This window comes from Phenylobacterium aquaticum (assembly GCF_022695515.1).
Taxonomy (GTDB): Bacteria; Pseudomonadota; Alphaproteobacteria; order Caulobacterales; family Caulobacteraceae; genus Phenylobacterium; species Phenylobacterium aquaticum.
The window spans coordinates 54,698-109,476 of record NZ_JALDPT010000013.1 but is presented as its reverse complement, the minus strand read 5'-3'; the positions used below and the strand labels follow the sequence as shown (position 1 = coordinate 109,476).

Sequence of the window (54,779 nt, the reverse complement as noted above, 5' to 3'; positions counted from 1 at the left end):
CAGGGTGATCCAGTTGGCGATCTCCTTGTTGATGGCGCCCGACAGCACCATCTCGGCGACCTCCATGGTGGCCTCGTCGGTCACCCGCAGGCCGTCGATGAAGGTCGACTTCACCCCGGCCTTGTCCAGCATGCGCGAGATCTGCGGGCCGCCGCCGTGGACGACGACCGGGTGCAGGCCGAGCAGCTTCAGCAGCACGGAATCGGCGGCGAACAGCTTGGCGGTCGATTCCTGGCCCATGGCGTGACCGCCATATTTGATGACCACGGTCTCGCGGTCGTACTGCTGGATATAGGGCAGGGCCTCGGCCAGGGTCTTGGCGGTCGCCCAACCCTTGTCCTCGAGGTTGGCCTCGTCCTTCGGCGTGTCGGTCAAGGTGCGGGCTCCGTCCGGTCGGAGGGCTCCGATAGCGGACACGAGGCCCCCTGTCACCTGATGCGAATCCCTCGCGGCTCGACGCGGGCCGCAGCCGTGCTAGCTTCGCCGCCCTTGCTTCCCGGTTCCGAGAGATCCCATGCGCCTTACCGCCCTGTTCGCCACCGCCGCCCTCGTGGCGCTCACCGCCTTCGGGGCTGAGGCCAAGACCGTCGCGGTCACCGCCGACAAGCTGGTCGACGTGGTCACCGGCAAGGAAGCCGACAAGCCCCTGGTGATCATCACCGACGGGCGGATCAGCTATGTCGGCCACCAGGGCGATCAGGTTCCGGTGGGCGCCGAGCTGGTCAATCTGCCGGGGGTGACCCTGCTGCCGGGCCTGATCGACATGCACACCCACATCACCTCCTCGCCCCTGTTCAGCGGCTATAATTCGCTCCTGTTCACCGACAGCTTCTGGCCGGTGCTCTCGACCAAGAACGCCAAGGACACGTTGGAGGCGGGCTTCACCACCATCCGCAATGTGGGCTCCGACAATTATGACGATGTCGGCCTGCGCCAGGCGATCGAGGCCGGCTTCGTGGAAGGCCCGCGGATCGTGACGGCCACCTACGCCATCGGCTCGACCGGCGGCCACTGCGACTCGACCTTCTTCCCGCCCTCCATGAACCAGCGCGGGCCGGCGGTGATCGACAGCCCCGACGAGGGCCGCAAGATGGTCCGCCAGCTGCACAAGTACGGCGCCCAGGTCATCAAGATCTGCGCGACCGGCGGGGTGTTCAGCCATGGCGACACCCCCGGCGCCCAGCAGCTGACCCTGGAAGAGATCAAGGCCATCGTCGACGAGGCCCACGCCACCGGCATGAAGGTCGCCGCCCACGCCCACGGCGCCTCGGGGATCAAGGCCTCGATCCTGGGCGGGGTCGACACCATCGAGCATGTCAGCCTGGTCGACGACGAAGGCATCAAGCTCGCCCTGCAGAAGGGCGCCTATTTCGGCATGGACATCTACAACACCGACTACACCCAGGCCGAGGGCAAGAAGAACGGCGTGCTGGAGGAGAACCTGCAGAAGGACCGGGATATCGGCCTGATCCAGAGGCAGAACTACCAGAAGGCGCTCAAGGCCGGTGTGAAGATGATCTATTCCACCGACGCCGGCGTCTATCCGCACGGCGACAACGCCAAGCAGCTGGCGACCATGGTCCAGTGGGGCGCGACGCCTTTGCAGGCCATCCAGTCGGCCACCGTCACCTCCAGCCAGGCGCTCGGCCAGGAGAAGGACGTGGGTCAGGTCGCCAAGGGCTTCTATGGCGACATCGTCGGCGTGAAGGGCGACCCGCTCGCCGACGTCACGGTCCTTCAGCACCCGGTCTTCGTGATGAAGGGCGGGGATGTGGTGCTGAGCAAGTAGGAGGCTTTCCTCCCCCATGACATGGGGGAGGGGGACCGGCGTAGCCGGTGGAGGGGGCGGCCCCGCCCACGGCGCCTAGCCTCGCCCCCTCCACCATGCTGTGCATGGTCCCCCTCCCCCGCCATGCGGGGGAGGATGAGATCAGAGCGTCCGGGCGACGACTTCCTTCATGATCTCCGAGGTGCCGCCGTAGATGCGCTGCACCCGGGCGTCGCGCCACAGGCGGGCGATGGGGTACTCGTTCATGTAGCCCGCCCCGCCGTGCAGCTGCAGGGCGGCGTCGCAGACCTCCCATTGCAGCTCGGTGTGGAACAGCTTGGCGGCCGAGGCCTCGGCGGCGGTGAGCTCGCCCTTGAGGTGGCGGGCCAGGCACCAGTCGGCGTGGGCCCAGCCGGCCTGCAGCTTGGCCTTCAGGGCGCCGAGCGTGAAGCGGGTGTTCTGGAAGTCGAACACGGTCTGCTTGAAGGCCTTGCGCTCCTTGGTGAACTTCACCGCCTCGTCGAAGGCGCGCTGCGCCCCGGCCTGGGCGGCGATGGCGATCTGCAGCCGCTCCTGGGGCAGCTGGCTCATCAGATAGATGAAGCCCATGTTCTCATCGCCCAGGCAGTTGGTGATCGGCACCCGCACGTCCTCGAAGAACAGCTCCGAGGTGTCGGCCGAGTTCTGGCCGATCTTGTCCAGGTTGCGGCCGCGCTTGAAGCCGGCGCGGTCGGCCTCGACCAGGATCAGCGAGGTGCCCTTGGCGCCCTTGTCGGGATCGGTCTTGGCGACCACCACGATCAGGTCGGCGTTCTGGCCATTGGTGATGTAGGTCTTGGAGCCCGAGATCACATAGTGGTTGCCGTCGCGCTTGGCGGTGGTGCGCACGCCCTGCAGGTCGGAGCCGGCGCCCGGCTCGGTCATGGCGATGGCGGTGATCACCTCGCCGGAGACCATGCCCGGCAGCCACTTCTTCTTCTGCTCTTCCGAGCCGTAATTGATGATGTAGTCGACGACGATGTCGGACTGCAGCGTGATGCCGGCGCTGGACCCGGCATAGGTCAGCTCCTCGCCGATGATGGCGTTGTAGCGGTAGTCGAGGCCCAGGCCGCCATATTCGGTCGGCACCTGCGGGCAGAGGATGCCGGCTTCGCCGCAGGCGAGCCAGAAATCGCGGTCGACGAGGCCGTCTTCTTCCCAGCGGTCGAGATTGGGGATCAGGGCCTTTTCGTAGAACTTCCGGACCTGGTCGCGGAACAGTTCCATGTCGGCGTCATAGACGGTGCGGCCGGTGGTCTGAAGCATGGGAGCTCTCTGATCGAAGGGATTTGTCCCGCGATCTAGCGCCCTACCGCTGCGTCAGGCCAGAGCCGGGTCAGATGGCGCCGGGCGCCAGGTCGATCTCGCAGGCCGCGGCGATCTCGGCGCGCAGCTCGGGCAGGCCCAGGCCCTTCTCCGAGGAGGTGGCCAGCACACGGGGAAAGGCGGCGGGACGCTTGGCGATCGCCGCCTCGGTGCGGGCGGTGACGGCGGCCACTTCGTGCGGCTTCATCTTGTCCGACTTGGTCAGGATGATCTGGTAGGAGACGGCGGCCTTGTCGAAGGCGTCCATCGGCTCCTTGTCCACGTCCTTCAGGCCGTGGCGGGCGTCGATCAGCAGATAGGCCCGCTTCAGGTTCGGCCGGCCGCGCAGATAGTCGCGGCCCAGGTTCTGGAACTTCTTGACCACGCCCTTGGAAGCCTTGGCCCAGCCATAGCCGGGCAGGTCGACCAGGCGCAGGCGGTCGTCGAGCAGGAAGAAGTTCACCTCGCGGGTGCGGCCCGGCTCGTTGGAGGCGCGCGCCAGCCGGTGGTGACCGACCAGCGCATTGATCAGCGAGGACTTGCCGACATTGGAGCGGCCGGCGAAGGCCACTTCGGGCAGGTCCGGCGCCGGCAGGCCGTCGATGGCCACCGCCCCCATCATGAAGGTCGCGGGCCGGGCGAACAGGATCCGCGCGGCTTCCAGCTGCTCTTCGCTGAACAGGGGATCGTCGGGCGTGCTCAACTGGCTTCCACGGGCTTGCCGGTGACCCGGGCGATGATCCGGTCGATCGGGTTGTCGACCTTGAAGCGGCGCATGATCACGTACTGCTGCAGGATCGTGAGCAGGTTGCTCCAGGTGTAATAGATCAAGAGGCCCACAGCCATTTGCGACAGCACGAAGGTGAAGATGATCGGCATCATCTGCATCATCTTCTGCTGGGTCGGATCCGGGGCGGGCGGGCTCATGGCCATGGTCAGCCACTGGAACAGCCCATAGAGCAGCGGCCAGACGCCGATGTGCAGGCTGCCGGCCAGGAAGGTCCCGATCATCGGCGTGGTCGCCGGATCCCAGGGGATCAGGCCGAACAGGTTCAGGACGGTGGACGGGTCGCGCGACGACAGGTCCTGGACCCAGCCGAAGAACGGCGCGTGCCGCATCTCGATGGCCACGTTCAGCACCTTGAACAGGGCCAGGAAGACCGGGATCGTCGCCAGCATGGGCAGGCAGCCCAGGAGCGGATTGATCTTCTCGCGCTGATAGAGCGCCATCAGCTCCTGCTGCTGCTTGGCCGGATCGTCCTTGAACTTGGTGCGCAGGGCCTCGGTTTCCGGCTGGATCTTCTTCATCTTCGTCATGGATTCGAAGCTGAGATTGGCCGGGTAGAAGAAGGCCACCTTGACCACCACGGTCAGCGCCAGGATCGACAGGCCGAAATTGTGGAACAGGGCGTTGAACTGCTCCAGCATCCAGAAGATCGGCTTGGTGAAGAAGTAGAGGACGCCCCAGTCCACGGCGTCGGTGAACCGCGGGATCTTCAGGTCGGTCTGATAGGCCTTGAGCACAGGCACGGTCTTGGCGCCGGCGAACATGTGGCTGACATGGGTGACCGCCTGGCCGGGCGCGATGGTGTGCGACTGGGCGACGAAGTTGGATTCATAGATGTCGACGCCGCCGGCCTGGGTCACGCGGAAGGCGGAATGGACGTTTTCGCCCTGGTCGGGAACGACCGCCGCCAGCCAGTACTTGTCGGTGATGCCGAGCCAGCCGCCGTTGGACGAGAAGTCCTTCTCGCCGTTCTTCTTCCAGTCCTTGTACTTGAACATGCGCAGGGCGCCGTCGAGCACGCCCACCGCGCCCTCGTGGGCGGTGGAGCGGTTGACGTCGGCCGGAATGCCCTGGCGCTGGACCGAGGCGTAGGGGGCGAGCGTCACCGCCTGGCCGGCGGTGTTGGCGACCGTGTCGGTCACCGTGAACATGAACTTGTCGTCGACCGCGATCTTGCGGCTGAACACCAGGCCCTGGCCGTTGTCATAGCGCAGGGTGATCGGCTGGCCGGGGGCGAGCTTGGCGCCCTCCGCCAGGGTCCAGACGGTGTCGGGGGTGGGCAGGCCGGGCAGATTGGCGCCGGCCCAGCCGAACTCGGCGAACCAGGCGTGCTCGGCGCCTTCGGGGCGCAGCAGCTCCACCGCCGGCGACTTGGGATCGACCGTCTGGCGGTAGCCCTTCAGATAGAGGTCGTCGATGCGGGCGCCCTTGAGCGCCACCGAGCCATAGACCGCGGGCGTGTCGATCTGGACGCGCGGACTCTTGGCTGCGGCCTGGTCGCGGGGCAGGTAGACGGCCTTCTGGATCGAGGCCGCCGCGCCGGGCACGGTCTGGACCTGATCGCCGCCGCGGGCCTTCAGCTCGGCTTCCCGCCGCTTGGCCTGGGGCCCCATGACGAACACCTGATAGGCGATCAGCATCAGGGCGGCGCAAACCATGAAAATGACGGTGTTGCGATTGGATTGATCGGGCATCAGGCGCCAGCTCGAACTGTGGGGGAAGGGGCGCGGGCAGGCGCGCGGGCGGGGGTGTCGCTATCGGCGGCGAGGCTTAACAGCGCACTTTTCACGTCGTCAAGCAAACGGTCCCATGGCCGGGTGGGCGCGCCGCCCCTGGCGATGAAGACATAGTCATGACCCGGGCGGGCGAGGACCGGAATCAGCATCCGGGCGGCCTCGCGCATGCGCCGTTTGGCGCGGTTGCGGATCACCGATCCGCCGACCTTCTTGGTGGCCGTAAATCCCACCCGCACGACGGGGCTGTCGTCGGCCCGATCCCGGGCCTGGAGGACGACAGCGCCCCTGGCGCAAGACGGCGCCTTGGCCGCGGCCAGGAACTGTGGCCGCGTCTTCATGCGTTCGATGGGAAAGCTGGGGTCCGTCATGCGGACACCCTAAGACCGAACGGTCCTAGGCGGTCAGGCGCTTGCGGCCCTTGGCGCGACGACGCTGAACCACCTTGACGCCATTCTTGGTGGCCATGCGCGCGCGGAAGCCGTGACGGCGCTTGCGCACGAGTCGCGACGGCTGGAATGTCCGCTTCACGTTGATGACTCCGGTCTCGAAAACGAGCGGCGTGGATAGGGGAAGGGTCAGGGGATGTCAATGCCGAGTCCAAGAGATTGGCGTCCTTGCGCGAAACGTCTCGAAGAATCTCGATCTACTCGCCCCGCCGCCCACGAAGCTTGAGGCGCGAAGGCAGATGCTCCCGGTCTTCCAGATGGATCATATTGCTATCCAGACCCGTGATCGCCAGGGGCTGGCGGCCGGCCACTAGGCCAGGGTCAGGACCACCGGCCCGCGGGACGTGGCCACCAGGGTGTGCTCGTACTGCACCGTGGGCTGGCCGCCGGGCGGGGTCAGGGTCCAGCCGTCGTCGGTCAGCTCCTCGACCCAGTCGGCGCCGAGCGACAGGAAGGGCTCGATGGTGAAGACCAGGCCCTCATGGATGCGCCGCGCGTCCTTCGGCTCGTACCAGGTGGGGATCTCGCCGGGATCCTCGTGCAGCGAGGCGCCGACCCCGTGGCTGGCCAGATTGCGGATCAGGGAATAGCCGTTCTTGCGGGCGAAACCCTCGATGGAGCGGCCGATCTCGTTCAGCCGCCCGCCGGCCTTCACCGCGCGGATGCCGCTCCACATGGCGCGCCGCCCGTCGCGGCACAGCCGTTCGATCCTGGGCTTCACCGGCGGCACGGCGAAGCTGGCCCCGGTGTCGCCGAAGAAGCCGTCGATCTCGGCGGAGACGTCGATATTGATCAGGTCGCCGGCCTTGACGACCGTGTCGCCCGGAATGCCGTGAGCGACGTCCGGGCCCACCGAGATGCAGGTGGCGCCGGGAAAGCCGTAGGAGAGCTCAGGGGCCGAGCGGGCGCCCTCGCGCTCCAGCAGGGCCCGACCCAGCTGGTCGAGCTCGGCGGTCGTCATGCCCGGCTCCAGGGCCGCGCCCATGGCGGTCAGGGTCTGGGCGACCACCTGTCCGACCCGGCGGAGTTTCTCGAGCTCGTCCTCGTGGGTGATGGTCATGCGGCAGAACCCCTTGCCGGAGTCTTCTGACCCCGAATGTTTCGCCAATAGTCTTCTGCGACATCCTCGTCGATTGCGACGGGCTTGCCGCTCTGATCATAGAGCCGATCCCTGCCGTCCTTACGCGGTCCCGAAATCCAGAAGTGGTCGCCCGACTCGACATCGAAATAGTTGGCCTTGAACCCATGTCCTCCAAGCGATTGGAAGGTTCGGCCCCGGTAGGTCAGCGACCGCCCAGATTTGGAGAAGGTCACTCGTCCGATCCGCGCCGCGCCATTGAGAGATTCGGATTTGTCCTCAATGTACATGATGCGAGTGCGGTGAGCGCTCATCGCGGCCCTACAGATCCGGTCGGATGATGGTCTTGCCCACCACCTTGCGTTCGGAGAGCGTATCGAAGGCGGCCTGCCAGTCCGCGAGCGCGAACTCCTGATCGACGCGGGGCTTCACCTGGCCCTCATCGGCCATCTTCCAGATGGCGGCGATGTTCTCGGCGCCCTTCTGGGGGAAGTGGCGGCCATATTCGCCGGCGCGGACGCCCATCACCGAGAAGCCCTTGATCAGGGCGTAGTTGACCGGCAGCACCGGCAGGCGGCCGGAGGTGAAGCCGATCGAGAGGATGCGGCCGTCAAAGGCGATGCAGCGGACGCTCTCGTCGAACACGTCGCCGCCCACGGGGTCATAGATCACGTCGGCGCCGCGGCCGCCGGTGATCTCCTTCACCCGGTCCTTGAAACCCTTGGTGACATTGACCGTGGCGTCGGGGGCGTATTCCCGCTCGATCACCGCCAGCTTGTCGTCTGAAGCCGACGCCGCGATCACCTTGCAGCCCAGCAGCTTGGCCACGTCGACGCAGGCCAGGCCCACACCGCCGGCCGCGCCATGCACCAGCACCCATTCGCCGGGCTGGACCTGGGCGCGGCGGACCAGGGCCACATAGGCGGTCAGATAGGCGACCGGATAGCCGGCCGCCTGGCCGAAGCTCAGGGGCGCCGGCTTGGCGTGCAGGCCCTGGGCCGGGGCGACGGCGTATTCGGCGAAGCCCCCGCGCGCGCCGGCGGCCACTTCATCCCCGACCTTCCACCCGGTGACGCCCTCGCCGAGGGCGGCGATCTCGCCCGCCAGCTCCATCCCGGGCGTGAAGGGGATGGTCGGCTTGTGCTGGTGCTCGCCGCGGGTCTGCATCAGGTCGGGGAAATTGACCGCCCCGGCGCGGACCTTGATCAGGACCTCGCCCGCCTTGGGCTCAGGGATGGGGATGTCCTTGACCACACAGCCGGAATAGTCGGCAGACAGTTCTTCAACCACAAGCGCGCGCATCAGCGAATCCGTCCTTCAAGGCCCTCCCGGACCAGGCCTGCGATCTCGCGACAGGCCACGTCGGCGCAAGGGACCGCGCCTGTGAAGGCCGTAAAGCCGTGCGCCAGGCTGTCATAGCAGCGATAGACGGTAGGCGCCCCAGCGTCACGCAAGCGCTTGGCGTAGGCCTCGCCCTGGTCGCAGAGGGGATCGAAGCCGGCGGTGACCACGACGGCGGGGGCCAGGCCCTGCAGATCGGCCTCGCGGATCGGCGACAGGCGCGGGTCGGCCGGATCGTCGCCGGGGCCCATATAGTGGCCCATGAACCAGTCCATGATGGCCCGCGTCAGGGGGAAGGCCTCGGCATAGGTGGTCATGGAGGGCGTCTCGCTGGCCACGTCCACGCAGGGATAGACGAGCAGCTGCAGGGCCGGCTGCGGCTCTCCGGCCCGCTTCAGCTCCTGGGCGACGATGGCGGCGAAGTTGCCGCCCATGGAATCCCCGCCGATGGCCGCCTGGCCTTCGGGTCCGCCGAACCGGGCGGCGTTGGCGCGCACCCAGCGGAAGGCCGTCAGCACGTCCTCCAGGCCCGCGGGGAAGCGGTGCTCGGGCGCCAGGCGATAGTCGACCGACACGACCTGGCAGCGGACGATCTTGGCGAGGATCCCGCAGAAGGCTTCGCTGGTCTCCAGATCGCCAATCACGCCGCCGCCGAAATGGGCGAAGACCATGACCGGCATGGTCGGGTCCTGGCGCTCCGGCCGATAGACCCGGGCCGGAATGTCGCCGGCCGGGCCGGGGATGCTGAGCGGCTCGGTGCGCACGCCGGGCTCCAGCGGCGCGGTCAGGGCCGCCAGGCCCTGGTTGTTGGCCGCCCGCGCGTCCTGCGGGCTGAGCGTGGTCATCGACGGCGCGCGGGCCGAGGAGGCGGCCAGGAACTGCAGGCGCGGATCCAGCGTGCGGCCGCCGCGATAGACGACCCCTCCGCCGGACAGCAGGCGCAGGATCGGGGTCGGCAGGGACAGCAGCGTGCGGACCACGAACCTCTGGGCGGCGAGGCTGGCCATCAGGCCGGCTTCCGCGGCAGGCCATGCAGGCCAGTCAGGATCATGGCGGTGGCGAAGTCCGCCGCGCCCTGGGTGTCGATCGGTCGGCGGGTCAGCATCATGTCCCCGACCTCGCGGGCGACGCCGATGCAGGCGGCGGCCAGATAGTCCGGATCGACAGCGGGCGCCGCGCCGGTGGCGATGCGGTCGACGATGGCGTCGCGCACCTCGCGGAACACCGCCGACATGGCCGGGGTCTCGCCGTGGATGTGCAGGTGCGGCTCGTCCGGCGGCCGGCGGGTCAGCCAGTTCTCGTGCTCGTCGGCCAGGAAGCTGAAATAGGCGCCGATGGCGGCGCGGACGAAGCTCTCCCAGTCCGAGGCCTGGGCCCGCTGGGCCTTGAGGATCGGGGCGAACCGGCGCGCGCCTTCGTCGGAGAGGGCCGCGGCGACCTCCTCCTTGGAGCGGTAGTAGTTGTAGAAGGTGCCGGCGGCGAGGCCGGTGCGGCGGATGATGTCGCGGACCGTGGCGTTGTCGTAGCCCATCTCGCCGAACACCTCGCGGGCGGCCTCGAGGATCGCCTGGCGGTTCTGGACCTTGGTCTGTTCGCGCTTGCCGACGGGGAGATAAGCGACCTGGGACATCTATGCCTGAAATCAAAAAACCTGACGGGCGTCATTCTAGCGGCGCCGCGGCGGCGGCGCCAAGCAAGCTAACGCGTCAGGGGTTCTGGCCGAGATAGCCCGCGGCCAGGCTGCGGGAGACGGAGGGCGCGTCACAGGCCGCCCGGCACTGGCCCCAGTTGGGGGAACAGTCCTCCGAGGCGTCCTGGGCGAGGCAGAAATAATAGGTCTGGGCGCAGCTCAGCCGGCACTGGCTGAGCTCGCCCGCCGACAGGACCCCGGCCGGCGGCCGGGCCGGCGAGAGCGCGAGCGCCAGGGTCGGGTCCAGCACAGCGCCGCTGTCGCGCGCCACGGCGGTCGGGCCGCCACCGGCCTCCAGGGTCTGGGATCCGCGCAGGACCGCGGCGCCGCCCTGCGACGGGCTTGGGGCGACGACGGTGATCCGACCGCCCGCCAGCATGCCGCCGGGCGCCGCGAGGGTGGCGAGCAGGGCGGCGAGGGGGATCAGGCGGCGCATGGACGGATCCTCGCCCCGGGGCCGTTAAGCTTCGATTAACCGTAAATCGACGGGCGCGCGGGAGGCGCGGGAAATGAAAAGGGGCCGCCTTTCGGCGGCCCTGATGCGCTTCCTGGAGGGTCGTTTCTTATGGCTTAGAATTCTTCCCAGCTGTCGTCCTGGGCCTGGGGCTGGGCGGCCAGCGCCGTGGCGCCCCGGCTGCGCGGCTGGGCGGCCGGCGCTGAGGAGGATGACCGATAGGCCGGGGGCGGGCTTGCCGAACGGGTCGGGGCCTGGCCGTTGACGCGGAAGCGACCGACCAGGCGGGCCAGTTCCTGCGCCTCTTCGGCCAGGACGCGGCTCGCGGCGGTGGATTCCTCCACCATGGCGGCGTTCTGCTGGGTCACCTGGTCCATCTGGTTGACGGCGGTGTTCACCTGGCCGAGGCCCAGGGCCTCTTCCTTGGCCGAGGCGGCGATTTCGCCCACGACATTGGAGATCTCGCCGACCTGGCGAACGATGCGCTCCAGGGCCTTGCCGGTCTCGCCGACCAGGCTCACCCCTTCGGCGACCTGCTGGGTCGAGGCGGTGATCAGACCCTTGATCTCCTTGGCGGCTTCCGCCGAGCGCTGGGCCAGAGCCCGCACTTCGGAGGCCACGACCGCGAAGCCCTTGCCGGCGTCCCCGGCCCGGGCCGCTTCGACCCCGGCGTTCAGGGCCAGAAGGTTGGTCTGGAAGGCGATCTCGTCGATGACTCCGATGATCTGGCCGATCTGGCTGGAGGAGGCCTCGATCTGGCTCATGGCGGCGATGGCCTTGCGGACCACCTCGCCGGAGGCTTCGGCGTCGTTCTTGGCCGAGGCGGTGGCCTCGCGGCCATGGCTCGCGCCGTCGGAGGTCTTGGTGACCGTGGCGGTGATCTCGTCGAGCGCCGCGGCGGTCTCTTCGAGAGTGGCGGCCTGGTGCTCGGTGCGGCGCGACAGGTCGTCGGCCGAATGGCTGATCTCGCCGGCGCCGGACTGGATCGAGGCGGTCGCGCTGGCGATCGCCCGCATGGCTTCTTCCAGCTTGGCCACGGCGGCGTTGAAGTCGTCGCGGAGCTTGCGGTAGTCGCCGGGGAAGTCGGTGTCGACGCGGTAGGTCAGGTCGCCCATGGCCAGCGCATCGAGGGCCGCGGCGAGCGAGCTCACCACATTGGCCTGTTCCTCGGCGATGGCCGCGGCGGCTTCGGCGTTCTGGCGACGGGCGGCCTCGGCGGCGGCCTCGGTGCTCTCCTGCTCGAGGCGCAGCTGTTCGAGGTGGCGCTGGTTGTCGCGGAAGACCTTCAGCGAGGTGACGATGGCGCCCAGCTCGTCCTTGCGGGTCATGGCGTCGAGGTCGATGCCGTTGTCGCCGCGGGCGAGGGACTCGGTGGCGCTGGCGATCTTCTGCACGTCGCGGCGCAGGGTCAGGGTCAGCAGGGCGGCCAGGGCGCCGGCGATCACCAGGGTGGCCAGCGCGCTCAGCACGGTGGCCGTCTGGGCCGCGGCGGCGCGCTTGGCGCTGGCGGCGGCGGCCTGGTCGGTGTGCGCCTGGCCGGCCGCCACGATCTTGTGGAGCAGGCTGCTCATCTTGCCGTACTCTTCCTCGAAGGGTGCGGCGAAACCGGCGGCGGTGCCGAAGTCGGTGGTGATCATGGCGCAGATCACGTCGAGGGCGTCGCGGGTGTTCTTCAGGTCCTTGATCAGGTCGTCATAGGACTTCTTCTGATCGTCGGGAGCGGAGGTGCGGGCCGCCTGGACCTCCTTGGTGATCGCGTCGATCTCGGTCAGCAGCGCCTGGCTGTCATTGGCGATGTTGGCGGTGTCGATCGAGGCGCCCTGGTGGGTCAGCAGGAAGTACAGCTGGCCATGGACGGCGGTGATCCGTTCCGAGACTTTCTGCATCCGCAGGCTGTTGGGCATGTCCACCTGGACCACCTGCTTCAGTTCCGCGGCCTGGCCGCGCTGAAGGATGATCGCGCCGGTGGCCAGAAAGGCCAACATCACCAGGGCGAATGCGGGCGCGAAGCCGATCTTGATGATCAGCGGCGTATCCACGAGCCGAAGGCGGTTCACTAGAATTCCCCCCGTAAAACACGGTTAGCGTCGCGGACACCATGACGCGAGGTTGCTAACCAATTGTCACCGAAACGGGTGGGTGGACGATTTCTGCGCGCCGGTAGAGTCATAAGGACTCACCCCGCAAAACCTTCGTCAAAGCGTTCGCCGCACACGGTTATGTTGCGACGGCTCAGACTCTCTTAACCTGAATTCGCGACATTCCCCTCAGCTCAAATCTAGAAAGGAGTGGGGCTATGCGGAATATCATCAAGATCATGGGCGGTTGCGCCCTGGCTCTGGCTTTCGCCAATCAGGCGACGGCCGGATCCTTCGAAGAAAGCATGGGCAAGTGCCTGACGAAGAACGCGAACACGCGGGACTCGGCGGTCGTCATGCTGGAATGCACGGCCGATGGCGGCAAGCTGACGGAGTGCAAGGTGCTGGAAAACAGCGCGCCGAACAAAGGCTTCGATAAGGCGGCCCTGTGCGTCGCCGATGCGCTGCCGATGGGCTCGAAGACCGGGACCGTGAAGGTGCCGATGCGCTTCCCCGGCGGCGGCTGAATCCAGCCTCAAGAACATATGTTCTTATAAGCATCACGCCCCCGGCCGCGAGGCCGGGGGCGTTTTGCTGAGCGCCATCCCTGGTTGCGACGCTTTGTCGCATCCGGGCCTCAGTCCGTCTGCGCCGTGCGCTCCAGCAGCGCCATGGCGCCGGCCGGGGCGCGGACTTTTCCCTCGCGGATAAAGTAAACGAAGACATCGCGCGGACCCTCGACCGGGGCCGCGGGGGCGACCGGCGTCAGGTCGGCCGGAACCCGGCCCCGGGCATAGTCGGCGAACCGGCCGGCCCACAGGTCCAGCTCGGCCGGCGCATAGCAGGTCTCGATCTCGTCCGACCCCGCCATCAGCCGCGCATAGGCGAAGTCCGCCGTCAGGTCGGGAATGAAGGGCGCGCCCGCGTTCTGCGACAGGCTGATCGCCACCTTCCGCGCCCGGCACATCTCGACGAAGCGCGGATCGAAGAAGCTCTCGTGGCGGACCTCCACGCAGTGGCGCATCGCCAGCCCCTCATAGGTCTGGGGCAGGAGGTCGAGGAAGGCTTCGAAGTCGGCGGGGTCGAAGGCCTTGGTGGCCATGAACTGCCACAGGATCGGCCCCAGCTTGTCGCCCAGCTCCACCAGGCCCTGGCCCAGGAACTTGGCGATCGACTCCCCGCCCTGGGCCAGCACCTTGCGATTGGTGCAGAAGCGCGAGGCCTTCAGCGAGAAGACGAAACCGTCCGGGGCCGTGGCGGCCCACTTGGCGAAGGTCTCCGGCTTCTGGCTCGAATAGTAGGTGCCGTTGATCTCGATGGAGGTGACATGGCGCGTGGCGTAGGCGAGCTCCTCGGCCTGCCGAAGGCCCGCCGGATAGAAGACCCCGCGCCAGGGCTCGAAGGTGAAGCCCCCCATGCCCGCCCGGATCACGCCCGTCCGCGCCATGTCGATCTCTCCTACTTGCGCGCGGCCGCGGTCTTGTCCCGCTCGGCCTTGAACTCGGACCCGGCCTTCCACTCCGGCCATTCGTCCGAATTGGCCAGCTTGCGGCCCAGCTCATAGAGCAGGCCGCCGTCCTGGACTGCGCCGGTCAGGTCCCAGTCGGGCGAATATTCGTCGGCCGGCTGGTGATAGCGGTCGGTGACAAAGGCCTTGGCCAGGGCCTCGCCGCGGGCCTTGCCGCCATTGACCAGGTCCTGGCCGCCACCGAAGGACAGGGCCGGCACGCCGCGCTTGGCGAAGGGGAAGTGGTCGGAGCGGAAGAAGCTGCCCGCGCCCGGCCGCGGATCGGGGCTGTAGTTGCGGCCATGGGCCTTGCCGATGGCGATCAGGTCGTCCTGCAGGGTGAGCGGGGCGTCGCCCGAGGTGGTGAAGTCGTGGGCCGGACCATTGGTCGCGATGCCGTCCATATTGATGTCGCCGACCGTCGTCGCCAGCGGATAGAGCGGATTGGCGCCGTAATATTCCGAGCCCAGCAGGCCCTTCTCCTCGGCGGTCACCGACAGGAAGACCACGGAGCGGTCGGTGCGCGGGGCTTGGGCGAACTGGCGGGCGATCTCGATCAGCATCGAGGAGCCCGAGGCGTTGTCGAGCGCGCCGTTATAGATCTTGTCGCCCTTGGCGTCCGGCAGGCCGACGCCCAGGTGGTCCCAGTGGGCCGAATAGATCACGGTCTCGTTCGGCCGCTTGGTCCCCGGCAGGACGCCGACCACGTTCTTCGACACGATCTTCTCGGCCTTGACCGCATAGTCGGCCGAGAAGGTCACGCCGGTCAGGGTCACCGGCTTGAAGGCGCGGGTCTGGGCCTGCTTCTTCAGGGCCTCGAAATCGAGGCCCGCGGCCTTGAACAGGTCGACCGTGACGTCGCGTTGGATCCAGGCCTCGACCGGGGCGTGATCCTTGGTCGGATCGGCCCGGATGATGTCGAAGACGGTGTTGGTGTTGGAGTTCTTGACCGTGTTCCAGCCATAGGCCGCCGGGGCGGTCTCATGGATCACGATGAAGCCGGCGGCGCCCTGGCGGGCGGCCTCCTCGTACTTGTAGGTCCAGCGGCCGTAATAGGTCATGGCCTTGCCGCCGAAGTCGCCCTGGCCGGTCTCGAAGTCCGGGTCATTGACCAGCACGAGCGCGATCTTGCCCTTCAGGTCGACGCCCTTGAAGTCGTCCCATTTGCGCTCCGGCGCCTTGACGCCATAGCCGACGAACACGACCGGCACGTCCTTCAGGGTCACATGGTCGGCGCCGGTCTCGGCGGCGCGGATCGCGATCTGTTCGCCCTGGGTCCAGGCCTGGGTCTGGCCGCCCACCTTCACGCCGACGGAGATCGGGCCGGTGATGTCGAACTTGGCGAGCGGCACGTCCTGGGTCCAGGCGCGCTGGCCGTCCTTTAGGTCGCCGCCGGGCTGCAGGCCGACCGCCTTGAACTGGTCGGTCATGAACTGAACGGTCTTGGTCTCGCCCGGAGTCGCCGGCCCGCGCCCCTCGAAGGCGTCGGAGGACAGGACCTTGATGTGATCGGCCAGCAGGGCCGGGTCGATATCGCCCGGCGCGGCGAAGGTGGGCTGGGCGAAAACAGCCCAGGCGCAGGCGGTCGCCAGCAGGATTCGTTTCATGGTCACACTCGGGAAGGAACGTATATTGCGCCGAGCCTAGTCATTCGCGCTCTCCTCGGCTAGGGACGTGCGGCGCGGGCGCCACGCTTTCGCGCGGCATTGAGTTATGTATCCGTCCTGCAATTCAGGAGTCGCCTACCCGTGTTCTGGGAGCCGACGAGCAGGTCCGCGTCGCGCCCATCCAAAGCCGATATATTCGGCGGCGATTCGCGGTCCCACCACGAAGAGAGATGATGCGTCCGCAAGCCCTTATCGTCGCCGGAATGGCCTGCGTGGCCCTGGGCGGCTGCGCCTCGTCGCGCAAGCCCGACACCCGCCTGCCGGCCGCCTTCGAGGCGCCGCAATCGGCCGCCGCCCAGGCGCCCTCGGCCGCGGTGCTGGACACCTGGTGGACGCAATTCGACGACGCCGAACTGAACGGCCTGATCGACCAGGCGCTCAAGGCGAGCCCGGACGCCCGCGCCGCCGCCGCGCGTCTGGCCGAGGCGCGGGTCACCGCCTCCAGCGCCCTGATCGCCTTTCTGCCCCAGGGTGACGCCAAGGGCTCGACCAAGGAGACCCACACCACCCAGACCTCGGGCACGGTGATCAACATCCCCGGCTTCTCCTCGAACGGGAAAAGCACCGCCGACAGCGCCAGCCTGAGCGTCAGCTGGGAGGTCGATCTGTTCGGCCGGATCTTCGCGGTGGCCAAGGCCGCCCGCGGCGACACCGCGGCCGCCCGGTTCGACTATGAGAGCACCCGCGCCAGCCTGGCCGCCAATGTCGCCGACACCTATTTCCAGGCCCGCGGCCTGGCCATCCAGCTGGAGGACGCCCGCCAGACCCAGCGGATCGAGCAGGCGCTTCAGAACGTCGCCAATGTGAAGGCCCAGCGCGGTCTGGGCTCGAGCTCGGACGCCGATCGGGTGGCCGGCGATCTGGCCCAGGCCAACGCCCAGGTCGCGAGCCTCGAGGCCGAGTTCAAGGCCACGCGCCGCACCCTGCTGGTCCTCGTCGGCCGCGGGATCGAGCCCCTGGCCAGCCTGCCGGTCGACGCCAGGGTGGGGACCATTCCCGAGGTTCCGGTCGCGATCCCGGGCGCCCTGCTCGCCCGCCGCCCGGACGTGCGCGAGGCCGAGGCGCGGGTGATGTCCGCCGCCGGCCGCACCGACTACGCCCGCCTGGCCTTCTTCCCGACCTTCACCCTGACGCCCGGCGTCGGCCTCTCGAAGAGCGAGCAACCGGGCTACTCGTCGGGGACCCGCAACTGGTCGATCGGGGCGGCGGTGTCGCAGCCGATCCTGTCGATCCCCAAGCTGCTGACCGATCTGAAGACCCAGGACGCCCGCACCGAGCAGGCGGTCATCGCCTATGAGAAGGCGGTTCAGACCGCCTATGGCGAGGCCGACAGCGCGCTGGTCCGGCTGGACTCCGATCGCCGCCGGGTGGCCGAGCTCACCGACGGCGAACGCCGCGCGGAGCGGGCCTATGAGGCCAGCCGCGTGCGCTACGCCGCCGGCCTCGACGACCTCTCCACCGCGCTCAGCGCCGAACAGTCCTGGCGCTCGGTCCGATCCCAACTCACCGCCGCCCAGGTCCAGGCCCTGCGGCGCGCGGTCCAAACCTACAAGGCGCTGGGAGGCGGCTGGCCGTCCTCAACCGTGCGCACCCTGAAAGAGGCACGCTAGACGTGACGAGATCCAACCTGCTCGCCCCGACCCCCAAGCTGGCGTTCGTCGCCCTGGCCATCGCGCTCGCCGCCAGCCCGCTCGCCGCCTGCGGCCGCAAGGCCCAGGTCAAGGAGACCGAGGCCCAGCGCGCCCGCGCGGTCCGGGTCGTCCGCGTCGAGAGCCAGGCCATCAACGGCGCGCTCGCCGCCACCGGCGCCCTGCAGCCCCGCGAGGAGGCCGCCGTCCTGCCGGAGGTCACCGGCTATCGCGTGGCCAAGGTGCTGGTCGATGAAGGCGCCTATGTCCATGCCGGCCAGACCCTGGTCCAGCTCGACGGCGCCCTGATTTCCGCCCAGCTCGAGCAGCAGAAGGCTCTGGCCGCCCAGGCGGCGGTCCAGGCCGAACAGGCCGAGGCCCAGGCCAGCCGGGTGAACGGCCTCGACGGACAGGGCGTCCTGTCCCAGGAGGCGCTCGACCAGCGCCGCTTCCAGGCCCGCGCCGCCCGCGCCACCGCCAACGCCCAGGCCGCGGCCCTGAAGGACATTCAGACCCGGTCCGCCAAGCTGTCGGTCACCGCCCCGGTCTCCGGCCTGGTGCTGGAGCGCAATGTCCGCCCCGGCGACCTGTCGGCCGGCGGAGCGACCGCCTGGTACCGCATCGCCGAAGGCGGCCAGATCGAACTGAAGGCCGAGCTGTCGGAAGAGGACGTCGCCCGCGTGCGGCCCGGCCAGCATGTCACGGTCATCCTGCCCACCGGCTCCAGCGCCGAGGGCACGGTGCGGCTGGTCTCGCCCCAGGTGAACACCCAGACCAAGCTCGGCACGGTCCGCATCAGCCTGCCGGTCCGTTCCGACATCCGCTCGGGCGGGTTCGGCCGCGCCCTGTTCCAGGACGCCGCCGGCCAGAGCCTGGCGGTGCCCGAGACCGCTGTCCGCTATGACGCCGACGGCGCCAGCGTGATGACCGTCGACGCCAACAACCGGGTCCGCCGCGTGGTGGTTCAGACCGGCGCCCGCGGCGGCGGCCTGGTCGCCCTCACCAAGGGCCCGCCGGCCGGCGCGCTCGTCGTGCAGAACGCCGCGGCCTTCCTGCTCGACGGCGATCTGATCCGCCCGGTGACCGGCGACGCCGCTCAGCCCGTGAGCGCCAAGCGATGAGCCATCACGACCCCTATGCCGGCCAGTCCCAGGGCGGCGGGTTCCGCATCTCGGCCTGGGCGATCAAGAATCCCGTGCCGGTGGCGGTGCTGTTCATCGCCCTGATCCTGGCGGGGGTGGTGTCCTACACCGGCCTGCCGATCAAGCAGTTCCCGAACGTGCAGTTCCCGATGGTCTCGGTGACCATCACCCAGAACGGCGCAGCGCCTTCGGAAATGGAGACCCAGATCACGCGTCCGATCGAGGACGCCATGGCGGGCATCTCCAACGTCAAGAACATCTATTCGACGGTGACCCAGGGCGTCTCGACCACCAATATCGAGTTCGAGCTGGGCGAAGACCTGCAGAAGAAGACCGACGACGTCCGCTCCCGCGTGGACCAGACCCGCGCCGTGCTGCCCCAGGGCATCGACCAGCCCACGGTCACCCGGGTGGAATTGGACAGCCAGCCGATCCTGACCTACGCGGTCGAGGCTCCGGCCATGTCCGACACCGAGCTGTCCTGGTTCATCGACGATACGGTGTCGCGCAGCCTGCAGGCCGCCAAGGGCGTCTCGCAGATCAGCCGCGTCGGCGGGGTGAACCGCGAGATCAATGTCCTGATCGACCCGGACAAGCTGGCGGCCCGCGGCCTGACGGCGGCGTCCGTCAACACCGCCCTGCGCGGCTTCGACCTGGACGCCGCCGGCGGCCGCACCCAGGTCGGCGGTCGCGAACAGACCCTGCGGGTGCTGGGCGCCGTCAACACGCTCGACGCCCTGCGCGCCATGACCATCCCCACCGGCTCGGGCCGCTATGTGAAGCTGACCGACGTCGCCGAGGTCGGGGACGGCTCGTCGGAAGTGCGCGGCTTCGCCCGCCTGAACAACCGGCCGGTGGTCGGCTTCCAGGTGATGAAGACCCGCGATTCCAGCGATGTCGTCGTCGATGACGGGGTGATCAAGGCGCTGGCCAAGCTGGAGAAGGCCAATCCCGGCGTGAAGTTCACGCGGATCTTCTCGTCGGTCGACGAGACCCGCGCCTCGTTCCGCGCCACCCAGCACGTGCTGCTGGAAGGCATGATCCTGGCCGCCCTCGTGGTGTTCCTGTTCCTGCGCGACTGGCGCTCGACCATGATCACCGCCTTCGCCATGCCTGTGTCGCTGATCCCGACCTTTTTCATCATGAACCTGCTCGGGTTCTCGCTGAACGTCGTGACCCTCCTGGCCCTGACCCTTGTGATCGGCATCCTGGTCGATGACGCCATCGTCGAGATCGAGAACATCGAAAAGCGCGTGGCCCAGGGCATGCGGCCCTATGAGGCCTCGATGATCGGCGCCGACGCCATCGGCCTGGCCGTGGTGGCGACCACCATGGCCATCGTCGTGGTGTTCACCCCGGTCTCCTTCATGAAGGGCATGGCCGGCCAGTTCTTCCGCGAGTTCGGCCTGACCGTCTCTGTGGCGGTGCTGTTCTCCCTGGTCGTGGCCCGCCTGCTGACCCCGCTGATGGCCGCCTACCTGCTCAAGCCGGCCAAGGAGGCGCATGCCCGCAAGCCCTTCGAGGGCTTCTACCGCAACGCCCTGGAATGGGCGCTCGACCACCGGATCATCGCCTGCATCGTCGGCGGGGTGATGTTCATCGGCTCGCTGTTCCTGGCCACCCTCCTGCCGCAAGGCTTCCAGCCGGCCGGCGACCCCGACTACATCTATGTCAACATCCAGGGCCCGCCCGGCGCCTCGGCCGCGGCCATGGAGGACACCGCCTCCCGGGTCAGCCGGATCTTCGAAGGCCGCACCGGCGTGCGCGGCGTCTTCACCCAGGTCGGCTCGACGGCGGCCAGCGGCGGCCCCGGCTTCGGCGGCGGCGGGGGCGGCAGCGACCTGCGCGACGGCACGGTCATCGTCCTGCTGAACGAGAAGCGCTCGATCACCGGCGACGACCTGAAGAACGCCACCCGCCAGCAGCTGCGCGAGATCCCCGACGCCCGGGTGTCGTTCCTCGACTTCCAGGGCGGCGCCGGCATTTCCCAGGTGCTGACCGGCGACGATCCGGTGGCCCTGCAGGCCGCGGCGCTGGAGCTGGAGAAGCAAATGCGGACCATCCGCATCATCGCCGATCCCCGGCCCTCCGTGCCGCCCACCGGCCCCGAGCTAGTGGTCCGGCCGCGCGCCGACGAGGCCGCCCGCCTGGGCGTCTCCGTCGACACCATCGCCCAGATCGCCCGGGTGGCGACGCTGGGCGACATCGACGCCAATGTGGCCAAGCTGACCGCCGGTGAGCGCCGGATCCCGATCCGCATCCGCATGCCCGCCGACGCCCGCGCCGATCTGGAGCGGATCAAGGCGCTGCGCGTGCCAACCGCCTCGGGCGGCATGACCACCCTGGACGCCGTCGCCGACATCAGCTTCCAGGCCGGCCCGTCCCAGATCAACCGCCTGAACCGCAAGCGCCAGCAGACCGTCCAGGCCGAGCTCAACGGCTCGGTCCAGGGGCCGGCCTTCAAGGCGATCCAGCAGCTGCCGATCATGAAGCACCTGCCGCCCGGCGTGGGCCCCGCCCAGACCGGACAGCTGGAGGCCATGGTGGAGCTGTTCAGCTCCTTCGGCCTGGCCCTGATCTCGGGCGTGCTGATGATCTTCGGGGTGCTGGTGCTGCTGTTCCGCAGCTTCTTCAAGCCGGGCGTCATCCTGACCGCCCTGCCGCTGTCCTTCGGCGGCGCCTTCCTGGGGCTCTTGACCTTCAACCTGTCGCTCAGCGTGCCGTCCCTGATCGGCTTCCTGATGCTGATGGGTCTGGCGGCCAAGAACTCGATCCTGCTGGTCGAATACGCCATCGAGCGGGAGCGCGAGGGCGTGCCCCAGCGCGAGGCCCTGCTGGAGGCCTGCCGCGAGCGGGCCCGACCCATCGTCATGACCACCATGGCCATGGCCGCCGGCATGCTGCCCACCGCCTTCGCCCTGGAAAAGGGCGCCGAGTTCCGCCAGCCCATGGCCGTGGCGGTGATCGGCGGCCTGATCACCTCGACCCTGCTCTCCCTGGTGCTGGTGCCGGTGGTCTATGAGTTCGTCGACGACTTCGAGACCTGGCTGCGGCCCAAGCTCGGCAAGATCATCACGCCGCGCGAGGCCAAGCCCGAGACCACGGTCGGCTGACGGCGGCTCGCTGTTCAAGCCGGCCGCCGCCGGTCTATGGTCCCCGTCTGAGGTGAACAGGGATCTGACATGGCGAGTCTCTCGGGCGTCGAGGCCCTGACGGCAGGGCTCAGGCTCATCGCGCGCAAACCCGTCCTGCTGCTGGCCTGGGCCGCGGCCTGGCTGGTGCTGGGGCTGCTGCCCCAGGTTCTGCCCTATATGCTGCTGTGGCCGGACGTGGTCGCCGCCTATGGGCCGGTGTTCCGCGACGCCCTGGCCGGGATCGAGCCCGACCAGGCCTCCCCCGCCATGACCGCCCTGCAGAACCGCATGCTGCCCTACAGCCTGCTGCAGTTGCCGGTCTCGCTGGCGGCGATCAGCATTCTCTACGGCGCCGTCTATCGTGCGGTGCTGACCCCGCGGGACAAGGGGTTCGGCTATCTGCGCTTCGGGCGTTCGGAGCTTTGGATGATTGCGACCCAGGCCGCCGCCATCGGCCTGCTGATCGTGGCCCTGACCGCCGCCGTCCTGACCGGCGTGATCGTCGTGCTGGCCATCCGCATCGCCTCGGGCAACAGCGACCAGATCACCAATGTCGCGACCTTCGGGACCATACTGGTCAGCTGCATCATCCTCGGCTGGTGCGCGGTCCGCCTGTCCATGGCCCTGCCCATGACCTTCGCCGAGCGGCGGTTCCGGCTGCTGGAATCCTGGGACCTCACCCGCGGCCATGGCTGGAAGATCTTCGGGATCTTCGCCGGCCTCGTGGCCATGATCCTGCTGCTGGAGCTGGCCTTCGGCCTGCTGGTCCTGGTGGTGGCCATGCTGGTCGGGGTGAGCGGTGGGCTGAATGGCCTCGACGCCCATATGAAGGCGCTGTTCGCCCATCCGCCTTCGGTCTGGCTGCCGGCCCTGGCCCCCTGGATCGCCGGCGGGACCCTGGTCTACGCCCTGCTGGCGGCGGCCCTGCACGCCATCACCATCGCGCCCCTGATCGAGATCTATCGGCAGCTGGCCGGCAAGCCGGCCGTCGAGCTCTAGACCTCTTCGCGCAGCACCCGGGCGAACAGCTCGGGGTCCACATTGCCGCCGGACAGCACCAGGCCCACGGTCGCGCCCGGCTTCGCCTGGGCGACCTTGCCGGCCAAAAGGGCGGCGAGACAGACCACGCCGCCGGGCTCGACCACCAGCTTCAGGACCTGGAAGGCGTAGCGCATCGCCGCGGCGACCTCCGCGTCGTCGACCACGGCGATGTCGGCCAGGGTCTTCTGCAGGATGGGGAAAGTCAGTTCGCCGGGGGCGGGGCTCTCCAGGGCGTCGCAGAGCGAGCGGGTCGTGGGCTTGAGCGTCTGGCGCGCGCCGGCCTTCAACGACAGGGCGGTGTCGTCGAAGCCGGCCGGCTCCACCCCGACGATCTCGGTTCCGGGGGACAGGGTCTTTACGGCGATGGAGGTCCCGGCCATCAGGCCGCCGCCGCCGACCGGCGCCATGACCAGGTCCAGGGCGCAGCCCATCGACTCGGCCTGGGCGACCAGCTCCAGCCCGACCGTGCCCTGGCCGGCGATGATGTCGGGATCGTCGAAGGCGGGAACCACCACGGCGCCGCGCGCCGCGGCGATGCCGGCGGCGATGGCCACCCGGTCTTCGGTCAGCCGGTCATAGAGCTTGATCTCCGCGCCATAGCCCCGCGTCGCCTCGACCTTCACGGCGGGCGCGTCGGCCGGCATGACGATCACCGCGGGCATGCCCAGCAGGCGCGCCGCCAGGGCCACGCCCTGGGCGTGATTGCCAGAGGAAAACGCCACCACGCCCGCTTTGCGCTGGTCCGGACCAAGCTGGGAGAGGCGGTTATAGGCGCCGCGGAACTTGAAGGCCCCGACCCTCTGCAGGGTCTCGGGCTTGATCAGCACCCGCAGGCCCAGGCGTTCGTTCAGCGCCGGGCTCTCGATCAGCGGGGTGACCAGCGCCTGGCCCTTCAGTCGCTCGGCCGCGGCCTCGATATCGGCGAAGACCACCGTCATTTCGCGAACACCATGGCGTCGTCGGCGAAGGCCTTGAACTCCAGCGCATTGCCGGACGGATCCAGGAAGAACAGGGTCGCCTGTTCGCCGGGCTGGCCCTTGAAGCGGATCTGCGGCTCGATCACGAACTTGGTCCCGGCGGCCTTCAGCTTGGCGGCCATCTCCTCCCACTGGGGCAGGGTGAGGATCGCGCCGAAGTGACGGACCGGCACGTCCTCGCCGTCCACCGCGCTGGTGTTGCGGTGCCCCGCCTCGTCCGGCGACAGGTGGGCCACGATCTGGTGGCCGTAGAAATCGAAGTCGATCCAGGCGTCGCTGGAGCGGCCCTCGGGGCAGCCGAGCAGGCCGCCATAGAAGGCGCGGGCCTCGGCCAGGTCACGGACGGGGAAGGCGAGATGGAAGCGGGGCAGGGTCATGCCTCCCTCATAGCGCCGCCCCGGGCGCCGCGCGAGAGGCCGGCGTCGCACGGCGGGACTTGACGGCGAAACCGTCACGGGCTCTACACCGACTGACTGCGACCCAGGCGCCCGAGCGGCCCGGCGCGGTCACCGAAAATCGATCAAGTCCACCCGCCGAGAGCCTGTCGAAGGGCGTGGTTGGACCCGCGCGGCAGGCTGCGGAATCGTATCTTATGGCCAATGTGACTGTGATCGGCGCTCAGTGGGGCGACGAGGGTAAGGGCAAGCTGGTCGACTGGCTGTCGAACCGCGCCGACGTGGTGGTCCGCTTCCAGGGCGGGCACAACGCCGGCCACACCCTGGTGGTCGGCAATCAGGTCTATAAGCTGTCGCTGCTGCCGTCCGGGGTGGTCCAGGGCAAGCTGTCGGTGATCGGCAACGGCGTCGTGGTCGATCCCTGGCACCTGCTGGAGGAGATCGCCAAGATCGGCGCCCAGGGGATCAACATCACCCCCGACCTGCTGGTGCTGGCCGACAACGCCGCCCTGATCCTGCCCTTGCACCGCGACCTGGACCAGGCCCGCGAGGCGGCCGCGGTCAACAAGATCGGCACCACCGGCCGCGGCATCGGTCCGGCCTATGAGGACAAGGTCGGCCGCCGCGCCATCCGGGTCGGCGACCTCGCCGACCGCGAGGCGCTGGAAGCCAAGATCGACCGGCTGCTGGCCCACCACACCCCGCTGCGCCGCGGGCTCGGCCTGCCCGACTTCGACGCCGCCGCCCTGCTCGCCGAGCTGGAAGCCATCGCGCCCAAGATCCTGCCCTTCGCCCAGCCCGCCTGGCGGCTGCTGGACCAGGTGGTGAAGTCCGGCAAGCGGGTGCTGTTCGAGGGCGCCCAGGGCGCCCTGCTCGACGTCGATCATGGCACCTATCCCTATGTCACCTCGTCCAACACCGTGGCCGGCCAGGCTGCGGCGGGTTCAGGTCTCGGCCCCAAGGGGCCCGGCTATGTGCTGGGGATCGTCAAGGCCTACACCACCCGCGTGGGCGAGGGGCCGTTCCCCACCGAGCTGTTCGACGAGATCGGTCAGCACCTGGGCACGGTGGGCAAGGAGTTCGGGGTGGTCACCGGGCGTCCGCGCCGCTGCGGCTGGTTCGACGCCGTGCTGGTGCGCCAGTCGGTGGCGCTGAACGGCATCGACGGCATCGCGCTGACCAAGCTCGACATCCTCGACGGCCTGCCCAAGCTGAAGATCTGCGTCGGCTACAGGCTGGGCGACAAGACCTTCGACTACCTGCCGGCCGGCCTGAAGGCCCAGTCGGCGCTCGAACCGATCTATGAGGAGCTGGAGGGCTGGAGCGAGAGCACCGCCGGGGCGACCTCGTGGAAGGACCTGCCCGCCAATGCGGTGAAGTATGTCCGCCGGGTCGAGGAGCTGATCGGCGCCCCCGCGGCCATGGTCTCGACCAGCCCGCAGCGGGACGACACCATCATGGTGCGCGACCCCTTCCAGGACTGAACCAGAAGGTGTGGCCGGGGCGCGACACGGCGTCCCGACCGCCCCGGCGTCAAGCTGATCTTTACGGTCAGGGCCCAAACTCTCCTTCTTCGGTGTGTTGGTTCCTGGTCGTTCCGTGTTCAACGATGAGTCAAAGCTGATCGCGCGCATGGCCCCCATGTTGCGCAAGGCCCTGGTCATTGACCCGGCGCCCGCCAGCGCGCGCCTGCTGGGCGACCTGTTGCGCAATATTAGCCAGGGCCAGGTCTATATGGCCTCCACCAACAAGCGCGGCATGGAGCTGGCCGCTCAGATCGACCCTCAGGTTGTGTTCGTCGAGCTCACCGGGGCGGGCGTGGACGGGGTGGACTTCGCGCGGAAGTTCCGGCGCAGCGACCTGCTTTGCCGCCAGGCGCCGATCATCGTGGTCACCGCCACCGCCACCGCCCAGTCGATCATGGCGGCGCGCGACGCCGGGGTGCACGAATTCCTGCGCAAGCCCTACACCGCCAAGGAGCTGGTCCGCCGCCTGGAGGCCGTCACCCTGCGGCCCCGCGACTGGGTCGAGGCGGTGCAATACATCGGCCCCGATCGCCGCCGCTTCAATTCCGACGACTATACCGGCCCGCTGAAGCGCCGGTCCGACAACAAGGCCTCCACCGACTCCCAGCGGATTCTCCAGGCCCTGAGGATCATCAAGGCGGCGCTCACCGCCATCGACAGCGACCCGGCCCAGGCGCTCCGCGCCCTGCGGGCCCAGGCCGGCGACTTGCAGCGGGTCGCGGTGGCGATCTCCGACATGTCGCTGGCGACCGAAGCCGCCGATCTGCAGCGCTTCCTGCTGGCCTCAGCCCAGGCCGGGGTGCTCGATCCGGTCGAGACCGGCCGCCTGGCCGCGCCTCTGCTGGCCCGCCTGCCCGCCGACGACGCCGCCCGGCCCAAGCCCCAGTCGGTGATGCTCTAGGCGCGTCCCGCCGGGACCCTTCCAAAGACGACCGACTTCACCCAGTTCTTGAACAGGTCCTGTTAGCCGCAGGCCAGATGTGAAAACGCCCGCCGCTCCGGTGGGGAGCGGCGGGCGCGATCCGGTTCAGGTCAGATCGTTCAGGCGTCAACCAGATGCTTGGCCTCGGCCGCGGCCTTCATCGACTTCTGCAGCTTCTCGAACGCCCGGACCTCGATCTGGCGGACCCGCTCGCGGCTGACGCCGTATTGGGCGGCCAGTTCCTCAAGGGTGGTCGGCTCGTCCTTCAGCCGGCGCTCGGTCAGGATATGTCGTTCACGGTCGGACAATTCGGTCATGGCCGTTTCGAGCAGGCTCATGCGGATCGTGCGTTCCTGGGTCTCGGCGACCTGGGTCTCCTGGCTCACCGCGTCGGTGTCCTCCAGCCAGTCCTGCCACTCGCTCTCGCCGTCGGCGCGCAGGGGCGCGTTCAGCGAGGCGTCGGGGCCGGACAGCCGGCGGTTCATCGAGATGACTTCCTCGTCCAGCACGCCGAGCTTGGTGGCGATCTCGCTCACCTGGTCGGCGCGCAGGTCGCCTTCCTGGAAGGCCGAGATGGCGCTCTTGGCCTTGCGCAGGTTGAAGAACAGCTTCTTTTGGGCCGCGGTCGTGCCCATCTTCACCAGGCTCCAGGAGCGCAGGATGTATTCCTGGATCGAGGCGCGGATCCACCACATGGCGTAGGTCGCCAGGCGGAAACCCTTGTCGGGCTCGAACTTCTTCACCGCCTGCATCAGGCCGACATTGCCCTCGGAGATCACTTCCCCGATCGGCAGGCCGTAGCCGCGATAGCCCATGGCGATCTTGGCCACCAGGCGCAGGTGGCTGGTGACGAGGCGGTGGGCCGCCTCGGGGTCTTCGTGTTCCTTCCACGCCTTGGCCAGCATGAACTCTTCGTCCTTGGCCAACATGGGGAACTTGCGGATTTCGGTCAGATACCGGCTCAGGCCGCCGTCAGGCGACATGACCGACAGGGCGGTCGTAGCCATGGAATTATCCCCTTCCCTCGTGCGGACTTCAGGTCGGCGCGCGACAAGCCGCGCGAGGCCGTACGCCCCCTCCAATCCTCAAATAGGTATTGATCGGCGGCTGCGTAAGAGGGCCCGTTTGGGAGGACGGCCCGAAAATCCGAGTGCTCAACTCAGGTATTTCTAGACCTGTAAATGGGCGTCATCAAGGCGCCTGAGGCCCAGTCTTTCTCACAGGCCTGCGAGCAACGCTTCCAGCTTAGCCATGTCCGGGGGCAGGGGACTTTCGAACCGCAGGGTCTCGCCGGTGACCGGATGGACGAAGCCCAAAACCTTGGCGTGCAAGGCCTGGCGGGTCAGGCCGGCCTCCCCCATCGCATCGCGGACGGCCTGGGCCGGGGCGCTGGCGCCATAGGCCGGGTCGCCCAGGCAGGGGGATCCCTTCGACGCCATATGCACGCGAATCTGATGGGTGCGACCGGTCTCCAGCCGGCAGACCACGCGGGCGGCGAGCGGCTTTTCCGCGGGGCCGAACGCGCGTTCGACGACATAGTGGGTGATCGCCTCGCGGCCGCCGGTCTTCAGCACCGCCATCTTCTTGCGGTCGCTCTGGGAGCGGCCCAGCCGGGTCTCGATCGTGCCGCGCGACGGGTGCGGCGCGCCGCGCACCAGGGCGACATATTCCCGGTCGATGTCATGGCGGGCGAACAGGGCCGACAGCCCTGATGCGCCGCGTCGGTCTTGGCGACCACCAGCAGGCCGGAGGTGTTCTTGTCGATGCGATGCACGATCCCTGGCCGCGCCACACCGCCGATCCCGGCCAGGCTGTCGCCGCAGTGATGCAGCAGGGCGTTGACCAGGGTGCCACGCTCGCTGCCCGGCGCGGGATGGACCGCCATGCCCGGCGGCTTGTCGACCACGATCAGATAGGCGTCCTCATGGACGATGCTGAGCGCGATGGCCTCGGGCTGGGGCACGGCCGGCTCTGGCGGCGGCACCAGCAATTCATAGGTCCCGGCCTGGGCCTTGGCGGAGGCGTCGGTGAGGACGCGGTCGTTCAAACTTAAACGACCCTGGGCGATCAGGGCCTGAAGCCGGGCGCGGGAGAGGTCGGCGGCGAGGTCGGCGAGGGTCTTGTCCAGGCGGCCCCCGGCCTGATCGGCCGGCACCTCCAGCCGCAGGATTTCCCCGAGGTCGCCGCCCTCTTCATCATCAAGCGCAGGATCGGGCGGCGGAACGGACAGGGGCATGGCCTTGCTTGGACATCGAACTATCATGGTCCCGTCGTAGGAACCTTTCGGTGTATCGCACGGCGTCCCATGGGGCGCGAGAGCAGGGGATGGCCGCATGAAGATCGATCGTCGCAGGGCCCTGGCCCTTCTGGGCCTCGGCGCCGCCAGCCCCGCCCTCGCCCAGGCCCCGGCCACCTATGCCGGCCCGGTCAGCTTCCTGCATGGGGTGGCCTCCGGCGATCCGCTGCAGGATCGCCTGATCCTGTGGACGCGGATCACGCCTGCCCAGGCCGGGACCGGCGACATCGCCTATCGCTGGCGGCTCGATCCGGTCGGCAAGGGCCGCAAGCTCGCTAAGCTGGCCAAGTCGGGGGAGGGCGTCACCGGTCCGGGGCGCGACTATACGGTCAAGGTCGATGTCGCCGGCCTGAAGCCCGGCCGCGACTATGTCTTCTGGTTCGAGGCCAATGGCGTGACCTCGCCGGTCGGCAAGACCCGCACCCTGCCGGAGGGCAAGACGCCCGACGTGGTGCTCGCCGTGGCCTCCTGCGCCCTCTATCCCAACGGCTATTTCAACGCCTATGGCGCCATCGCCGCCCTGCCGCGGGTCGACGCCATCCTGCATGTGGGCGACTACATCTACGAATATGGCGGGCCGGGCTCCTACGGCATGGACTCCAAGGTCGCCTATTTCCGCCCGCACGATCCGCCGCACGAGTGCGAGAGCCTGGACGACTATCGTCGCCGGCACGCCCAGTACAAGACCGACCCCATGCTGCAGGCCGCCCACGCCCGCGCGCCCTGGATCGTGGTCTGGGACGACCACGAGACCGCCAATGACAGCTACAAGGACGGCGCCCAGAACCACACCCCGATCGACGAGGGGCCCTGGAACGAGCGCAAGGCCCGCGCGATCAAGGCCTATTTCGAGTGGATGCCGATCCGCGAGCCGGCCGACGGCGGCTTCGCGATCAACCGCACCTTCCACTTCGGCGACCTGGCCAGCCTGTTCATGCTGGAGACCCGACTGACGGCGCGGGACAAGCAGCTGGTCTATGAGCGCGACCTCGCCGGCATGGACGGCAAGCCGGACGTGAAGGGGTTCAAGACCCGGCTCTATGATCCCGACCGCCGGATGATGGGCGAGGCCCAGGAGCAGTGGCTGGGCCAGGAGCTGGCCAATTCGGTGAAGAGCGGGCGCACCTGGCAGGTGCTGGGCAATGAAGTGGTCATGGCCCGAGTCAATGTCGCCAGCCTCAAGAAGGAGCTCGATCCCGCCGTCTACGCCAAGGCCATGGCCGGGGTGTCGGCGGCCGGCAAGCAGCGCATCGAGCGGCTGGAGCTGATCGCCAGTCTGGGCCTGCCCTATGGCCTGGACATGTGGGACGGCTATCCGGTCGATCGCGAGCGGGTCTATGCGGCGATCAAGGCGGCCGGCGCCCGGACCATCGTGGTCTCCGGCGACAGCCACGCCTTCTGGGCCAATGAGCTCTATGACGCGGCGGGAACCCGGGTGGCCGCCGAGTTCGGGGCCACGGGGATCACCAGCCCGGGCGGCGGCGACGCCCTGCCGACCGTGCCGCTGGGCGAGGTCTACGCCAAGGCCAACAAGGAGGTCGTCTATAACAATCAGGCGGCCAAGGGCTTCGTGCTGCTGACCCTGACCCCGACCGAGGCCAAGGGCGAACTGATCAAGGTCTCCTCGATCGTGACGCCCGGCTACACGGTCTCGGTGGACAAGGCCTTCCGCGTGACGCCGGAGCCGGGCGGGATCTCGGCCGTCACGGAGATCTAGCGGCGTTCGAGCGCCAGACGCACCCCGAAGGCCAGGAAGACGCCGCCGGTCAGCCGGTCCAGCCAACGGACGACAGCGGCGCGCTTCAGCACGCGGGCGAGCGGCTGGGTGGCGGCGATCAGGGCGGCGAACCAGGCCACGCCCAACACCGCGTGGATGGCGGCCAGGCCGAACATGAAGGGGCCCGGCGCCACGCCCGCGGGCAGGAACTGGGGCAGGAACGAGACATAGAAGACGCCGACCTTGGGGTTCAGCAGATTGGTCAGCAGGCCCCGGCGCATCCAGGCCAGGTCGCTGGTCGCCGACCGCGCCGGCGCTTCCAGGTCGAACCGGTCCCGCGGCTTGAGGATCAGGCCGATGCCGATCCAGACCAGATAGGCGGCGCCGGTCCACTTGAGCACCGTGAAGGCGAGCGTCGAAGCCGCGAGCAGGGCGCCCAGGCCGACGGCCGCGGCGGCCCCCCAGGCCAGGCAGCCCAGGACAATGCCGACGCCCGCAAGGGCGGCGCGACGCGGTCCCTCCACGGCGGCGGTGCGCAGGACGAGCGCGGTGTCGAGGCCCGGCGTCAGGGTCAGAAGGCCGGCGGCCAGGGTGAAGGCGACGAGCGCCTGGACGACGGTCATGGGCGCTCCACCAGCTTGCCGTCCTCGATCACCCGATAGAAGCAGGAGCGGAAGCCCACGTGGCAGGCGCCGCCGTCGCCCTGGGGCAGGACCTTGAGCAGCAGGCAGTCCTGGTCGCAGTCGATGCGCATCTCGACGATCTTCTGGATCTGTCCGGAGGTCGCCCCCTTGTGCCAGATCTCATTGCGCGAGCGGCTGAAATAGACCGCCTCGCCCAGCTCCAGAGTGCGGGCGAGCGCCTCGGCGTTCATCCAGGCGAACATCAGGACCTCGCCGGTCTCGGCGTGGGTGGTGACCACGGCCATCAGGCCATTGGTGTCGAAGCGCGGGGCGAGAACCTCGCCGCGCTCCAGGGCGTGCTTGTCGGGGGCGTCAGGGAACAGGCTCATGCTCAACCATATGGCGCGATACCGCGTCCCCGCCTAGCCTTGGCGCCATGAGTCTCAAGGACTGGATCAAGGGCCGCGTCGCGGCGTTCGACGCGGCGGCCCGGCCCTGGGCGCTCAGGTCCCGGCTTAACGCCTTCCTCTATGAGTTCCTGCTGTTCGGCCTGAAGCAGGCCTGGGCCTGCCTGTTCGGCGGGGCGATGGTCGCGGCCCTGATCGGCACGCATTTCTGGTGGCCGGCCGGGGCGGTCCTCTCACGCTATGATTTTCTGGTGGCCACGGGCCTGGGCCTGCAGATCCTCCTGCTGGCGACCAAGCTGGAGCGATGGGAGGAGGCCCTGGTCATCGCCATCTTCCACGTGGTCGGGACGGTGATGGAGGTGTTCAAGGTCTCACACGGCTCGTGGATCTATCCCGAAGCCTCGGTCCTGAGGATCGCCGGCGTGCCGCTGTTCTCGGGCTTCATGTACGGGGCGATCGGCAGCTATATCGCCCGGGCCTGGCGGCTGTTCGAGATCCGCTTCGAGCGTTATCCGCCGCTCTGGGCGCCCTGGGCGATCGCCGTGCTCAGCTATCTGAACTTCTTCACAGACCACTATGGCGTGGATCTGCGGCTGGGCCTGTTCGCCCTGTCGGTCGTGGTGTTCTGGGGGCGCTGGTTCCAGTTCACCCCGGACCTGAAGCCGCGCCGCATGCCCATGCTGATGGGCTTCGGCCTGGTCGCCCTGTTCATCTGGTTCGCCGAGAACGTCGGCACCTTCACCCGCACCTGGATCTATCCGGCCCAGGCCGACGGATGGACCATGGTCCCGCTGACGAAGCTGGGCTCCTGGTACCTCTTGATGATGCTGAGCTTTGTGCTGGTCAGCCTGGTCCACCGGCCGGAGCCGGCGGACCAGAGGCCGGACTAGCGGCGGTTCACGAAGTCGAGGAACCGCTGACGCAGGGTCGCGTCGGTCTTGAACACGCCGGTGAACTGGGTGGTGATGGTGGTGACGTGGCGGTGATGGACGCCGCGGGTCGTCATGCACTGGTGGGCCGCGTCGATCAGCACGGCGACGCCGGCCGGCCGCAGGCTGTCGGTGATCGCGTCGGCGATCTGCTGGGTCATGGTCTCCTGGGTCTGCAGCCGGCGGGCGAAGATCTCGACCACCTTGGCCAGCTTGGAGATGCCCACGACCCGGTTGGTCGGCATGTAGGCGACATAGGCCTTGCCCAGGAACGGCGCCATGTGGTGCTCGCAGTGGCTCTCGACCTCGATGTCGCGCAGCATGACGATGTCGTCATAGCCCTGCACGTCCTCGAAGGTGCGCGACAGCTCCTTGGCCGGATCGAGATTGTAGCCTTCGAACCATTCGGCATAGGCGTCCACGACCCGCTTGGGGGTGTCGATCACGCCTTCGCGTCGCGGGTCGTCGCCGGCCCAGGCGATCAGAGTGCGCACGGCCTCCATCGCTTCTTCGCGCGTCGGGCGCTTCACGGCGTCAAGATCAAGATCGGACACGCCGATCAGGGTTCGGTCGCGAGTAGGTGCGTCCATGTCGGTGAGGCTCTTTCCGGGCTGAGTTGCGCCGGGACGAAGGTCCCGGATTGACGCGTGCCACCCATCTACGTTGGCCGTTCGATCAGGGATGTGTCCCCCGTGGCCTAGCGTGTGGTCGAAATGTATATGGGACAGACGCACGCACCGGCAACCGTCACGCCACGTCAGTTTTCCTAAAGAGCCCTATGACCCTCAGTCTTTACGACACCATGGCCCGCGCCAAGCGGCCCTTCGTTCCCCACGATCCCAAGCGGGTGACGATGTATGTCTGTGGACCGACGGTCTATAATTTCGCCCATATCGGCAATGCGCGGCCTGTGGTCGCATTCGACGTTCTGTTCCGCCTGCTGCGCTTCCAGTACGGCCGCGAGGCGGTGATCTACGCCGCCAACGTCACCGACGTGGACGACAAGATCAACAAGAAGGCCGCCGAGGAAGGCGTGCCGATCTCGGTGATCACCGACCGCTATCTCGGCATCTATAACGCCGACATGTCGGTGCTGGGCGCCCTGCGCCCGACCCACCAGCCGCGCGCCACCCAGACCATGGACGCCATTGTCGAGATGATCGGCAAGCTGGTCGCCAATGGCTCGGCCTATGCGGCCGAGGGCCACGTGCTGTTCAACACCCAGTCCTACGCCGACTACGGCAAGCTGTCGGGCCACCCGATGGAGGACATGATCGCCGGCGCCCGCGTCGACGTCGCCCCCTATAAGCGCCACCCCGCCGACTTCGTGCTGTGGAAGCCGTCGAAGGACAACGAGCCCGTCTGGGACAGCCCCTGGGGGCCGGGCCGGCCGGGCTGGCACATCGAGTGCTCGGCCATGATCGAGCAGACGCTCGGCCTGCCGATCGACATTCATGGCGGCGGCATCGACCTCTTGTTCCCGCACCATGAGAACGAGATGGCCCAGGGCGTCTGCGCCCATGGCGACCATTCCGTCGGCTACGCCCGCTACTGGATGCACAACGGCTTCCTGAACATGGGCGACGAGAAGATGTCGAAGAGCCTGGGCAATGTCGCCCTGGTGCGCGACCTGCTCGCCCAGGCGCCCGGCGAGGCCCTGCGCTGGGCCCTGCTGGTCGGCCATTATCGCGCGCCGCTGGACTGGACCGGCGACCTGATCGCCCAGTCCAAGAAGGCGCTCGACCGGCTTTATGGCGCCCTGCGGCGCTCCTCGGAGGTGGTCGCCGCCGACACCGGGCCAAATCCGAAGTTCCTCGAGGCGCTCGAGGACGACCTCAACACCCCGGCCGCCATGGCCGAGCTGTTCGCCATGGCCACCGCGCTCGAGACCGCCAAGGGCGAGGGCCGCGCCCGGGCCAAGGGCGAGCTCCTGGCCTCGGCCCACCTGATGGGCTTCCTCAGCGGCGATCCCGAGGCCTGGTTCCAGGCCGGCGTGACGGATGATCTGCGCGAAAAGGTCGACGCTCTGATCGAGGAGCGGATCGCCGCCCGCGCGGCCAAGGACTGGCCGGCCGCCGACCGCATCCGCGACGCGCTCACCGCGCTGAACGTCGAGGTCATGGACGGACCGGCCGGGGCGACCTGGCGGATCAAGGAGTAGGGCCGATGGCGATCAAGCCTGGAGAGATGTTCAAGCCCTCCGCCGGCTTCGCCTTCGGCGGCGGTGGCGGCGGTGGCGCGCCTGCCGGCGGCGGCGGGGCCAAGATCGAGCACCGGATCGGGGTGAAGGCGCCGGCGCGTGTGCTGTGGAGCATCATCTCCGACCTGCCCCGCTGGTCGGAGTGGAACCCGATCTATCCAAAGGCGCAGGGCGAGATCCGCATCGGCTCGGTGCTCACCCTGACCCTGGCCCTGCCGGGCGAGGCGCACCGGACCATCCAGCCGGTGGTGCAGGACTGGGTGCCGGACGAACAGCTGCATTGGCGGCTGACCATGCTGGGCGGCCTGGTGAAGAACGTGCGGTTCATCGAGATCGAGAAGCTGTCGGAGGAGAACTCCATCCTCTCCAACGGCGAGATCTTCGGCGGGCTGATGGGCCCCTCCATCGCGCGGCGCATGCGCAAGTCGATCCGCAAGGGCTTCACCGAGATGGGCGAGATCCTGGCCGCGCGCGCGGAGGCCGCATGGCGCGCCGAGGCCGGCGACCCTACATCCCGCTCATGATCGACGACCTCTATTCGGCCAAGCTCCTCAAGCTGGCGGCGAACCTGCCGCACGCCGGGCGGCTGGCCGACCCGCAAGGGTCCTCGGAAAAGGTCTCCAAGCTCTGCGGCAGCCGGGTCGTGGTGGACGTGGCCCTGGACGACGGCCGGGTCAGCGCCTTCGCCCAGGACGTCAAGGCCTGCGCGCTCGGCCAGGCCTCGGCCTCGATCCTCGGAACCCATGTGCTGGGCGCCGATCTGGCCGAGATCGAGATGGCCCGCGACCAGTTCCGTGCTATGTTGAAGCAAGGCGCACCCGCGCCCTCTGGACGATTTGCGGACCTATCCATGCTCGCCCCGGTGAAGGACTATCCCGCCCGACACGCCTCCACGCTGCTCGCGTTCGAGGCCGCGGCGGACGCTGTCCGTCGCGCCATGGAGCGAACTAGCCGCGCCGGCGCGGCTTGATCCCTGATTCCACTCGGGATATTCGCGGCGACTGAATCGCAAGGCTGCGAGCCGGCATGACCCTCTACGAAACCTGCGTCAAAGGCGCCCATCGCGCCTACAAGCTGACGCTCTCGCCTCTGATCGGGCGCCAGTGCCGCTATATGCCGAGTTGTTCGGACTATGCGGTTGAGGTCCTGGTCAGTCACGGCCCCTGGCGCGGCGCCTGGCTCGCGGCGCACCGGCTGTGTCGATGCAATCCCTGGGGTGGTTCGGGCTATGACCCGCCGCCCCCGCCGCGCGGAGGACGCCCCTCCGCCCGGAAATGGACGTGTGAAACATGATCGATCTGATTTTCCCCGACGGCTCCAAGCGCCAGTTCGAAGATGGCGTGTCCGGCCGCGAGGTGGCCGCCTCCATCGCCAAGTCGCTGGAGAAGAAGGCCCTGCTCATCAAGCTGGACGGCCAGCTCTATGATCTCGACCGCGCCCTGCCGGGCGGGGGCAAGTTCGAGATCCTGACCCGGGAAAGCCCCGAGGCGCTGGAGACCATCCGCCACGACGCCAGCCACGTGATGGCCGAGGCCGTGCAGGAGCTGTTCCCCGGCACCCAGGTGACCATCGGTCCGGCGATCGAGGACGGCTTCTATTACGACTTCGCCCGCGAGACGCCCTTCAGCCTCGACGATCTGGCCAAGATCGAGCAGCGCATGAAGGAGATCGTCGATCGCGACGAGAAGATCGTGCGCGAGGTCTGGGACCGCGACGCGGCCATCGCCCACTTCAAGGAGATCGGCGAGGCCTACAAGGCCGAGATCATCACCGACCTGCCGGAAGGCGAGACGATCACGGTCTATCGTCAGGGCCAGTGGAAGGACCTGTGCCTGGGTCCGCACCTGCCCTCGACCAAGCATGTGGGCAAGGCCTTCAAGCTGACCAAGCTGGCCGGCGCCTATTGGCGCGGCGACCACCGCAACGCCCAGCTTCAGCGGATCTACGGCACCGCCTGGGCCAGCGAGGCCGACCTGGAGGCGCACCTGACGCGCCTGGAGGAGGCCGAGAAGCGCGACCACCGCAAGATCGGCCGGGCCATGGACCTCTTCCACCTGCAGGAAGAGGGCAAGGGGATGATCTTCTGGCACCCCAAGGGCTGGACCCTCTACCGCACGGTCGAGGCCTATATGCGCCGCCGCCTGGACGCCGACGGCTATGTCGAGGTCAAGGCGCCCCAGATCATGGATCGGGTGCTCTGGGAGCGTTCGGGCCACTGGGAGAAGTTCGGCCAGAACATGTTCACCTGCGAAACGACGGAAGGCGAGGTCCTGGCCGTTAAACCGATGAACTGTCCGGGGCACGTCCAGATCTTCAACCACGGTCAAAAGAGCTACCGCGACCTGCCGCTGCGCATGGCGGAGTTCGGCGCGTGCCACCGGTACGAGCCGTCCGGCGCCCTGCACGGCATCATGCGCCTGCGCGCCTTCACCCAGGACGACGCCCACATCTTCTGCCGCGAGGACCAGATCGAGGCGGAATCCACCAAGTTCATCCGCCTGCTGGAAAGCGTCTACGCCGACTGCGGGCTGGAGCTGCATGCGGTGAAGCTGGCCCTGCGCCCCGAACTGCGCTTCGGCTCCGACGAAGTGTGGGACGAAGCCGAGGCCAAGCTTGAGCGCGCGGCCATCGCCGCCGGATGCACGGACGTCGAGCACCTGCCCGGCGAAGGCGCCTTCTATGGCCCGAAGCTGGAATTCCACCTGCGCGACGCCATCGGCCGCACCTGGCAGTGCGGCACGCTTCAGCTCGACTATGTGCTGCCGGAGCGCCTGGACGCCGAATATGTGGCCGAGGACGGCTCCAAGCAGCGGCCGGTCATGCTGCACCGGGCGATCTGCGGCTCGATGGAGCGCTTCCTGGGCGTGATGATCGAGAACTTCGCCGGGGCCTTCCCCCTGTGGCTCGCGCCGACCCAGGTGGTCGTGGCCACAATTACGTCCGACGCCGACGACTATGCTCAGAAGGTCGCCCAGACCCTGCGTGCGCAGGGCCTGCGCGTCGAGGTTGATCTTCGCAACGAGAAGATCAATTACAAGGTCCGCGAGCACAGCCTGGCCAAGACTCCGGTCATCGCCGTGGTCGGGCGACGCGAGGCCGAGGAGGGTAATGTGGCTTTGCGCAGACTGGGCTCCGACGGCCAATCCGTGCTTTCGCTCGCCCAGGCCGCGAAGACCCTTGCCACCGAAGCTTCACCGCCTGATGTTGCCCGTGGCGTCGCGGGGGCGGCGGCCGCTTCGGTCTCGACTTCGGCTGAGGCCATGGAGGCTGGATGAACGGCATAGCCGCACCGATCGTCGCCTACGAGCCCGCGCCGACGCTCAGTTTCATTGCGCCGCGCCGCAAGGTCTCGGTGGTGATGGTGGTCTATATGACCGGCGAGGCGCTCGAGGAGAGCGTCGCCTGCGTGTTGGCCGACCCGCTGGTCGATGAATTCGTCATCGTCGACAACGGATCGAGCTGCGCCGAGGCGACGCGTCTCAAGGGGGTCGCCGAGCGCGACCGCCGGGTGGTGCTGATCGTCGGCCAGGGCAATGTCGGATTCGCGCGGGGCGCGAATCTCGGCGCCCGCCGGGCCAGCGGCGACATCCTGATCTTCCTCAATCCGGACGCCTTCCTGCAGCCGGGCTGCATCACCTCGCTCTCCGAGGCGATCGAGGCGCGGCCCGTGCCCTGCATCGTCGGCGGCCGGGTGCTGAACGAGGACCGCACCGAACAGCGTGGCGCCCGTCGCGGCGACATCACCCCGATCAGCGCCCTGATGAGCCTGAGCCATCTGGCCCAGCGGGTGCCCGCCTGGCGCCGCTACGAGGTGCACTGGGAGACCGACGCCCCGCCGGAAGGCGTGGCCGCCATCCCGACCATTTCCGGGGCCTGCTTCTGCATGCGCCGCGAGGATTTCGAGGCCGTCGACGGTTTCGACGAAGGCTATTTCCTGCATGTCGAGGACGTCGACCTGTGCTGGCGCGTGCGCCAGGCGGGCGGCATGGTCCTGTTCCAGCCCCAGGCCGAGGTGATCCACCTGGGCCACACCAGCCGCGCCAGCCCGATCCGGGTGGAGTTCCACAAGGGCGTGGGCCTCGCCCGCTATTTCCGCAAGCGCGCCGAGACCATCTCCCAGACCCTGCTGGCCTGGATCCTCTCGCCGATCATCGTCTGCACCGCCGTGGTCCGCCCCGTCATGTGGCGCATGCGCCGCCGGGCGGCCTGAGCCTCAGTGCAGCTTTAGGCGGCCGGCGACCCGCTGCTGCAGCAGCCGGGCCAGGGCCAGCACCACCGTCTTGCCGACGCCCAGGATCGCCCGGTGATGATCCAGGTGCAGGGACATATAGGCCCACTTGGCGATCAGGCCCTCCACGAAGAAGTTCGGGCCCCCCAGTCCGCCCATCAGGGCGCCGACCCCCTTGTTCTCCCCCAGGGACACCAGCGACCCGAAGTCGCGATAGACATAAGCCGCCTCGACCCGTCTCTGTTCGAGCCGGGCGGTGAGCGCCTTGGCCAGATAGCTGGCCTCCTGGTGGGCCGCCTGGGCGCGGGCCGGGACGGCGCGGCCGTCCTTCCAGGGACAGGCGGCGCAGTCGCCCATGGCCCAGATGTCGGCCGCTGGGGTCTCCAGGCGCTCATTGACCACGAACTGGTTGATCCGGTTCACCGGCAGGCCGAACCCCGCATTGGCCATGGCCGCCTTGATGCCGGCGGCCCAGACGATCAGGTCGGCGACCACGTCGCCCTGGCTGGTCTCCAGCCGGTCGCGCCGCACGGCCAGCACCTTGGCGTCGGTGCGCACCCGCACGCCCTTGCGCTCCAGGGCCACCGTGGCCTGGTCCGAGATCTTCTCGGGCAGGCCGCCCAGGATCCGCGGCGCGGCCTCGACGATGGTGATGTCCAGGCGGAACCGCTGCTCGGCGCCGATGCTCTGCAACAGCTCGCGGTGCGCCTCGACCAGCTCCGCCGACAGCTCGACCCCGGTCGCGCCGCCGCCGACGATCGCCACGGACATGGTGCGGTCCGGCGAGAACGAGGCCTTCATGAAGGCGGCCAGCAGGCGGGTGTGGAACGCCTCGGCGTCGCCGGTGGTCTCCAGCAGATGGGCCTGGTCGGCGCCGGGGGTGTCGAACAGGTTCGAGCCGCTGCCGACGGCCAGCACGCCCCAGGTGAAGGTCACGGTCCGCTCGGGCGCCAGCACCTGGCCGTCCGGCGCGGTGATCGGCTTGAGGGTCAGGCGCTTGGCCGCCGTGTCCAGGCCGGTCATCTCGCCCAGCATGAAGCTGAAGTGGTTGCGGCGGCCCAGGATCGAATAGGACAGCCCCTCCTGGTGGGCGTCCAGCGTGCCGGCCGCCACCTCGTGCAGGGTGGGCTTCCAGATGTGGAAGCCGAACCGGTCGATCAGCAGCACCCGCTCGCGGCCCTTGCGCGGGCCCAGTCTGCGGCCAAGCCGCGCCGCCAGTTCCAACCCGCCTGCGCCGCCGCCCACGATAACAATGTCGTAGTGCATGGGCTGCGGCCCTCCTCAGGCCGGAACGGGAAACCCGCCGGCCTTGCTGACCGCGGCGCTGGGCGGCTTGCCCAGGAGGCCCGACATCCATTTGGCCGTCGAGATCAGGGCGGCCAGGTCATAGCCGGTCTCGTATCCGGCCCGCTCCAGCATATAGACCAGATCCTCGGTGCCGATATTGCCGGTGGCGTCGGGGGCGAAGGGACAGCCGCCCAGGCCGCCGCAGCTGGCGTCCAGCACGTCGACCCCGGCCTCGATCCCGGCATAGGCGTTGGCCAGGCCGGTGTTGCGGGTGTCGTGGAAATGCAGGCGCAGCCGGGTGTCGCCCACCGCCTTGCGGACCGCCTCCACCCGACGACGCACCATCCAGGGATCGGCCACGCCGATGGTGTCGGCGAGCGCGATCTCGGCGATGTTCAGGGCCGCGGCCTCCCGCGCCAGGGCCACCACGCGGTCCTCGGCGACTTCACCGTCGAAGGGGCAGCCGAAGGCGACCGACAGGGTGGCGGTGATCGGCGGGCCGCCCTCGGCGTCGCGTCGGGCGGCGATCTCTGCCAGGGCGGTCATCTGTTCGGCGGTCGAGGCGCCCTGGTTGCGGATGCCGAAGCCGTCGGTGGCGCAGACCACCACATTAGCCTCGTCGCACCCCGCCGCGACGGCCCGCTCCCAGCCGCGCATGTTCAGGACCAGGCCGATGCGCCCGCCGGTGGGCTGGCCCGAGAGGTCGGCCATGACCTCTTCCGCCCCGGCCATCTGCGGCACGCGCTTGGGATTGACGAAGGAGACGGTCTCGATCCGCCGGGCGCCGGCGGCCTCCAGCCTGCGGATGAAGTCGAGCTTCTGGCCGACGTCCAGCGGCGTCTTCTCGTTCTGCAGCCCGTCGCGGGGGCCGACTTCGACGATCTGGATGAACCGGCTCATGGCGGGGACTCCTGCGGCGGGGCGTAGATTCGCAAGGTGGTCTTGTCGCCGTTGGAGTAGTCAAGCCCGCTGACCTGGCCGACCAGGCGGGGGCGGACGTTCAGGGTCTTCAGGGCGGCCTCGAAGGCCACCTGTTCGCGGGCCTCGACCACGGCCGGGCGATTGTCGGCGAGCGCGTCGGCGGCCTCGATGGGCCCCTCCAGATCGGTGGTGGTGCCGACCCCGAACACCAGGCTGGGCTCGGCGTAGCCGGCCACGGCGACCGGGCCGGCGGTGATCCCCTGGCGCGGCAGAAGACGTTCGCGGGCCAGGACGGCCTCGACGCGGCGGGACAGCCAAAGCGGCTCAAGGCGGGGGGCGAGACCGGCGACCAGCATCCCATGTCCGACCAGTCCCAGCCCCAGGGCGGCGGTCAGGGCCGTCAGGGCGGGTCCCCGCACCAGCAGCACCGCCCCGACGATCCCGGCGCTGGCCAGCAGGGCGGCCGACAGCACGGCGGCGGGCAGGTCGGTCGGGTCGCCGTACTGGCGATAGAGATAGATGGCGCCGACGCCCAGGAGCACCCCGGCGAAGGCGGCCAGGGCGGCGCCCGCGACCCGCAGTCTCGGACCGAGCTGGTGTTGGGTCGCCGTCGCGGCCGCCAGCCAGGCGAGCGCCCCATAGGCGGGCAGGGTGTAATGGACGAGCTTGGTCGGCATCAGCTCGAAGACCAGCCAGGACGGGACCAGCCAGCACAGGGCGAAGCGGACGCCCGGCTCGTCGCGTCGCCGCCAGGCCGCGGCCAGGGCGGCCGGCAGAATCAGGGTGGCCGGGAAGAACAGCAGGATGGCGGCGATGGTGTGATAGCCCGGCGCGGCGCCGTGCGATTCCTGACCGCCCGCCAGCTTGGGGGCCAGGTCGCCGCCGATCGCCGCGCTCCAGAACCCGCCGTCCGTGGCCACGGTCACCGCCCAGGCCCAGGGCCCGACCACGGCGAGGAACAACAGCGAGCCCCAGGCCCAGCCCAGATCCTTCAGCCAGCCGGCCTTGCGGTCCCAGGCCCAGAGGCTGAGCGCGGTCAGGGCCACGACCATCAGGCCCACCGGCCCCTTGTCCAGGGTCGCGACCGACAGGCCCAGCCAGAACAGCAGCCGGGTCAGCCGGCCCGAGGGCGGCCCGCCCTGGGCGCTGGCGTAGATCCGCGCCAGGGCGGCGATGGCCAGCGTCGTGGTCCCGCACAGGACCGCGTCGGTCTTGGCGATGAAGGCCTCGGTGGACAACAGGAAGGTCGCGCCGAGGGTCGCGCCGGCGATCAGGCCGGTGGCCGAGCCGAAGAAGGCCGCGGCCCCCCAGGCGCAGGCCGCCGCGGCCAGCATCGCGCCCAGCAGCGAGGGGATGCGATAGGCCCAGATCTCCCGCGCCGCCGGGTCGGAGAAGGCCGCGACGCTGGCGGACTGCAGCCAGTGGATGCCTACCGGCTTCTTGAACCGCGGCTGATCCTGGTAGCGGATGACGACGAAGTCCTCCTGCTCCAGCATCTGGGCCGTCGCCTGGGCGAAGCGCGACTCGTCGCGGTCCAGGGGCGGCACGGCGAACACGCCGGGGAGACCCGCGGCGAAGGCGATGAGGGCGGCAAGCGCCGGTCCGCGCCAACCGCGGCTCCAACGCTCGATCAAGGCTTCCAGACTCATGTCTCCTTGATAGCACGATCCTTTCGCGCGCCCGCGTTTCCGCTATTAGGAGCCATGGCCAAGACGCCCACCGCACATTCCGACCCCGCTCCGGACATCTCTGTCGTCGTTCCCGTGTTCGACGAGGAGGGCGCCGCGCCCGATCTCGCCCGGGAAATCGCCCGCGCTTTCGCCGGCCGGCGCTACGAGATGATCTTCGTCGACGACCACAGCCGCGACGGCACGGTCGCCGCCCTGAAGGCGCTGGAGCCGGAGCTGCCGGCGCTCCGGGTGCTGAAGCACCGCAAGAATTCGGGACAGAGCCGGGCGATCCGCAGCGGGATCCTGGCCGCGCGCGGGGCGGTGATCGTCACCCTGGACGGCGACGGCCAGAATGACCCGGCCGACGGGCCCCAGCTGGTCGACGCCCTGCTGGCGGGCCCGCCCGAACTCGCCCTGGTCGGCGGCGAGCGGGTCAAGCGCCAGGACAGCCAGGCCAAGAAGCTGGCCTCGAAATTCGGCAACGGGGTCCGCAAGCGCCTGCTGCACGACACCGCCAACGACACCGGCTGCGGGCTCAAGGCCTTCCGCCGCGAGGCCTTCCTGCGGCTGCCCTATTTCGATCACATCCACCGCTACATCCCGGCCCTGATGCTGCGCGAGGGCTACAAGGTCGACTTCCGGCCTGTGAACCATCGCCACCGCCAGACCGGCCAGTCGAAATACACCAATCTCGGCCGGCTCTGGGCCTCGCTGTCGGACCTGATGGGGGTGATGTGGCTGCAGTCGCGGGCCCGCAATCCCGGCGGCGCCGACGAGGTCTGAGCCCGGCCGCGCCCGTCTCGGTTGCGGACGCTTCACCTGTTCCGGCAAAGCGGTTAACCCTTAGGATCGCCGGACTGGTCCGGCGCAAGGGGGCTTGCCGATGTTCGCCGCGTTTCCGCTGCTGGCCCTGCCGGTGCTCGTCTACAATCTGATCGCGCTCACCCTGTCGGGCGGGTTCCGGTCGGTGGACGCCAACGCCCGCATGACCGAGCAGCTGTTCAGCCTGCGCATGACCAGTCAGGTCGAATGGCCGGTGAGCCTGGGCGACCTGCTGCTGGCCGCCTCGCTCGTCGTGCTGTTCATCGAGCTGCTGAAATCCACCACCAGCCGGCGGATCGCCATCATCAACCACTCGCTGTCGATGATCCTGTTCATCGTCTGCCTGGTGGAGTTCCTGCTGGCGCCGGCCTTCGCCACCTCGACCTTCTTCCTGCTCACCATCATGGTGCTGCTGGACGTGCTGGCCGGCTTCATCGTCACCATCGTCTCGGCGCGCGCGACGTGGACTTCCATCCGGACGCGCCCTAAGGCCGCCCGACGGCCTCAGGTCAGGATCGTGAAGATCAGGGTGACCACGGCCACGTCGAAAATCTTGATGGCGATCGAGGTCATGATCTGTCCCGTTTGCGATGGTTACCTCCCCATCAAGCAAGACCGGCGCCACGGCGCGGGATGCGGAATCTGAATCGTGGCCCTGTTCTTTGACCGCCCCTGGTTCGAGGCCCGGATGGCCGAACGCGGCCTCACCGCGGCCGTCCTGGCAGCCGCCGCGGGCCTGAGCGAGGCGGACCTCGCCCTGGTGTTCAAGGACCAGAGGGAAGTTTCAGCCCGGGAGGTGGAGGTTTTCGCCGAGCTCCTGGGCGAATCTCCCGCCGAGGTCGCCCGGCAGGCCGGCGTCTCCACCCCTGTCCCCGGCCAGGACCCGCTCGCCCGCATCGCCGCGCTCGAGCGCCGCGTCGCGACGCTCGAGGCGGAAATCGTCAGGCTTCGGTCAGGGGCAGCATCTTCTGCATGAACCATCGCGGGAACATCGGGGCCGGGCCGTCGATCTGGCCGAACACCGCAAAGCCGTGACGTTCATAGAAGGCTCGCGCCTGGAAGGCGTAGGTGTCCAGCCACATGTGCCGGCAGCCCCGCGCCTGGGCCTCTGCCTCGCCCCTGGCCAGGAGCTCGCTCCCCAGGCCCTGGCCGCGGAACCCCTCCGGCGCGACCAGCAGGCCGACATAGAAGGAGCCCCACAGGGACAGGGCCCAAAGTCCGCCCAGCACCTCGGGCGCGTCCCGCGACCGGATGGTCAGGGCGAAGGGAATCCCTTGAGCGTCGCCCACGGCGGCCTGGTTGAACTGCAGCAAGGGCGCCCAGATGGGCATGTAGGCGTCGTCAGGCCGCTCGGCCTGTTCGATGATCAAGGTCATGGTGTTTTCCGAGAAGGGCGCGGCGCGCCCGGCGCAGCCGCAGGGTCAGGCGGGCGCAAAGCCGCGACGGCGGGCCGGGCCCGCCGGGATCAGCGTCTCGCGCGACAGCGCGGGCTCAGACGGCGACGAAACCCTTCATGAGCGTGAGGCTAGGCGCGGCCGCATCGGCGCGCAACCGAGGTTCAGATCTCGGTCTTCTGCACGCCGCCCTTGCGGGCGCGGCGGTCGGCGGCGCCGGACCATTCGGTGCGCACATAGGCGCTCTTGGCGGCGCCCAGCGTCTCGGGTCCGCCGCGCAGGCCGCGCCTCTGGCCGTCCTGGCCGATCAGATGGGCGGAGAAGGCGGCCGGGCCGGCCGCCTGGCGCTCGGGGCCGGGCTTGGTGACCGGGCCGACCGGGACCGGCAGGCTGCGGTCCTCGGCCTCGAAGACCTCCTCGGTCTCGTCCGCGTCCGGCCGGCGCGTGTGGCGCAGGCGCTGGGCTCTCCGGATGGGATCGATGGGCGAGGTCATGACCTTTCGATCCTGCCCCACCCTTCGTTAAAAAGCCCTCAGCGCTTGGAGGCGAGCCGCTCGATCTGGGCCTGCATCTCTTCCATCTGCTTCTTCAGGTCCGACAGGGCGTCGCCGGCGGCCGGCGCCGGGTCGGGCGCCTTGGGCTGGGCGCCGTCGTCCGGCCGCGCGAAGCTGAAGGGCGAGAACATCTTCATGGCCCGGTCGAACATCGCCAGGTTCTGGCGGATCTGTTCGTCATAGGTCCCCATGCCGGCGCCGGGCGCCAGGGCCGCGAACTGGGTCCGCATCCGCTCCTGCTGCTCGGCGAAGGTCGCCAGCGACAGCTCCAGATAGCTGGGCAGGAAGGCCTGCATCGAATTGCCGTAGAACCCGATCAGTTGCCGCAGGAACTGAATCGGCAACAGGTTCTGGCCCTCCCGGCTCTCCTCTTCGAAGATGATCTGGGTGAGGACCGACCGTGTGATGTCCTCGTTGGTCTTGGCGTCATAGACGACAAAATTGACGCCTTGCTTGACCATGTCCGAGAGGTGCTCAAGCGTCACATAGGAACTGGAGGCGGTGTTGTAGAGCCGCCTGTTCGCATACTTCTTGATGACCACCCGGTCGTCTTTACCCGTGCCGTCCTTGACGTCAGCCATTCCGCACCCTTTCGGGGTCGATCCCCTCGCCGACCCTCGTTATCGCATTGCAGTATCGCGGATGCGAGGGCGTTCGCAAAGCACAGGCGATTGAACCCAGAGAGATTTCTTCCCCTTGCCCTTATGGGGCGGGTTCTCGATAGATAGTCGCCTTAAGCCTGAAGGAGCTCCGTCATGACCGACGTCGTCATCGTCTCGGCCGCCCGCACCCCGGTCGGCTCGTTCAACGGGGCCCTGTCGGGCCTGCCCGCGCACGAGCTGGGCAAGGTCGCCATCCTCGCCGCCGTGGAACGGGCCGGCATCAAGGTCGGCGACGTGCAGGAAGTCATCATGGGCCAGGTGCTGCAGGCCGGCGCCGGCCAGGGCCCGGCCCGCCAGGCGGCGGTCAACGCCGGCATCCCGGTGGAGAGCCCGGCCTGGAGCCTGAACCAGCTCTGCGGCTCCGGCCTGCGGGCCGTGGCGCTCGGCGCCCAGCAGATCGCCGACGGCTCGGCCGCGGTGGTCGTGGCGGGCGGCCAGGAAAGCATGAGCCAGTCGCCCCACGCCGCCCAGCTGCGCTCGGGCGTGAAGATGGGCGACATGACCTTCGTCGACACCATGACCAAGGACGGCCTGCTCGACGCCTTCCACGGCTATCACATGGGCCAGACCGCCGAGAACATCGCCTCGCGCTGGCAGATCACCCGCGCCGAACAGGACGAGTTCGCCGTCGCCAGCCAGAACAAGGCCGAGGCCGCCCAGAAGGCCGGCAAGTTCGCCGGCGAGATCGCCCCGGTCACCATCAAGGGCCGCAAGGGCGACGTGGTCGTCGACCAGGACGAATACATCCGCCACGGCGCGACCCTCGAAAGCGTCTCGGGCCTGCGCCCGGCCTTCAACAAGGAAGGCTCGGTCACCGCCGCCAACGCCTCGGGCCTCAATGACGGCGCCGCCGCCCTGGTGCTGATGAGCGCCGACGAGGCCAAGGCCCGCGGCCTCACCCCGCTCGTCCGCATCGCCTCCTGGGCCTCGGCCGGGGTGGACCCGGAGATCATGGGCACCGGCCCGATCCCGGCCAGCCGCAAGGCGCTGGAAAAGGCCGGCTGGTCGGTCGGCGACCTCGACCTGATCGAATCCAACGAAGCCTTCGCCGCCCAGTCGATCTGCGTCGTCCGCGACCTGGGTCTCGACCCGGCCAAGGTCAATGTGAACGGCGGCGCCATCGCCATCGGCCACCCGATCGGCGCGTCCGGCGCGCGCATCCTCACCACCCTTATCCACGAGATGAAGCGCTCGGGCGCCAAGAAGGGTCTGGCGACCCTCTGCGTCGGCGGCGGCATGGGCGTGGCCATGTGCGTGGAATCGATCTGACACGAGCCTCGGGACGACCGCCGGATCAACCGGCGGCGGCCGCAACACGAAATGGGAGAGACCAATGGCCAGAGTGGCGTTCGTCACCGGCGGGACACGCGGCATCGGCCGCGCCATCTGCGAGCGGCTCAAGGCCGACGGCATGCATGTGGCGGCGGGCTATTCCGGCAATGAGGAAGCCGCCGCGGCCTGCGCCAAGGAGCTGGGCGTCATGGTCGTGAAGGGCAATGTCGGCAATTACGACGACTGCGCCCGCGCCGCCCAGGCGGTGGCCGCGGAGTTCGGACCGATCGACGTGCTGGTCAACAATGCGGGGATCACCCGCGACGGCGTCTTCCACCGGATGTCGCCCGAGCAGTGGTCCGACGTGATCCGGGTCAATATGGACTCGGTCTTCAATATGACCCGTCAGGTCATCGAGGGCATGCGCGAACGCGAATGGGGCCGGATCATCAACATCTCGTCCATCAACGGCCAGAAGGGCCAGATGGGCCAGACCAACTATTCGGCCGCCAAGGCCGGGGTGATCGGCTTCACCAAGGCGCTCGCCCTGGAGAACGCCAAGAAGGGCGTGACCGTGAACTGCGTCTGCCCGGGCTATATCGACACCGAGATGGTGCAGGCCGTGCCGGAGAACGTGCTTGCCTCGATCATCGGCCAGATCCCGGTGGGCCGTCTCGGCCGCGGCGAGGAAATCGCCGACATGGTGGCGTTCCTGGCGGGCGAACATGCCGGCTATGTGACGGGATCGACCCTGTCGCTGAACGGCGGACAGTACATGGCCGGTTAAGGGTCAAAAATGCGCCCCAGTCCGGGGGCATCAGTTCGATCCAGATGACCGGTTCCAAGTTCCCCTGCATTTCGGCGTTCGCCGCGACCCTGGCCGTCGCGGCGTTCGTCGGTCTGGCCGGCCCCGCCCAGGCGGGCGCCGCGGACATCCTGCGCGAGGGGTTGTTCGGTCTCCATCCGACGGCGCCGGATCGGGCGCCGACCCTGCCGATCGCCCGCTATGTCTCGCAGGAAGGCGACACCTTCGTGCTGGACCGCAGCCAGCCGCGGCCGCTGCTCAAGTTCGACGACAGTCCCGAGGTCTGGGCGCTCCGGCCCCAGCTCGCCCCGCGCGGCGACGTGCTCTATCTCAATGACCTGGGTGAGCCGGTGCTGCGCGCGACGCGCCTGGGCGGCCTGACCCTGTTCACCGAGGAGCGGCCGGGCGGCTCCGCCGCGGCCCTGGCCGGGGGCGGCCCGCCGCTGCGCCTGCCGCAGATGGGCCCGCAGCAACTGCTGGAGCGCTTGGCCCAGGCCAGCGCCAAGGCCAGCCACGCGGCCCGCCGGCTGATCCCCTTCGACGCCGACGCCAGCCCCGCCTCGTTCTCGCTGATGGCCGACGCCGCGACCATCGCCGCCGAGGCCGTCGCCCGCCTGGCCCGCCGCCCCGACGCCAAGATCGCGCTCGGCCGGTTCAGCAAGGTGCGCCTCGTCGAGGGACGCAAGGCCTCGGCCGACCTTCAGCAGGGGGTGATGCAGATCACCATCGCCCCGTCCGAGGGCCTGGCCGCCGGCCGTCCAGCGACCGCATCATCTCGGCGGTCGCCTCCCACTAGATCTCGGGCGTCTCAGCCCCTGAAGGCGTCCTTGGCGGCCCGAACGGCGCCGAAGGCCTCATGCGCCGGCATGCCGGGACGCAGCAGGGGCGCGCGCAGGAAGGGGTTGGTGGCCTTCTCGACCCCGATGGTGGTGGGCACGGTCGCCTCGCCGCGCTCGCGGGCGGCGAAGATCTGCTCGGCCCGGGCCTTCAGGGCCGGGTCGTCATCCACCGACAGGGCGAAGCGGGCGTTGGAGGCGGTGTATTCGTGGGCGCAATAGACCCGGGTGTCGTCGGGCAGGGCGGCCAGGCGCTGCAGGCTCGCCCACATCTGGTCGGCCGTGCCCTCGAACATCCGCCCGCAGCCAAGCGCGAACAGGGTGTCGCCGACGAAGGCGACATGATCGGCCGCATCGTAATAGGCCACGTGGCCCAGGGTGTGGCCGCCGGTCTCGATAACCTGGAAGCGGGTCTCGCCCAGCTCGACCACATCGCCGCCGGCCACCTTGCGGTCGACCGGGGTCAGGCGCTCGATCTCGGCCGGCCCGATCGCGATCGCGCCGGTCGCCGCCTTGATCTCGGCGTTGCCGCCGGCATGGTCCTGGTGCCAGTGGGTGTTGAGGATCAGGGCGAGCTTCCAGCCCGTGTCCTGCAGGGCCTTGAGGATCGGCCCCGCCTCGGGGGTGTCCACGCAGGCGGCCAGGCCGGTGGCGTCGTCGCGCACCAGGAAGCCGTAATTGTCCGACAGGCAGGGGAACTGGTGGACGGTGATCGACATGGGGGCCTCTGAATCCGGTGCGCCTTCCGCATCTAGGCGCCGCAGGGGCGCAAGTCGAGGTCGCGTTAACGCCTGACAGGGCTTAACTGATAGGCGATGCGCCGCGACGTCCTCGAGCTTCGTCAGTTCTACGCCTCCGCCCTCGGCCGCGCGGCCCGCGAGATGACGGCGCGCAAGGTGGTCGAGGCCTGGGGCGACGCCCATGGGCTGGACGTCCTGGGCCTGGGCTACGCCACGCCCTTCATCGGCGCCCTGCGGCCCGCCGCCCGCCGGGTGGTGGCGGCCATGCCCGCCCAGCAGGGGGTGGAGCTGTGGCCCGCCGACGGCGCCAACCTCGCCTGCCTGACGCCCGAGGACGCCCTGCCGTTCCGCAACGCCATGTTCGACCGCATCCTGGCGGTCCATGCGGTGGAGGAGAGCCCCGATCCGCTGGCCCTGATGCGGGAGGTCTGGCGGGTGCTGGCGCCCACCGGCCGTGTGGTGGTGGTGGTCGCCGCCCGCAACGGCGCCTGGGCCAACGCCGAGGCCACCCCCTTCGGTCACGGCCGGCCCTACAGCCGCCGGCAATTGGCCGAGCTGCTGCGCGAGGCGGAGCTGGAGCCCTCCGGCTGGACCCGCGCCCTCTATGTGCCGCCGGCCAATTTCATGGCCGGGTGGGCGGAAGGCTTCGAACAGGCCGGCTCGCGCCTGTGGCCCGGCTTCTCCGGCCTGCTGCTGATGGAGGCGGTGAAACAGACCTTCGCGGTGAAGCCGCGGGCGGCGCGGGTGCGCGTCCAGGCCGCGCGTCCCGCCCTCAATCCCCTGCCGGCCGGCCGGGCGCCCGTTTCTAAGGCGCCGGCTCCCGCTGCGACGTCGAACCTCTTGGAGAGCTCGACGGATCGCCCTAGCCTGATTTCCCGGACGCTCTAGCTGGAGACCTCCCATGAAAATGATCGTCGCCGTTATCAAGCCCAGCCGCCTCGACGCGGTTCTGGAGGCGGTCACCGAGGCCGGGGCCTCGGGCCTGACGGTCACGGAGGTGCGCGGCTATGGCCGTCAGCGGGGCAAGACCGAGGTCTATCGCGGCGCCGAATACGAGGTGAAGCTGCTGCCCAAGGTCAAGCTTGAGATCGCCGTGCCCGACGACATCGCCGACGCCGTCATCGAGGCTGTGGCCCGCACCGCCAACACCGGCAAGATCGGCGACGGAAAGGTGTTCGTGCTGGATCTGGAAAAGGCCCTGCGCATCCGCACTGGCGATCTGGACGCCGCCGCCATCGCCGGCTGAGCCGGTTCAGCCCAGCAGAATGCCGTGATGCGCCTCGAGGGGCAGCTGGACCGGCGCCGCGAGGTCGTGGATCGGCGTATCCGCCGACGCGCCCGCCAGGTGGGCCGAGCTCGCCGTCAGGCCTGAGGCGCCGGGCCCGGCCACCATCACATAGACGTCCTCGCGTCCGTCGCCGTCCAGGTCGATCCCCACCCGCACGCCGGGGGTCTCGGCGGTGTGGCCCAGGATCGTGGCGTCGTGCAGGCCGCTCAGCACGTCCTTGGTCGCCGTCACGCTGACGATCACCGCCGCCGCCCCGTTGGCGAAGACCAGGTGGTCTCCCGCCCCGAAGTCGAGGATCACCCCGTCGGAGGTCGCGCCGCCGGCGGCCATGGACTTGTCGAAGGCGGCGCTGAAGCCGGCCTGGCTTCCGGTCCTGCCGGACAGGACGAAGGTGTCCGCGCCGGGCCCGCCGCGCGCCACCACGCCGGCGGCCATCTCGATGCGGTCATTGCCGCCCCGGCCTTCCAGCAGGTCGATGCGGCCGGCGCCGATCCCGCCGCCCGACAGGGTGTCCGCCCCGGTCCCGCCGATCAGGTGGTCGGCGCCCGGTCCGCCGGTCAGCACCAGCCCCGCGACCTCGGGATGGGCCGGCTGCGGCGCCTGGGCGACGGCCAGTTGCGGGGCTGCGGCCGCGGCCAGGGCGACGACCGAGCCGGTCGCCGGCGCGCGAGGGCCCTCGTCCGGCTGAGTGTCGCCCAGGTCCCGGCGATGAACTTCCGCCGGCGAATCGTCCGCGCGGGCGACCTGGTCGGGCCTCATCTCCGGCGCATGGGCGTCCGGGGCATGGGGGGCGGCCCCGTGGGTCGGGTCCTGCGGCGGCGCGCCGGCCGGGTCGGGTTCGAAGCCGAGGTCGTGGCCGCCATGGGCCGCCGCCATCTGGCCGTCATGAATGGCCTGCCTCACGAAGACCGCCGCCATGATCAACGCCAGCAGGGCCTGGGCCTGGCGCAGATCCAGCGGAATGACCGTGCTGCCGTCCTTCCAGGCCTGGCCCAGCAGCCGGGCCATGGCGCTCCATAGGCTGTCGGTCTCCTGCACCGCGTCGATCGCCGCGTCGTGGATCACGAAGGCGCCGTCGATCCGGGCGATGTGGATCAGGACCTCGTCCTCGTCGTCCTGGATCACGCACCAGGGGTCGCCCTGGTCGGACACGCCATAGGCGGCCTTCACCCGGGTCCCGCGCGCCGCCAGCCGCTCGGCCAGCTCGCCCAGGCGCGCGCGTTCGCCCGACGTCCAGTCGCCGTCAGGCGGTTTGGGGACGAACGGGACGATGTTGCTCATGCGCTGGCGCGCTCCCCCTCGGGCGTCGGGTCGGGAGTCTCGCCGAACAGCAGGCGATATAGTTCGGGTTCGTAGTGGCGCAACAGGGTGCGCGCAAACGCGCTCTCCTCCAGCCCGACGGCCTTGGCCCAGGCCCCCTGGGCCTCGATCGGCACCCGGCCCAGGCCGCTCTCCACCTGGCTGACGAAGGTGTAATAGCGCAGCCCCACCTGCTCGGCGAGTTCGGCCTGGGTCAGGCCCGCGGCCTCCCGCGCGGCCTTCAGCCAGCGGCCGGCCGCCTGTCTCAGGCTCTTGGTCGCCGCCGCGCGAACCGGGTCCACAGCACTGCGGGGCATGCTCGCTCGCTCCTTCTCCGCGGGGCGGCTTGCGAACCGGCCCGAGGCTGATATACAGTAATTACTGAACTGATAGTCGCTGCACGATTAAAACGTCGTGACAGCCGAAACATAGACGGAAATCCATGATCCGCCACCCCTTTCGTTCCGGACCCTCCATGCAGCTTCGCCTTCTCCTCCTCGCCGCGGCTCCCCCCTATGTCTGACCGCGACGGGCGCATATGCCGAGACGGCGATCTCCACGGCGGTGACGACGCCCCTCGCCACCGCCACGGCGGCCAGCGGGTCCGCGGACGATCTGAGGGTGACGACCGCCGGCTCGGTGAAGCTCACCAGCGGGACGGCCGTCACCCTCAACTCCGACAACAAGGTCACGGTCGAGGGCGCGCTCGCGATCCAGGACGCCAACAACGCCGTGGGGATCGCCGTCCAGGGCGGGCGGACCGGCGAGGTGAAGCTCACCGGCTCGATCGTCATCGACGAGTCCACGGTGCTCAAGGACACCGACAATGACGGGGACCTCGACGGGCCCTTCGCGACGGGCTCGGGCCGCTTCGGGATCCGGGTCACCGGCGCACCGGCCTTCCACGGATCGATCCTGAGCACGGGGACCATCACCCTCGAGGGCAATGACTCCGCCGCCATCTCGCTGGAGGCCCCGGTCGACGGCTCGGTGAAGTCGGGCGGCGCGGTCAGCGTCTCCGGTGATCGCAGCTACGGCCTGCATGCGGCCAAGTCGGTGGGCGGCGACGTCAGCATCACAGCCGGCGTCACGGTCCAGGGCAAGGATTCGGTCGCCGTCGCCCTGGATGATACGGTCGGCGGCCGGCTGCTGATCGACGCCGCGGTCAGCGCCACCGGCTTCCGCTACACCAGCCGGCCGGCTGATGCGGCCGTCGCCAAGCTGGACGCCGACGACCTTCTGACCGGCGGACCGGCGGTGCGCATCGCCGGCGACGTGAAGGGCGGGGTGCTGATCGACGCGCCCCCCGCCGACCTCGATCCCAAGGACCCCGACGAGGACAAGGACGGGATTCCCGACGCCCAGGAACTGACCGGCACGGTCGCCTCCTACGGGTCGGCGCCGGCCCTGCGGATCGGGTCCGACAGCCATGCGGTGACCATCGGGGCGCCGATCGGCGTGGAGTCCTTCGGCCTCGACGTGCGCGGCGTGGTCCAGGGTCAGGGGATCTATGACGGCTATTCGGCCACGGCGATCCAGCTCGGCGGCCTGGGCCAGGCGGTGGTCGTCCAGGGCGGCGTGCGGGTCTCGGGCCAGGTCCTCGCCGGCGCGTCCAAGGCCGACGCCACCGCCCTGCGCCTGGCCGCCGGCGCCCAGACGCCCAGCCTGACCAACACCGGGGCCATCAAGGCCCAGTCGGCGTCGCCGGACGCCGTTACGGTCCAGGCCGTGCGGCTGGAGGCCGGGGCCAGCCTGCCGGCCGTGCTCAACAGCGGGACCATCTCGGCCGCGGTATCCGGCGCCAAGGGGAACGCCACGGCGATCTATGACGGCTCGGGCTCGCTGCGCACCCTGACCAACACCGGTCTGATAAGCGCCACGGTCACGCCGACCGACGGCTCGGCGGCGACCGGCCGGGCGATCGCCCTGGACCTGCGGGCCAATAGCGCGGGCGTCACGGTGCGCCAGTCGGCCAACGCCTCGACCAGCGTCACCCCGACGATCACCGGCGACGTGCTGTTCGGGTCCGGCGCGGCCCGGCTGGAGCTGACGGCCGGACGGCTCGACGGCGCCGTGGCCTTCGGCGGCGGGGCCGACGCCCTGGTGATCGACGGCGGCGCGCGGATGACCGGCGCGCTCACCGACGCCGGCGGCGGCCTGACGGTGGA

52 protein-coding genes and 3 pseudogenes (2 of these 55 running past the window's edge) are annotated in these 54,779 nt (G+C 69.1%); 25 read left to right on the top strand and 30 right to left on the bottom strand.

Features of this window, described 5'->3' with window-relative positions; all coding sequences use genetic code 11:
• A protein-coding gene (argB, locus tag MQH10_RS11690) for an acetylglutamate kinase (RefSeq protein WP_242564229.1) crosses the window boundary here: on the bottom strand, positions 1-375 show its 5' portion. The gene continues 558 nt to the left of window position 1, outside the view; only the first 375 of its 933 coding nucleotides appear in the window; its start codon is at positions 373-375; its stop codon lies off the left edge, out of view.
• A 139-nt stretch (positions 376-514) separates the two neighbouring features.
• Between argB and MQH10_RS11685 the strand changes: the two genes are divergently transcribed.
• Positions 515-1,789 carry a Xaa-Pro dipeptidase gene (locus tag MQH10_RS11685; RefSeq protein ID WP_242564228.1) on the top strand — a complete coding sequence of 425 codons (1,275 nt, stop codon included), beginning with the start codon at positions 515-517 and terminating at the stop codon, positions 1,787-1,789.
• Positions 1,790-1,930: 141 nt separating this feature from the next.
• Here MQH10_RS11685 and MQH10_RS11680 read toward each other — a convergent pair whose 3' ends face one another.
• The 11 genes from MQH10_RS11680 to MQH10_RS11630 form a co-directional block, all read right to left on the bottom strand.
• A complete protein-coding gene (locus MQH10_RS11680) occupies positions 1,931-3,073 on the bottom strand; it encodes an acyl-CoA dehydrogenase family protein (protein WP_242564227.1) in 1,143 nt (380 codons plus the stop codon).
• Positions 3,074-3,143: 70 nt separating this feature from the next.
• Positions 3,144-3,815 carry a ribosome biogenesis GTP-binding protein YihA/YsxC gene (gene yihA, locus MQH10_RS11675; RefSeq protein WP_242564226.1) on the bottom strand — a complete coding sequence of 224 codons (672 nt, stop codon included), beginning with the start codon at positions 3,813-3,815 and terminating at the stop codon, positions 3,144-3,146.
• Complete coding sequence (gene yidC / locus MQH10_RS11670) at positions 3,812-5,593, bottom strand: membrane protein insertase YidC (RefSeq protein WP_242564225.1); 1,782 nt, start codon at positions 5,591-5,593, stop codon at positions 3,812-3,814. Before yidC ends, yihA begins: the two co-directional genes overlap by 4 nt.
• The gene (locus tag MQH10_RS11665) at positions 5,593-6,003 is read right to left on the bottom strand and encodes a ribonuclease P protein component (RefSeq protein WP_336605083.1); all 411 of its coding nucleotides are present in this window, start codon (positions 6,001-6,003) and stop codon (positions 5,593-5,595) included. The genes yidC and MQH10_RS11665 overlap by 1 nt, the downstream gene beginning before the upstream one ends.
• 25 nt (positions 6,004-6,028) lie before the next feature.
• Positions 6,029-6,163 (bottom strand): 50S ribosomal protein L34, encoded by a 135-nt coding sequence (gene rpmH / locus MQH10_RS11660; protein ID WP_242564224.1) that lies wholly within the window; start codon positions 6,161-6,163, stop codon positions 6,029-6,031.
• A 228-nt stretch (positions 6,164-6,391) separates the two neighbouring features.
• On the bottom strand, positions 6,392-7,141 hold the full coding sequence (map, locus tag MQH10_RS11655; protein ID WP_242564223.1) for a type I methionyl aminopeptidase: 750 nt from the start codon (positions 7,139-7,141) through the stop codon (positions 6,392-6,394).
• 339 nt (positions 7,142-7,480) lie between these two features.
• Positions 7,481-8,461 (bottom strand): NADPH:quinone oxidoreductase family protein, encoded by a 981-nt coding sequence (locus MQH10_RS11650; RefSeq protein ID WP_242564222.1) that lies wholly within the window; start codon positions 8,459-8,461, stop codon positions 7,481-7,483.
• Complete coding sequence (locus MQH10_RS11645) at positions 8,461-9,507, bottom strand: alpha/beta hydrolase (RefSeq protein WP_242564221.1); 1,047 nt, start codon at positions 9,505-9,507, stop codon at positions 8,461-8,463. Before MQH10_RS11645 ends, MQH10_RS11650 begins: the two co-directional genes overlap by 1 nt.
• On the bottom strand, positions 9,507-10,130 hold the full coding sequence (locus MQH10_RS11640; protein ID WP_242564220.1) for a TetR/AcrR family transcriptional regulator: 624 nt from the start codon (positions 10,128-10,130) through the stop codon (positions 9,507-9,509). Before MQH10_RS11640 ends, MQH10_RS11645 begins: the two co-directional genes overlap by 1 nt.
• A gap of 76 nt (positions 10,131-10,206) precedes the next feature.
• Positions 10,207-10,626, bottom strand: a complete 420-nt coding sequence (locus tag MQH10_RS11635) for a hypothetical protein (RefSeq protein ID WP_242564219.1) — start codon at positions 10,624-10,626, stop codon at positions 10,207-10,209.
• 134 nt (positions 10,627-10,760) lie between these two features.
• Positions 10,761-12,701, bottom strand: coding sequence for a methyl-accepting chemotaxis protein (locus MQH10_RS11630; protein ID WP_242564218.1), 1,941 nt, complete (start codon positions 12,699-12,701; stop codon positions 10,761-10,763).
• Positions 12,702-12,940: 239 nt separating this feature from the next.
• On the opposite strand from MQH10_RS11630, the gene MQH10_RS11625 reads away from it, so the two are divergent.
• The gene (locus tag MQH10_RS11625; RefSeq protein ID WP_242564217.1) at positions 12,941-13,249 is read left to right on the top strand and encodes an energy transducer TonB family protein; all 309 of its coding nucleotides are present in this window, start codon (positions 12,941-12,943) and stop codon (positions 13,247-13,249) included.
• A 110-nt stretch (positions 13,250-13,359) separates the two neighbouring features.
• On the opposite strand, the gene MQH10_RS11620 is transcribed toward MQH10_RS11625, so the two are convergent.
• Both MQH10_RS11620 and MQH10_RS11615 read right to left on the bottom strand, forming a co-directional pair.
• Complete coding sequence (locus MQH10_RS11620) at positions 13,360-14,169, bottom strand: DUF72 domain-containing protein (protein WP_242564216.1); 810 nt, start codon at positions 14,167-14,169, stop codon at positions 13,360-13,362.
• Between the two features lie 11 nt (positions 14,170-14,180).
• Positions 14,181-15,836, bottom strand: coding sequence for a M28 family metallopeptidase (locus MQH10_RS11615; protein ID WP_242564215.1), 1,656 nt, complete (start codon positions 15,834-15,836; stop codon positions 14,181-14,183).
• A 233-nt stretch (positions 15,837-16,069) separates the two neighbouring features.
• On the opposite strand from MQH10_RS11615, the gene MQH10_RS11610 reads away from it, so the two are divergent.
• The 4 genes from MQH10_RS11610 to MQH10_RS11595 all read left to right on the top strand — a co-directional run bounded on the left by MQH10_RS11610 (position 16,070) and on the right by MQH10_RS11595 (position 22,799).
• The gene (locus tag MQH10_RS11610) at positions 16,070-17,506 is read left to right on the top strand and encodes an efflux transporter outer membrane subunit (RefSeq protein WP_242564214.1); all 1,437 of its coding nucleotides are present in this window, start codon (positions 16,070-16,072) and stop codon (positions 17,504-17,506) included.
• Between the two features lie 2 nt (positions 17,507-17,508).
• Positions 17,509-18,645 carry an efflux RND transporter periplasmic adaptor subunit gene (locus MQH10_RS11605; RefSeq protein WP_242564213.1) on the top strand — a complete coding sequence of 379 codons (1,137 nt, stop codon included), beginning with the start codon at positions 17,509-17,511 and terminating at the stop codon, positions 18,643-18,645.
• Complete coding sequence (locus MQH10_RS11600; protein ID WP_242564212.1) at positions 18,642-21,779, top strand: efflux RND transporter permease subunit; 3,138 nt, start codon at positions 18,642-18,644, stop codon at positions 21,777-21,779. The genes MQH10_RS11605 and MQH10_RS11600 overlap by 4 nt, the downstream gene beginning before the upstream one ends.
• A 69-nt stretch (positions 21,780-21,848) precedes the next feature.
• Positions 21,849-22,799, top strand: coding sequence for a hypothetical protein (locus MQH10_RS11595; RefSeq protein ID WP_242564211.1), 951 nt, complete (start codon positions 21,849-21,851; stop codon positions 22,797-22,799).
• Here MQH10_RS11595 and MQH10_RS11590 read toward each other — a convergent pair.
• Together MQH10_RS11590 and MQH10_RS11585 are read right to left on the bottom strand one after the other, a co-directional pair.
• Positions 22,796-23,779, bottom strand: a complete 984-nt coding sequence (locus tag MQH10_RS11590) for a threonine ammonia-lyase (protein WP_242564210.1) — start codon at positions 23,777-23,779, stop codon at positions 22,796-22,798. The genes MQH10_RS11595 and MQH10_RS11590 overlap by 4 nt on opposite strands.
• Positions 23,776-24,195 carry a VOC family protein gene (locus MQH10_RS11585; RefSeq protein WP_242564209.1) on the bottom strand — a complete coding sequence of 140 codons (420 nt, stop codon included), beginning with the start codon at positions 24,193-24,195 and terminating at the stop codon, positions 23,776-23,778. The genes MQH10_RS11590 and MQH10_RS11585 overlap by 4 nt, the downstream gene beginning before the upstream one ends.
• 215 nt (positions 24,196-24,410) lie before the next feature.
• On the opposite strand from MQH10_RS11585, the gene MQH10_RS11580 reads away from it, so the two are divergent.
• Both MQH10_RS11580 and MQH10_RS26410 read left to right on the top strand, forming a co-directional pair.
• Positions 24,411-25,697, top strand: a complete 1,287-nt coding sequence (locus tag MQH10_RS11580; protein WP_242564208.1) for an adenylosuccinate synthase — start codon at positions 24,411-24,413, stop codon at positions 25,695-25,697.
• Between the two features lie 148 nt (positions 25,698-25,845).
• Positions 25,846-26,640, top strand: coding sequence for a response regulator (locus tag MQH10_RS26410; protein ID WP_272886874.1), 795 nt, complete (start codon positions 25,846-25,848; stop codon positions 26,638-26,640).
• A gap of 140 nt (positions 26,641-26,780) precedes the next feature.
• Here the strand turns inward: MQH10_RS26410 and rpoH are convergent, their stop codons facing one another.
• Together rpoH and MQH10_RS11565 are read right to left on the bottom strand one after the other, a co-directional pair.
• Positions 26,781-27,668, bottom strand: a complete 888-nt coding sequence (rpoH, locus tag MQH10_RS11570; protein WP_242564207.1) for an RNA polymerase sigma factor RpoH — start codon at positions 27,666-27,668, stop codon at positions 26,781-26,783.
• Positions 27,669-27,878: 210 nt separating this feature from the next.
• Positions 27,879-28,897: pseudogene (locus tag MQH10_RS11565) on the bottom strand (RluA family pseudouridine synthase).
• 97 nt (positions 28,898-28,994) lie between these two features.
• On the opposite strand from MQH10_RS11565, the gene MQH10_RS11560 reads away from it, so the two are divergent.
• The gene (locus tag MQH10_RS11560) at positions 28,995-30,674 is read left to right on the top strand and encodes an alkaline phosphatase D family protein (RefSeq protein ID WP_242564206.1); all 1,680 of its coding nucleotides are present in this window, start codon (positions 28,995-28,997) and stop codon (positions 30,672-30,674) included.
• Here MQH10_RS11560 and MQH10_RS11555 read toward each other — a convergent pair.
• The gene (locus tag MQH10_RS11555; RefSeq protein WP_242564205.1) at positions 30,671-31,297 is read right to left on the bottom strand and encodes a LysE family translocator; all 627 of its coding nucleotides are present in this window, start codon (positions 31,295-31,297) and stop codon (positions 30,671-30,673) included. The two genes, MQH10_RS11560 and MQH10_RS11555, sit on opposite strands and share 4 nt — an antisense overlap.
• Positions 31,294-31,692 carry a phosphoribosyl-AMP cyclohydrolase gene (gene hisI, locus MQH10_RS11550; RefSeq protein ID WP_242564204.1) on the bottom strand — a complete coding sequence of 133 codons (399 nt, stop codon included), beginning with the start codon at positions 31,690-31,692 and terminating at the stop codon, positions 31,294-31,296. Before hisI ends, MQH10_RS11555 begins: the two co-directional genes overlap by 4 nt.
• Positions 31,693-31,733: 41 nt before the next feature.
• On the opposite strand from hisI, the gene MQH10_RS11545 reads away from it, so the two are divergent.
• The gene (locus MQH10_RS11545) at positions 31,734-32,594 is read left to right on the top strand and encodes a DUF817 domain-containing protein (RefSeq protein WP_242564203.1); all 861 of its coding nucleotides are present in this window, start codon (positions 31,734-31,736) and stop codon (positions 32,592-32,594) included.
• Here MQH10_RS11545 and folE read toward each other — a convergent pair.
• Complete coding sequence (gene folE, locus MQH10_RS11540; protein WP_242564202.1) at positions 32,591-33,223, bottom strand: GTP cyclohydrolase I FolE; 633 nt, start codon at positions 33,221-33,223, stop codon at positions 32,591-32,593. The two genes, MQH10_RS11545 and folE, sit on opposite strands and share 4 nt — an antisense overlap.
• A 188-nt stretch (positions 33,224-33,411) precedes the next feature.
• On the opposite strand from folE, the gene cysS reads away from it, so the two are divergent.
• The 6 genes from cysS to MQH10_RS11510 are packed head-to-tail and all read left to right on the top strand — an operon-like array spanning position 33,412 to position 39,043.
• Positions 33,412-34,794, top strand: a complete 1,383-nt coding sequence (cysS, locus tag MQH10_RS11535; protein ID WP_242564201.1) for a cysteine--tRNA ligase — start codon at positions 33,412-33,414, stop codon at positions 34,792-34,794.
• A gap of 5 nt (positions 34,795-34,799) precedes the next feature.
• Entirely contained in the window at positions 34,800-35,357 is a 558-nt protein-coding gene (locus tag MQH10_RS11530) for an SRPBCC domain-containing protein (protein WP_242564200.1), read from the top strand.
• Positions 35,354-35,803, top strand: a complete 450-nt coding sequence (locus tag MQH10_RS11525) for an iron-sulfur cluster assembly scaffold protein (RefSeq protein WP_242564253.1) — start codon at positions 35,354-35,356, stop codon at positions 35,801-35,803. The genes MQH10_RS11530 and MQH10_RS11525 overlap by 4 nt, the downstream gene beginning before the upstream one ends.
• Positions 35,804-35,859: 56 nt before the next feature.
• Entirely contained in the window at positions 35,860-36,126 is a 267-nt protein-coding gene (gene yidD / locus MQH10_RS11520; RefSeq protein ID WP_242564199.1) for a membrane protein insertion efficiency factor YidD, read from the top strand.
• The gene (thrS, locus tag MQH10_RS11515) at positions 36,123-38,108 is read left to right on the top strand and encodes a threonine--tRNA ligase (protein WP_242564198.1); all 1,986 of its coding nucleotides are present in this window, start codon (positions 36,123-36,125) and stop codon (positions 38,106-38,108) included. Before yidD ends, thrS begins: the two co-directional genes overlap by 4 nt.
• Entirely contained in the window at positions 38,105-39,043 is a 939-nt protein-coding gene (locus tag MQH10_RS11510) for a glycosyltransferase family 2 protein (protein ID WP_242564197.1), read from the top strand. The genes thrS and MQH10_RS11510 overlap by 4 nt, the downstream gene beginning before the upstream one ends.
• A gap of 3 nt (positions 39,044-39,046) precedes the next feature.
• Here MQH10_RS11510 and MQH10_RS11505 read toward each other — a convergent pair whose 3' ends face one another.
• From MQH10_RS11505 to MQH10_RS11495, 3 genes are read right to left on the bottom strand one after another with little or no spacing between them, the layout of a single operon-like run.
• Positions 39,047-40,327: an NAD(P)/FAD-dependent oxidoreductase gene (locus MQH10_RS11505; RefSeq protein ID WP_242564196.1), complete on the bottom strand. Its 1,281-nt coding sequence runs from the start codon at positions 40,325-40,327 to the stop codon at positions 39,047-39,049.
• A 15-nt stretch (positions 40,328-40,342) separates the two neighbouring features.
• On the bottom strand, positions 40,343-41,248 hold the full coding sequence (locus tag MQH10_RS11500) for a hydroxymethylglutaryl-CoA lyase (protein WP_242564195.1): 906 nt from the start codon (positions 41,246-41,248) through the stop codon (positions 40,343-40,345).
• Positions 41,245-42,918 (bottom strand): ArnT family glycosyltransferase, encoded by a 1,674-nt coding sequence (locus tag MQH10_RS11495; RefSeq protein ID WP_242564194.1) that lies wholly within the window; start codon positions 42,916-42,918, stop codon positions 41,245-41,247. The genes MQH10_RS11500 and MQH10_RS11495 overlap by 4 nt, the downstream gene beginning before the upstream one ends.
• A gap of 54 nt (positions 42,919-42,972) precedes the next feature.
• Here MQH10_RS11495 and MQH10_RS11490 point away from each other — a divergent pair, with 54 nt between their 5' ends.
• From MQH10_RS11490 to MQH10_RS11480, 3 genes and pseudogenes are all read left to right on the top strand, one after another.
• Entirely contained in the window at positions 42,973-43,722 is a 750-nt protein-coding gene (locus MQH10_RS11490; protein ID WP_242564193.1) for a glycosyltransferase family 2 protein, read from the top strand.
• A gap of 100 nt (positions 43,723-43,822) precedes the next feature.
• Positions 43,823-44,250, top strand: a pseudogene (locus tag MQH10_RS11485) (hypothetical protein).
• A gap of 160 nt (positions 44,251-44,410) precedes the next feature.
• A complete protein-coding gene (locus MQH10_RS11480) occupies positions 44,411-44,737 on the top strand; it encodes a helix-turn-helix domain-containing protein (RefSeq protein WP_242564192.1) in 327 nt (108 codons plus the stop codon).
• On the opposite strand, the gene MQH10_RS11475 is transcribed toward MQH10_RS11480, so the two are convergent.
• From MQH10_RS11475 to phaR, 3 genes are all read right to left on the bottom strand, one after another.
• Positions 44,703-45,137 carry a GNAT family N-acetyltransferase gene (locus MQH10_RS11475; protein WP_242564191.1) on the bottom strand — a complete coding sequence of 145 codons (435 nt, stop codon included), beginning with the start codon at positions 45,135-45,137 and terminating at the stop codon, positions 44,703-44,705. The genes MQH10_RS11480 and MQH10_RS11475 overlap by 35 nt on opposite strands.
• Before the next feature lie 182 nt (positions 45,138-45,319).
• The gene (locus MQH10_RS11470) at positions 45,320-45,649 is read right to left on the bottom strand and encodes a hypothetical protein (RefSeq protein ID WP_242564190.1); all 330 of its coding nucleotides are present in this window, start codon (positions 45,647-45,649) and stop codon (positions 45,320-45,322) included.
• A gap of 38 nt (positions 45,650-45,687) precedes the next feature.
• The gene (phaR, locus tag MQH10_RS11465) at positions 45,688-46,290 is read right to left on the bottom strand and encodes a polyhydroxyalkanoate synthesis repressor PhaR (RefSeq protein ID WP_242564189.1); all 603 of its coding nucleotides are present in this window, start codon (positions 46,288-46,290) and stop codon (positions 45,688-45,690) included.
• A 174-nt stretch (positions 46,291-46,464) separates the two neighbouring features.
• On the opposite strand from phaR, the gene MQH10_RS11460 reads away from it, so the two are divergent.
• From MQH10_RS11460 to MQH10_RS11450, 3 genes and pseudogenes are all read left to right on the top strand, one after another.
• Positions 46,465-47,640, top strand: coding sequence for an acetyl-CoA C-acetyltransferase (locus tag MQH10_RS11460; RefSeq protein ID WP_242564188.1), 1,176 nt, complete (start codon positions 46,465-46,467; stop codon positions 47,638-47,640).
• Positions 47,641-47,704: 64 nt separating this feature from the next.
• Positions 47,705-48,430 (top strand): acetoacetyl-CoA reductase, encoded by a 726-nt coding sequence (phbB, locus tag MQH10_RS11455; RefSeq protein WP_242564187.1) that lies wholly within the window; start codon positions 47,705-47,707, stop codon positions 48,428-48,430.
• Positions 48,431-48,474: 44 nt separating this feature from the next.
• Positions 48,475-49,155 (top strand): annotated as a pseudogene (locus MQH10_RS11450) (DUF4908 domain-containing protein); the annotation flags it as partial.
• Positions 49,156-49,256: 101 nt separating this feature from the next.
• Here the strand turns inward: MQH10_RS11450 and gloB are convergent.
• On the bottom strand, positions 49,257-50,003 hold the full coding sequence (gene gloB / locus MQH10_RS11445; RefSeq protein ID WP_242564186.1) for a hydroxyacylglutathione hydrolase: 747 nt from the start codon (positions 50,001-50,003) through the stop codon (positions 49,257-49,259).
• A gap of 96 nt (positions 50,004-50,099) precedes the next feature.
• Here gloB and MQH10_RS11440 point away from each other — a divergent pair, with 96 nt between their 5' ends.
• Together MQH10_RS11440 and MQH10_RS11435 are read left to right on the top strand one after the other, a co-directional pair.
• On the top strand, positions 50,100-50,912 hold the full coding sequence (locus MQH10_RS11440) for a class I SAM-dependent methyltransferase (RefSeq protein WP_242564185.1): 813 nt from the start codon (positions 50,100-50,102) through the stop codon (positions 50,910-50,912).
• 13 nt (positions 50,913-50,925) lie between these two features.
• A complete protein-coding gene (locus MQH10_RS11435; protein WP_242564184.1) occupies positions 50,926-51,270 on the top strand; it encodes a P-II family nitrogen regulator in 345 nt (114 codons plus the stop codon).
• A gap of 6 nt (positions 51,271-51,276) precedes the next feature.
• On the opposite strand, the gene MQH10_RS11430 is transcribed toward MQH10_RS11435, so the two are convergent.
• Complete coding sequence (locus MQH10_RS11430; protein ID WP_242564183.1) at positions 51,277-52,593, bottom strand: calcium-binding protein; 1,317 nt, start codon at positions 52,591-52,593, stop codon at positions 51,277-51,279.
• The gene (locus MQH10_RS11425) at positions 52,590-52,928 is read right to left on the bottom strand and encodes a helix-turn-helix domain-containing protein (protein ID WP_242564182.1); all 339 of its coding nucleotides are present in this window, start codon (positions 52,926-52,928) and stop codon (positions 52,590-52,592) included. The genes MQH10_RS11430 and MQH10_RS11425 overlap by 4 nt, the downstream gene beginning before the upstream one ends.
• 247 nt (positions 52,929-53,175) lie before the next feature.
• Between MQH10_RS11425 and MQH10_RS26820 the strand changes: the two genes are divergently transcribed.
• Positions 53,176-54,779, top strand: partial view of an autotransporter outer membrane beta-barrel domain-containing protein gene (locus tag MQH10_RS26820; RefSeq protein WP_242564181.1) — the 5' portion only. 1,426 nt of this gene lie beyond the right edge of the window; 1,604 of the gene's 3,030 nt are visible here — the first part of the coding sequence; it begins with the start codon at positions 53,176-53,178; its stop codon lies off the right edge, out of view.

What these genes read in the sequence shown, in the direction of transcription:
- MQH10_RS11685 (WP_242564228.1), top strand. Translation starts at nt 515, where the DNA reads ATGCGCCTTACCGCCCTGTTCGCCACCGCCGCCCTCGTGGCGCTCACC.
- MQH10_RS11680 (WP_242564227.1), bottom strand. Translation starts at nt 3,073, where the DNA reads ATGCTTCAGACCACCGGCCGCACCGTCTATGACGCCGACATGGAACTG.
- yidC (WP_242564225.1), bottom strand. Translation starts at nt 5,593, where the DNA reads ATGCCCGATCAATCCAATCGCAACACCGTCATTTTCATGGTTTGCGCC.
- MQH10_RS11665 (WP_336605083.1), bottom strand. Translation starts at nt 6,003, where the DNA reads ATGACGGACCCCAGCTTTCCCATCGAACGCATGAAGACGCGGCCACAG.
- map (WP_242564223.1), bottom strand. Translation starts at nt 7,141, where the DNA reads ATGACCATCACCCACGAGGACGAGCTCGAGAAACTCCGCCGGGTCGGA.
- MQH10_RS11650 (WP_242564222.1), bottom strand. Translation starts at nt 8,461, where the DNA reads ATGCGCGCGCTTGTGGTTGAAGAACTGTCTGCCGACTATTCCGGCTGT.
- MQH10_RS11645 (WP_242564221.1), bottom strand. Translation starts at nt 9,507, where the DNA reads ATGGCCAGCCTCGCCGCCCAGAGGTTCGTGGTCCGCACGCTGCTGTCC.
- MQH10_RS11640 (WP_242564220.1), bottom strand. Translation starts at nt 10,130, where the DNA reads ATGTCCCAGGTCGCTTATCTCCCCGTCGGCAAGCGCGAACAGACCAAG.
- MQH10_RS11635 (WP_242564219.1), bottom strand. Translation starts at nt 10,626, where the DNA reads ATGCGCCGCCTGATCCCCCTCGCCGCCCTGCTCGCCACCCTCGCGGCG.
- MQH10_RS11625 (WP_242564217.1), top strand. Translation starts at nt 12,941, where the DNA reads ATGCGGAATATCATCAAGATCATGGGCGGTTGCGCCCTGGCTCTGGCT.
- MQH10_RS11620 (WP_242564216.1), bottom strand. Translation starts at nt 14,169, where the DNA reads ATGGCGCGGACGGGCGTGATCCGGGCGGGCATGGGGGGCTTCACCTTC.
- MQH10_RS11615 (WP_242564215.1), bottom strand. Translation starts at nt 15,836, where the DNA reads ATGAAACGAATCCTGCTGGCGACCGCCTGCGCCTGGGCTGTTTTCGCC.
- MQH10_RS11610 (WP_242564214.1), top strand. Translation starts at nt 16,070, where the DNA reads ATGCGTCCGCAAGCCCTTATCGTCGCCGGAATGGCCTGCGTGGCCCTG.
- MQH10_RS11600 (WP_242564212.1), top strand. Translation starts at nt 18,642, where the DNA reads ATGAGCCATCACGACCCCTATGCCGGCCAGTCCCAGGGCGGCGGGTTC.
- MQH10_RS11595 (WP_242564211.1), top strand. Translation starts at nt 21,849, where the DNA reads ATGGCGAGTCTCTCGGGCGTCGAGGCCCTGACGGCAGGGCTCAGGCTC.
- MQH10_RS11590 (WP_242564210.1), bottom strand. Translation starts at nt 23,779, where the DNA reads ATGACGGTGGTCTTCGCCGATATCGAGGCCGCGGCCGAGCGACTGAAG.
- MQH10_RS11585 (WP_242564209.1), bottom strand. Translation starts at nt 24,195, where the DNA reads ATGACCCTGCCCCGCTTCCATCTCGCCTTCCCCGTCCGTGACCTGGCC.
- MQH10_RS11580 (WP_242564208.1), top strand. Translation starts at nt 24,411, where the DNA reads ATGGCCAATGTGACTGTGATCGGCGCTCAGTGGGGCGACGAGGGTAAG.
- MQH10_RS26410 (WP_272886874.1), top strand. Translation starts at nt 25,846, where the DNA reads ATGGCCCCCATGTTGCGCAAGGCCCTGGTCATTGACCCGGCGCCCGCC.
- rpoH (WP_242564207.1), bottom strand. Translation starts at nt 27,668, where the DNA reads ATGGCTACGACCGCCCTGTCGGTCATGTCGCCTGACGGCGGCCTGAGC.
- MQH10_RS11560 (WP_242564206.1), top strand. Translation starts at nt 28,995, where the DNA reads ATGAAGATCGATCGTCGCAGGGCCCTGGCCCTTCTGGGCCTCGGCGCC.
- MQH10_RS11555 (WP_242564205.1), bottom strand. Translation starts at nt 31,297, where the DNA reads ATGACCGTCGTCCAGGCGCTCGTCGCCTTCACCCTGGCCGCCGGCCTT.
- MQH10_RS11545 (WP_242564203.1), top strand. Translation starts at nt 31,734, where the DNA reads ATGAGTCTCAAGGACTGGATCAAGGGCCGCGTCGCGGCGTTCGACGCG.
- folE (WP_242564202.1), bottom strand. Translation starts at nt 33,223, where the DNA reads ATGGACGCACCTACTCGCGACCGAACCCTGATCGGCGTGTCCGATCTT.
- cysS (WP_242564201.1), top strand. Translation starts at nt 33,412, where the DNA reads ATGACCCTCAGTCTTTACGACACCATGGCCCGCGCCAAGCGGCCCTTC.
- MQH10_RS11530 (WP_242564200.1), top strand. Translation starts at nt 34,800, where the DNA reads ATGGCGATCAAGCCTGGAGAGATGTTCAAGCCCTCCGCCGGCTTCGCC.
- MQH10_RS11525 (WP_242564253.1), top strand. Translation starts at nt 35,354, where the DNA reads ATGATCGACGACCTCTATTCGGCCAAGCTCCTCAAGCTGGCGGCGAAC.
- yidD (WP_242564199.1), top strand. Translation starts at nt 35,860, where the DNA reads ATGACCCTCTACGAAACCTGCGTCAAAGGCGCCCATCGCGCCTACAAG.
- thrS (WP_242564198.1), top strand. Translation starts at nt 36,123, where the DNA reads ATGATCGATCTGATTTTCCCCGACGGCTCCAAGCGCCAGTTCGAAGAT.
- MQH10_RS11510 (WP_242564197.1), top strand. Translation starts at nt 38,105, where the DNA reads ATGAACGGCATAGCCGCACCGATCGTCGCCTACGAGCCCGCGCCGACG.
- MQH10_RS11505 (WP_242564196.1), bottom strand. Translation starts at nt 40,327, where the DNA reads ATGCACTACGACATTGTTATCGTGGGCGGCGGCGCAGGCGGGTTGGAA.
- MQH10_RS11500 (WP_242564195.1), bottom strand. Translation starts at nt 41,248, where the DNA reads ATGAGCCGGTTCATCCAGATCGTCGAAGTCGGCCCCCGCGACGGGCTG.
- MQH10_RS11495 (WP_242564194.1), bottom strand. Translation starts at nt 42,918, where the DNA reads ATGAGTCTGGAAGCCTTGATCGAGCGTTGGAGCCGCGGTTGGCGCGGA.
- MQH10_RS11490 (WP_242564193.1), top strand. Translation starts at nt 42,973, where the DNA reads ATGGCCAAGACGCCCACCGCACATTCCGACCCCGCTCCGGACATCTCT.
- MQH10_RS11475 (WP_242564191.1), bottom strand. Translation starts at nt 45,137, where the DNA reads ATGACCTTGATCATCGAACAGGCCGAGCGGCCTGACGACGCCTACATG.
- MQH10_RS11470 (WP_242564190.1), bottom strand. Translation starts at nt 45,649, where the DNA reads ATGACCTCGCCCATCGATCCCATCCGGAGAGCCCAGCGCCTGCGCCAC.
- phaR (WP_242564189.1), bottom strand. Translation starts at nt 46,290, where the DNA reads ATGGCTGACGTCAAGGACGGCACGGGTAAAGACGACCGGGTGGTCATC.
- MQH10_RS11460 (WP_242564188.1), top strand. Translation starts at nt 46,465, where the DNA reads ATGACCGACGTCGTCATCGTCTCGGCCGCCCGCACCCCGGTCGGCTCG.
- phbB (WP_242564187.1), top strand. Translation starts at nt 47,705, where the DNA reads ATGGCCAGAGTGGCGTTCGTCACCGGCGGGACACGCGGCATCGGCCGC.
- gloB (WP_242564186.1), bottom strand. Translation starts at nt 50,003, where the DNA reads ATGTCGATCACCGTCCACCAGTTCCCCTGCCTGTCGGACAATTACGGC.
- MQH10_RS11440 (WP_242564185.1), top strand. Translation starts at nt 50,100, where the DNA reads ATGCGCCGCGACGTCCTCGAGCTTCGTCAGTTCTACGCCTCCGCCCTC.
- MQH10_RS11435 (WP_242564184.1), top strand. Translation starts at nt 50,926, where the DNA reads ATGAAAATGATCGTCGCCGTTATCAAGCCCAGCCGCCTCGACGCGGTT.
- MQH10_RS11430 (WP_242564183.1), bottom strand. Translation starts at nt 52,593, where the DNA reads ATGAGCAACATCGTCCCGTTCGTCCCCAAACCGCCTGACGGCGACTGG.
- MQH10_RS11425 (WP_242564182.1), bottom strand. Translation starts at nt 52,928, where the DNA reads ATGCCCCGCAGTGCTGTGGACCCGGTTCGCGCGGCGGCGACCAAGAGC.